Origin of the sequence: Dyella sp. SG609, assembly GCF_012275375.1 — a bacterium.
Taxonomy (GTDB): domain Bacteria; phylum Pseudomonadota; class Gammaproteobacteria; order Xanthomonadales; family Rhodanobacteraceae; genus Dyella_D; species Dyella_D marensis.
In genome coordinates this window covers 741394-794731 of sequence record NZ_JAAZQJ010000001.1, presented here as the reverse complement: position 1 = coordinate 794731, position 53338 = coordinate 741394, and the positions used below count along the sequence as shown (strand labels likewise).

Here is a 53338-nt window from a genome sequence, read left to right as displayed (position 1 = left end):
GCCACGCTCGCCGAGCACGCGCGCTCGGAAACGCTGGTGAGCGAATTCGTCGCCAGCGAGCTGATCGTCATCGGCGCGCCGATGTACAACTTTTCGGTGGCTACCCAGCTGAAGGCGTGGATCGATCGCGTGACACAGCCGGGCCGCACGTTCAAGTACACGGAGCATGGGCCCGTGGGACTCGCCGGCGGCAAGACGGTCCTGGTCGCCTCCACGCGCGGCGGCATGTATTCCGAAGGCCCCGCGGCCGCCATGGATTGCCAGGAGGCATACCTGCAGGCCATGTTCGGTTTCATGGGCATCGGCGACGTGCGCATCGTGCGTGCCGAGCGCCTTACCAGGGGCGGCGAGATCCGCGCCGCCGCGCTGCAGGCCGCGCATCAAGCGATCGGCCGGACGTTCGATCCCGCCGCGGCCGCCTGAGGAGTCCGCCATGCTTTATGTCGTCACACTTACTTATCTGCGTGCTCAGCAAGACATCCAGGCGCATCTCGGCACGCACCGGGATTGGCTGATCGAACACGCGCGGGCCGGGCGCATCATCGCAGCCGGTCCGCTGGAAACCGGCGATGGCGGAGCGATCCTGGCGCACTGCGAAAGCCGCAGCGAGCTGGACGATATGCTGGAGCGCGATTCGTTTCGCGTGCACGGGCTGGTTCGCACCGACGTGCTGTCGTTCCATGCCGCTTGTCGCGCCCAGGCTTTTCCTGCGGCCTGGGCGCCGGAAGCAAAAGCTCCATGAGGCCGATGACATGCAGCGGGGCGAGCGGGTTACCACCTCGTCAATAGCGATAGGAGTCAATCGCGCCGACTCAGAAGGCTGGCATCGAACCGGGTGGGATGATCCTGCTTCAAGGCCTCGATCTGCCGGTCTACGTCAGCATCTTTCAGGAGAATGACGATATGGGGCTTGGCATCCTCGAACGTATTCTGCGTCCGCTTGACGACGCGCACGAGGTGATAGCCGAAGCCCGTCCTGATCGGCTGGGAAATTTCATCTTCCTTCAGCGCGGCTATACCCAGGGCGATCTCGGGCAACAGATGACGCGAAGCTGTTTCGGGCAAGACCCCATCGTCGGCCTTGGAACTCAGATCGTCGGTTCGCTGCTCGATGAGCTTTGAAAAATCCTGGCCCGCCCGCAGCTGGCGCCTGAGCTCCTCGGATTGCGCGCGCGCCTCGGCTTCGCTTAGGTCTTTCTGCCCCTGCCGCAGCGGGATCTCGGACCCGTGGTAGCGAATCACCAGGTGCTGCAAGGTGTAGTCGACGAAGTCACCGGCATGCGCGTCGTAATAACGCTTCGCCTCATCGTCGCCTACCTGGGCGGTGCGGTAGAGCTCATCCCGGGCGGCATTTGCAAGCACGCCCTGACGAAGCCATTCAATCTTGCTTCGGACATCCGGATCGTTTTCCAGATGCCGCGACGCAGCCAGACCCGCCAGCAGATGCATCTCGGAAAACTTCTTCGCAAAAGCCGCCGGGTCGTCGACAGCCGCTGCTTTGATCTGAGGCGGAGTGCCGTCCATGACCTGCTGGAACTGACTTGAAGTCCATTATTCCTTACCTATGGAGAGCACGACGGCATCCTGCCCCGTGCGCGAAAGAACCTCTGCGGAAACGACCACCAGCGATGCAGTGGCAACTAGTGAAAGCAAGGCGCGACGGCTGGACATGCAAGAATCCTGAATTTCTTTCAAAAAGTGCGCCGCTCGGAACCTCCCTGGGCGGCGCAACGGCGGCAGCAGGAGCGGGAAGCCGCTACTGCATCAAGTAGTTCCCGTTACGAAGATTCTTCTTCTGCAAGTCATCAAGCATTTTTCCGGGTTCGTCGGTGGTGATGAAATCGAAGCGCTTGTACCCAAGACCGTACAGGAAGCTCCAATCCCATCGATCCACCCGGCTGTCTCCGTAGCGAACCGTATTGAGCCGGTAGCAGCACTGCCCGGTGTTCTTGAAAAACGCCATGTTCTCGCCCGTGCCCGCAGATGCTCCCGGGTCGGCGATGGGATTGAATATGCCAACCGCATATCGGTCATCGCCCACCGCGGTGTAGGCCTTCTGCAGTCTGCCGTCGGGCTGATTCAAGTTGACCTCGACGCCCAAGGTGTAGTCCTTGTGCATGTACGACTGCTCCACGTCCAGCAGATTCTTCATCTTGTCCAGCATGTTGTTGGTGATCACGGGCAGACCGAGGAAAGGCTCATATTTCCCGGGCTTTCCATGCGGGTCTGCCCACGTGTACAGATCCGCCTCCAGGTCTGCCGGATTGGGATAGGTGGTCATGTTGAACTTGACCGCCACCCAGTTGCGGGCGAGGGATCCCCGATGGTCGACATGATTGTTCATCAGCTGCCATACGGCTTTCATGGAGGCACGGTCCTTCACATCGAGCACCAGGATGCCGTTGGAGCCGCCCTCTTTGTAGTAATCCAGAAGCTGCGCAAAAGCCGGAACGGCCTCATCGGAGACGTTCTTTCGATCCGGCGTAAGCAGCTTCGTTCGTTCGATCGTACCGAACCAGTTGGTCTGATCGACGCGCGGATTCACGCCCGTGCCGCCGTAAGGATCGAACTTCTTGCCGCCTTCGACCTGATAGATGTTGGTGGTACGTCCAAGCGTAAAATCGTGCATCAAGATCGGGATCCCGTCCTTGGTCATCTTGATGTCCACCTCCGCCGCCTCGAAGCCGGTGCTTAATCCCGCGAGCACGCCATACCAGGAATTTTCCGGCATCCCGGTCCAGCTGGCGCTGACATTGGCGCCGCAGGAGTTCGATGTGCCCGGGTGGCTTCCCCACCAGCCGCGGTGCGCAATCACGATCACCATGCTTGGATAGTTCGCCAGATTTCGCCAGGTCGAAATAATCCTGTCGTTGTTATAGACGCACGGCCCGGACGCCGCGGCGGCTTTCCCCGAGTACAGCCCGATGGCGACAGCGGCCATCAGAAGACAGGTAAGACCACGCATTGCCGTTCGTGTTACTCGTTGTTTCATATCCGTCCTTCGAAAAGTTGATCGCGATGTTGTTGCGGCTGACGAACCCTGCGTCTCATCGAGCGCCCCGAGGGCCTCATGAGTATTTATCACCAATAGTGATTAAATATTTCCAGCATGTGACCCACGCCGCTCGCGCCGAAAATTGGCCTGAAGTGACTAATCAAAAAGGGGTTCGACAGAGCGCTTCCGCAGGACCCGTCAAAATTTATTCACATAAAGTGATTAAATTGCCCGGCAACGCATGGATGGTCCATGCCGGGGAATCGCATCCATGGGCTTCGACGCAAGATCCCGCCGCGCCAGCGCGCGCCACGGGCAGCTTTTCGCACTTACCGCGCTGGCGCTGGCCGTGGGCCAGGTCGGCGCGCAGAGCGCGCCCACGCCGGCCGACGCGGTCGCGCTGGATGGGGTGAAGGTCACCGGCAAGGTGCTGTCCACCGAACAGGCCATGGCCGAGAAGCGCGCCGCGCCGGGCATCTCCGACGGCGTATCCGCCGACGAGATCGGCTCGATTCCGGACTTCGGCCTGGGCGAAGCGGTGCAGCGTATCCCGGGTGTGGCCATGACCATCAACAACGGCCGCGGCGAGGCGCAGTTCCTCAACCTGCGCGGCCTCAATCCGGACTACAACGCGGTGACCGTGGACGGCGTCGCCCTGCCCTCCACCGAGACCACCTCGCGCAATGTCTCGCTGGACGTGCTGCCGTCTTCGCTGGCGCGGCAGGTGAGCATCTACAAGACGGTGACGCCCGACATGACCGGCAACGCCGTGGGCGGCATCACCAATCTGCGCACGCGCAGCGCGTTCGACTCGCCAGGCCTGTTCGCCGCCGGTCGCGCTGACCTGGCCCACTGGGACAACCGGCGCGTGGTTGCCGATTCCAGGCCCTCCGGCCAGGTCGAGGGGACGCTCAGCAATACCTTCGGCGCGGATCGGCAATTCGGCTTCGTGCTGTCGGGCAGTTACTTCCGCCGCGACTCCTCTTCGCTCGACACCGCGATGGACAGCGATGGCTACTACCGCTACACCGGCGGCACGCAGACCCTGTCCTCGCTGCGCCAGAACGCGGCCGGCACCGGTTCCACGCTGAAGCCCTCGGACGATCTCGACGGCCTCGCCGCCGTGCCGGACCGCCACCGCTGGCTCACCTACGACAACGTGCGCACGCGCCAGGCGCTGTTCGGCAAGTTCGAATACGACAACCACCAGAACCTGCAGGCGCATCTCACCGCCGGCTATTTCCAGCACGAGAACGACGAGCAGCGCCGCACGCAGTTCCTCAACCGCGTCGGCCCGGCCACGTTCGATTCGCCCACCACGGGCAGTTTTACCAAGGGCTCGGCGCAGGCGGACTACGACCATTACGACCAGGTGCGGCGCATCCAGTACCTGGAACTGGGCGGCAGCTACGAGCCGGCCGAGCGCAGCCAGCTCGACCTGGTGGCGAACTACGCCGCCGGCAGCTATCGGCAGTCGACCAAGGAAGACGTCTTTACCAGCGCGGCCTCGTCGAAGCTTGGATTTGCCTATCGCGCAGTGCCGGGCGACGTCGCACTGTTCTCCCCCGCCAATCCGGCTTACTTCCTCGACCCGGCCAACTACGCGCAGACCAGCTACCTGTCGCGCATGGAACGCAGCCGCTCCGGCCTGCTCACGCTCAAGGCCGACTTCACCCACAACCTGCAGGAAGACGCCAGCGGCTGGGGCTACAAGGCCGGCGTGGAGCACCGCAACCTGCAGCAGCGCTATGGCCTGGACGAAACCGGCTATGTACCGACGCGCAATGTGTCGCTCGCGGCCATCGGCACCGAAGACACGCGCTTCCATCCTTACGACGGCGCCGGCCAGAGCATGCTGCTGATCGATCCGGACAAGGTCGATGCCTATGTCGCCGCGCATCCGGATGCTTACGCGCTCGCGACCACCAACGCACGCAACAGCGCGATCGGCGACTTCAACATCAAGGAAGCGATCGACAGCGCCTACGTGATGGGCGGCTATCGCGACGATACCTGGACGGCGCTCGGCGGCCTGCGCCATGAGGATACGAAGCAGACCGTGCAGAACACCCTGCCCTCGCCGCTCAACAGCCTTACGCAGTTCGCCAGGCAAAGCGTCGAGCGCAGCTACGGCAAGCTGCTGCCTTCGGCCATCGCCACGTATCACCTGGCGCCGGACCTGCTGCTGCGCGCCGGCGCCAGCCAGACGCTGGGCCGCGCCACCTATGCCGCGCTGGCGCAGAACAGCACGCCCTCCGTCAGCCCGGCCGCCGGCACCATCTCGCAGACGCTGGGCAACCCGCAGCTGCGGCCGCGCCAATCGACCAATCTCGATCTGTCGCTGGAGTGGTATGCCTCGCGCGATGCGATGGTGTCGCTGGCGCTGTTCCAGAAGGACATCAAGCACGAGATCGTCAATTTGAGCAGCACCACCACGCAGACCAACCCCGGCGGGCTGAGCGGCACCTGGCAGGTCACCACCACCCAGGCGCAGAACGCCAGCACCGCCAAGGTGCGCGGGCTGGAGCTCGGCCTGGCCGACCTGCATTTCGATTTTCTGCCGGCGCCGTTCGACCGCTTCGGCGCCACCTTCAATGCCACCTTGCTGGATATGGACGGCCCGGCCATCGCCATGAACGACGGCAGCCGCCGCACCCTGCCGATGCTGACCGGCGCCGCGCGCAGCCTCTTCAATGCCTCGCTGATGTACAGCGACGGCGCCTTCAGCGCGCAGCTCAGCGCCAACCGCACCGGCAAGATGCCGATCAGCTTCGCCACCGACAACCCCGCCAACGACGTGTACTACGCGCCCCTGCAGACCTATGACGCGCAGCTGCGCTACGCCGTCGACCGCCATCTCAGCTTCCTGGTGCAGGGCAAGAACCTGGCCAATGCGCGGCCCACGCGCGTGATCGGCCCGGGCCAGGCGCTGATCAAGGAAGAGCTGGACAACGGCCGTGCCTATTTCCTCGGAGCTACCTATGCGTTCTGATTTCCGCCGCGCCGTCCTGGCCGCCTGTCTTGCCGCAACCGTCGCCCATGCGCAGGAAGCCGCACCGCCGGCCAAGGCCGCCGTGCCCGTCATTCCCGTCATCGCCGACGCCACCTGCTGGAACGCGCAGCCGCACGACGTGCTGGCCGCGCTGCGCCAGTGCGCGCACAAGGGCCTGCAGGCGGTCGCGCTGCCGGTGCGCTCCGGGCCGGGCGGCGCGCCTTACGCGGCATCGAGCTACGCGCAAACCGCATGCCAGCCCGGCGCCGATTGCGTAGCGCTCGCCGATGCACTTGCGCTCAAGCCGGCGCCCGCCTTGGTGCTGCAGACCTCGCCCGCGCTGCTGGACGAGGTGCAGGCCGCCGTGCTGCAGGCCGACGCCGCCGCCCGCGTGCAGGTGCAGCCCATGCTCGAACGCCCCATCGGCGACGCTGCGCCCGACACCTTCGCACCGGGCCTGAGCTATTGGCATATGGCGCGCAATGCACCGCGCCCGATGATGGTGCACGTGCTGGAAATCGACCTGACCACGCCGGGGTTGTCGTTCGTCACCACGCCGGGCGTGCCCGACGGCGCAAGCGAGTTCGTGGCCGAAAAGACCTCGTCGTTCGCCCGCCGCGAACAGCTCACCGCCGCGATCAACGCCACCTACTTCCTGCCCTTCGACGGCGGCCACCTGCTGGACAAACCCTACGTGCCCGCCGCCGGCCAGCCGGTGACGGTGGACGGCGTATCCATCGCCCGCGGCCACCTCGATTCCGGCTATGCCAGCGGCGACCCGCGCTCGAACGGCTCGCTGTGCATCCAGGGCCGGCACGTGGCGATCACGCTGCACGCCTGTCCGGCCGGCACCACCGAAGCGGTCGGCGCCGGCCCGGTGCTGATGCTCGGCGGCAAGACGCAGGCGCTGGAACCGAAGCGCCGCGACTATTACCTGCAGACCGAACCGCGCACCGCCATCGGCCTGGACAAGGCGCGCCGGCGCATGTGGTGGGTGGTGGTGGACGGCCGCCAGGCCGGCTACAGCGAGGGCATGACCCTGCCCGAGCTCACCGCGCTGCTGCGCGAGCTCGGCGCGGACGCGGCGATGAACATGGACGGCGGCGGCTCCTCCACCATGGTGCTACGCCGCGGCGGCGAGCCGGCCGTGGTCAACAGCCCGATCCATACCGGCGTCCCCGGGCGCGAACGCCCCGTGGGCAACCATCTGGGCCTGCGCATCGACGCGGTGCCATGAAGCGGCAACCGGCGGCGCGCACGATGCGCAGTTCAGATCCCGCCGCCGGTTGCCGTATCCGCATGTCGCCTGCCGCCCTGTCCATCGCCATCCGCTCCGGCCGCGCCGCCTCGCCCGCCGTGCTGATGACGGCGATCGTGCTGATGCTGGGGCTGCATCCCACTGCCATGTATCTGTACCTGCCTGCGCTGCCGGCACTGCAGGCGATGCTGGGTATCGATGCGGCGCAGGCGCAGCACACTCTGGCGGCGGCGGTGGCAAGCTTCGGTATCGGGCAATGGCTGTGGGGCATGCCCACCGACCGCTGGGGCCGCCGTCCGGTGCTGCTGGCGGGGCTGGCCATGTTCCTCCTTGCCAGCATCGGCCTGATGAGCACGCGCGAGTACGGCCTGTTCCTCGCCTGCCGCGCCGCCCAGGGCCTGGGCGTGGCCGCCGCCGGCGTGGCCTGCCGCGCGATGCTGCGCGACCTGCATGCGCTGAACGACCGCGTGCACCATTTGTCCGTGGCGTTCTCGTGGCTGGGCGTGATCTCGCTGCTGGGTCCGCCGGTGGGCGCCTGGCTGTACGCGCAGGCGGGCGTGCAGGCGACGCTCGCGGCGATCGCCGCTTTCGGCGCGGCGGCCCTGCTGCTGGTCGGCGCGAAGATCGGCGAAACGCTGCCTTCGGTCGGCCTGCCCACGGCTTGGCCGCCGGGCGCGTGGCGCGCCATGCTGCGCCACCCATCGTTCCGCCACTACACCGGACTTACCGCGAGCAGCTATGTCGGCCACTACCTGTTCCTGGCCGGCTCCTCGTATGCCTTGATCGTGCGGCTCGGCATGTCGCCGCAGCGCTACGCCCTGGTGCTGGCCGGCGGCTCGCTGGTGCATATGGCCGGCACCTTCGTCTGCCGCCGCTGGTTGCACCGGCTGGGCCTGCGCGCCACGCTGGCGCGCGCGGCCGCGCTTACGCTCGGCGGCGGCGCGGCCATGACCTTGCTGGTGCTGCTGGGCGTGCACGCCGCCTGGGCGATCATTGCGCCGCAGTGCTTCTACGTGTTCGGCCACGCCATCCACCAATCCTGCGGACAGGCCGCGGTGAGCGAACACTTTCCCGAACGCGCCGGCACCGCTTCCGCGCTGTCCGGCGTGCTGCTGGCGGTGCCGGCCGCCCTGGCCGGCTGGCTGCTGGCCGCCTCGATGGAGCACTCGGACCTGCCGATGGCCGCCAGCATGGGCTTGTGCGGACTGGCCACGGCGTGGATCGCATGGCGTCCAGGCCAAGGCCCGCTACCATAAGTCCGTTGACCCGAAGGATTCGCTACACGCTCATGGCCGCACCCACGCCGTTCGCCCGCCAGCTGCATCCGGACTTCCTGCGCGATGCCGACAGCGGCGTCGCTGTCTCCGCCAACGAGCGCGACCTGCTCGACCTGGTGCGCCGCCTCGGCACCACCACGCGCGCCGACCTGGTACGCGCCACCGGTCTTACCGCGCAGTCCGTGATGCGGCTGGTCGACGAGCTGGTCGATCGCGGCATGCTGGAGCTGGGCGAAACGCGCTCGCAAGGGCGCGGCAAACCGGCCGCGGCGGTGACCCTGGTGCCTGGCTATGCGCATGCGATCGGCGTATCGATCACCACCGATTCGATCGCGCTGGCGCTGATGGATTTCGCCGGCAACGTGCTCGGCCAGCACCAGGAGCCGATGCGCGCCACCGGTCGCGCCGCGCTGCTGCGGCGGATCCGCACGCTGGCCGAGCGGCTGCTGCGCAAGAGCGAGGTGGACGAGGACAGCGTGTTCGGCGTGGGCCTGGGCCTGACCGGCTTCTTCGTCGGCGACGGCTCCAAGGTCAATCCGCCCGATCCTTTGGAAGGTTTGGCGCTGCTCGAGGTAGATGCCCTGCTCGCCGACGCGATGGGCCATCCGGTATGGCTGGACAACGACGGCAGTGTCGCCGCCATCGGCGAAAGCCTGCATGGCGTGGGGCATCGCTATCGCGACTTCGCCTACTTTTATTTCGGCCACGGCTTCGGCGGCGGCCTGATCATGGACGGCCGCTGCGCGCGCGGCGCGCATGGCAATGCGGGTGAATTCGCCGGCATGCTGCCGGCGCTGGGGCTGGAACGCGCCGCGCTGGAAACGCTGCGCGCGATGCTGGTGAAGGATGGCGTGGCGCTGGCCGACATCCAGGCGCTGGTCGAGCACTACGACCCGCGCTGGCCCGCGATCGAGCGCTGGATCGAACGCGTGGCGCCGGGGCTTTCGGTGATCGCCTCGGCGGTGGTCGCCATCGTCGATCCGCAGGCCGTGGTGCTGGGCGGGCGCATTCCGACGGATCTCGCACAGCGGCTGATGCCGCGCATCGCCATCGACAATGTGTCGCGGCGCGGGCGCGCGCGCCCGCAACCGTCAATCGTGCTGGCGGAGGCGCCGTTCGATGCGGTGGCCTTGGGCGCGGCGAGCCTGCCGTTCAAGGAATGCTTCTTTCATTGAAGCCGCTCCATCCCGCCCCGGGCTTCCCGCGGGCCAGGTTCACCCGCCTGGAGCATGGCCAAGAAGAGCGGCATCGAAGGTCGTCGGATGGGCTTGCTTCAAGGCCTCGATCTGCCGGGTGACTTCTTCGTTCTTCAGCAGAATCACGATATGAGGCTTCGCATCCTCGAACGTATTCTGCGAGCGCTTCATGACGCGCACGAGGTGATAACCGAAGGTCGTCCTGATCGGCTGGGAAATTTCATCCTCCTTCAGCTTGGCGATGCCCAGCGCGATCTCGGGCAGGAGATTGCGCGAAGCCGTTTCCGGCAGCACACCATCGTCGGCCTTGGAACTGAGATCGTCGGTGTGCTGCTCGACGATGGCCGAGAAGTCCTTGCCGGCCATCAGCTGCTTGCGCAGCTCTTCGGATTGCGCGCGAGCCTCGGCCTCGCCGATGTCCTGCTGCCCCTGCCGCAGCGGGATGTCGGACGCGTGGTAGCGGATCACCACGTGCTGCAAGGTGTAGTCGACGAAGTCGCCGGCATGCGCATCGTAATAGCGCTTCGCCTCATCGTCGCTTACCTGTGCGGTGCGATAGAGCTCATCGCGGGCGGCATTGGCAAGCACCCCCTGGCGAAGCCACTCGATCTTGCGTCGGATATCCGGATCGTTTTCCAGATGCCGCGATGCGGCCAGGCTCGCCAGCAGATGCATTTCGGAAAACTTTTTGGCGAAGGCCGCCGGGTCGTCGACGGCCGCCGTTTTTATCTGCGGCGGGGTGCTGTCCATGAGCTGCCGGAACTGGCTTGAAGTCCATTGTTCCTTGCCGATGGACAGCACGACGGCATCCTTCCCGGTGCCCGAAAGCACCGCCGTGGAAACGACAACCAGTGATGCACTTACGAATAGCGAAAACAAGGCGCGATGGCTGGACATAGGGGGAACCCGGGATGATTTCCGCAAAAAGTGCGTGTACGGAAGTGCGCCGCTCCGGAGCTTCCGCGGCAGCGCACCGGCGTCGAAAGAAACGGGAAGCCGCTATTGCATCAGGCAGGTCCCGTTGCGGAGATACTTCTTTTGCAGGTCATCGAGCGTTCCGAGCGCCTTTTCATATCCACCCTTCAGAAAGTAATTGCGTTATTGCGTCCAGCCGGCCCGCTGCTTCGGGCGCGTCCGATGCCGCTATATTTATAACGCAAAGTTACAAAATACTTTCCTGAAAATGGCGAGCGCGGTTGGCCGCGCAGATTGGCCCGAAATGACAGTAGCGAGGGCGGCGCTCGGCATGGCGCACGGCCACCGCGCATGGCGCGGCGGCCGCGCTGCGGCAGTGCGGGCCGCCGCCGCTTGCGCCTTATTCCAGCACCTCGCGCCAGTTGACCCGCTGGATACCGTTGCCTGAGGTGCCCTGGCGCATGCGTGCCACCTGCGGCGGCAATCCCGCCTGGCCGTACAGCAGCGCCAGGTTGCCGTTGGGCAGTTTCACTTCCTGCAGCTTGGTGGGTGCCGATTCGGTGGTCAGCGATTTCACCACGTTGCCCGCTGCGTCCAGCAGCGCGGACTGTCCGGTGCCGAAATTCGCGGCGTAGATATTGCCTTGCAGGGAGCACGGATCCGACGACGGCGTCATGGTGGCCCAGGCCACGGTGAAGGTGCCTGCCGCTGCATCCGGATCGGCCACGATGCGCTCCGAGCCGCCGTTGGCGCCGGCCGAACCGGTCAGGTCGTAGTACCAGCCCTTGGCCGAGTCGGCGATGGTCGCGCCCTTGGTCATGTCGGCGATCCGCTGCAGGTCCGCGCGCGTGATCGGCGAGGTGGCCGCCGAGGGCGCGACGGTGTCGCCATCGCGCAGGGCGTACATGGTCTGCTGCTGCGAGTCCGACAGATCGCTCGCGTCCAGCGCCTTGCCCGTGCCGACGAAGACCCAGCGGCGCGTGCCCAGGCCCGAGGCGTTGATGTCCAGTTCCACGCGCGGAGCCGTGGTGACCGGCTGCGCCTTGCTGCCATCCGTCAAGGTCGCCAGCAAGGTGGGCTTGGGATAAGCATCCGTGCCGGAAAGATCGAAACGCCACACGTTGCCCAGCAAGTCGCCCGCATAGACCTGCTCGACCGTGTTGTCGGTGACGTCCCGGGTGAAAGCGGTCGCCTGGGCCAGGCCGCTCGGATTGCCCGGCGTGCCGGCATCCGGAGTGTCGAGCGTTTCGAGCAGCGCGCCGGTCCTGGCGTTGACGACGTACAGATGGCCGTGGCCCGAAGCGTTGTTGTAGCCCGACGTCAGCAGAACCACCCAGCCGTACTTGCGGGTTTTCGCCACGACCGGCTTGCCATAGGAAAAGCCCATGTCGCTGTCGGTGAATTCCCACAGCACCTTGCCGCTGGCCAGCGCCGTTTCGGTGGCGGCGCTGCTGCTGACCGCATCGATGGCGGACGGCACGGTGGTCACGTCCAGGGCGTAATAACCCTTGCCGCCCTTGCCGAGTCCCCCGACCAGCATGGTGTGCCAGTTCGCCGTGCCGGCGGTGGCGGACGCCGGCGGGCTGCCGGAAGAGGTGGCGGTGAAGGCGAAGTCCGCGTCGGCCGCCTGCGGCGTCTGGTCGACATAGAAATGATGCGCGAAGTTATTGCTGCTGACGCCGTTGAGATTGCTCAGCGCCGCCAGTCCATCGACCTGCGCGTTGCCGCTGGGCCCCTTGTAGAGCAGCGCCGGTACATAGGCGAACAGCTCGCTGCCGCCGCCGGTAACCGGGTTGGTCGTGGTGGCGCTGGAGAAATCCGCGGCAAAGGCATGCAGCATGCCGTCGTTGGCGCCGACGTAAACCACCGGAGCGCGGCTCGCCGCGGACTGGGCAAAGGCCGCATAGCCGGGGTTGGACGCCTCGCTGTACTTCGGCGACAAGGCATCCTGCACCAGCACCGCTTCGGAATGGACGATGTCGCCGAGGATGTGCTGGCGCACGCGGAAGGCCGCGCCTTCGTTGCTCTGGTCGCCGCGCAGGTAGTTGACCTGGTCGCTGCTGAGCTGGCTCTGCTGGCTGGAGCCGAGCGAGCCGTAGCGAAAAGCGACGCCGGCGCGGCCGTTGGAGGTGATGATGCGCCGCCCCGTGTCCCAACCATGCTTGGCGCCGGCCGCATCGACCGCGTGCGCCAGCGCGTCGAGCTTCGCCTGTGCGCTCCAGCTCGGGCTGCCGGTGACCGCCGTGACGTCGCCGGGCAGCTTCGCCGTGGCGACGAAGCCTGAAACTTCGCCCGTCCAGTTGCTGGGCGCGTAGCTGACCGTGTAGACGGGGAAGCCGCTCACCGGCGAGTAGTACGGGCCCTTGGTCGCGCCAGCCGCCACATTGGTGAGTACGCGCGTGGAAGTGACGCCCGGACCCGCCGCGCTCTGCGAGGTATCGGACACCCGTTTGAAGATCTGCGCCAGTCCGGCCTGGATCAGATCCGGGCGATTGCCGGGAAAATAATTGTCCGGACGAAGATCGTTGCCGGCCGCCGTGGTGCTGTTGGTATGCCAGGTCAGCACGTTGGCGGGAATGCCGTCGCCGTTGACGTCGTCGAAGCCGCCGTACTTGGCGGCGAGCCAGTACATGTTGGGCCCCGCAAAAGGCCACCAGTTGAATCGGGAAGGATTGTAGATCTCCGCGCCGGCCGTGCCGTCATACGGGCCCGGCTCCAGCACGTCCACGGTGTAGGTATCCACCGTCTGCTTGGCGCTCAGATCGGCGCGGATATCGCTGATGTGGGCGAAATACGCCAGGCCCGCCATGTTGTAGGTGGAGTCGCCCGTGCCGTTCGGAGCCAGCTTGGTGCTGAGCCGGACGTTCGGACCGAACAGGCTCGCCATGGTGACCTTGGGCGCGGTTTCGATCAGCGGCAGATTGCCCAGCTTGTCGACATAGGCAGCCGCATCGGCTCCGTTGACCGGCGCCAGTGCGCCGCGCACGGCCGAACTCGGCGTCGGCCCGCCCGAGCTGGGCACGCGCGTGTCGTACCAGGTATGCGAGTCGCCGATGGTGACGATGGCATTGGCCTGGCAGGTATAGGCGATCGGATCGGGAAGCAGGCCGCCATAGACGGGGAAACCCACGTCCATGCTGTTCGTCGCGGAAATACCCTTGGTGTAGCTGTCGTCCAGCTTCACGTGCATCAGGTAGGCCAGCGATGCCCAGTACAGATCGCCGAGCGTGTCGTACAGCTCGTAGCCGTTGTCGTAGCCGAATTTATTGAGATAGTTGATCGCGCCGGTCGTGCTGGCGTCGCCGCCGCCGGGCGCCCTGCCCTTGCCGTTGGCCGCATCCGGATTGGCGGCGAAGATGCCGGTGTCGCCATCCCATTCGGCGCTCGGGTTGGCGCTCCTGGCGCCGTTGCCGTTGTACGCGGTGGGGCCGTTGTCGTGGATCAGCGCGCGCACCGCGCCATTGGCGGGCCCGTCGCCCTGCACGAAGGCGTAGCCGGCCGCACCGACGCGGATCTTGGAGAAGTTCTGCTGGATCAGGCCTTCCGGCTTGTTGTACCTGCCCGCGTTGGGATAGTCCGTGGCTTTGTGCGCGGAGTTGCAGTTGCTCTCCAGCCTGCCCTCGACGCACACGCGCACCGCGGCGACGTAGGTGGCCACCTTGCCCTGGTTGTCGGTGCTGAAGTTGGCGTTGTCGGAAATCAGGAAGGACGAGCCCTGCCCGGCCGAGCGCAGATAGACAGTGGCGTTGTTGAACTTGTCGTCGCCCACCGTCGCGGCGGCGAGCGCGCCGCTCAGCGAGCGGTCCGGGAAATTGCCGACGTAGCTCTGGCTGTTGAGGTTGGAGCGCAGCAGCACGGTGGCGGAGTGGCTGTCGACGCTGCGATTGCCGCCGGTCAGGCTCTGGCGGAACTCATCGAGCGCGGTCATCGTCGCCCAGTTGAGCATGTTGCCGCTCCAATGCGCCTTCTTGCCTCCGCTGATGCAGCTTCCGGACGCCGAAACGGTGAACCGCGTCGGCGTGAACCATTGCTTGGTCTCGTCGTAGTCGTAGCACTTGCCGCTGTCGAAATATCCCAGGTAGGGAAACGTGTAGTCGTAGGTGGTGCTTTTGTACGCCGCCACGGTGCCGGTGGGGTATTCGACCGACAATGCCAGGATCATGTTGGCGGGCACGGTGGAAGCGGTGCCGATGGGGAGGTTCGCCAGCGGCGTATCGGCCGCGGCCGCTCCGGCCATCGAAGTCAGCGCCAGCGCCAGCAGCAGGCCGCCGGTGCGCGAAACAGCGAGCGGGCGAAGAAGACTAATCATGGCTTTCCCCATGGTTCGTGATGGGCGATGCGTGTGCCCGCGCGCGGACACCGTGGTTCGAGCGTGGCGAAGCGCCGCCGGCGGTCAGCGCATGATGGTCTGCACATAGCTGACCGCATGCTTGGGTCCTTCGACCCGGACGGTCAGGCGGTAGGCCGCCTGCGCGCCCGAGCCGAATCCGCCCTGGTTGCCGGACGTCGAACCGCCGTTGATCGTCGCCGCGGGCACGAGGCAGGCATTGGGCGCGACGGTCAAGGCAGGACCGGCCTGAGGGCAAAGCCGTTCGACCGTGTAGCGGATGTCGTCCTTGGTGTCCGGCGCCTGCAGCCGCTTGCCGGCGGTGCTGGCGATCAGCGCCGTGGGTATGCCGCGGGCATCGCTGGCCTGCGGCGTGGCGTAGTAACCGATATCCGCCTTGTCGGCCTCGCCGGCCTGCCCGAGATAGGCGGCCGCGCCGGCCACCGCATCCTGGTAGGCCAGTTCGGCCTCCTGCGTGACCTGCTGCTTGAAGCCGAGGCGGCCCGCGATGCTGTTGCCGGTATCCACCGAACGCATCAGCGCGACCGCGGCCATCAGCGTGATCAGCAGCACGATGACGGCGATGACCGTGGAGATGACGCCGCGCTGGCGGCCTGGCCGGTTGCCCGGCCCCGTACGGGTGATGTGGGCGGTCATGGACGGGCTCAGAAATGGCGGGCGATGATGGCGTTGCGGATCGGGATCACGGTGTCGTAGACCTTGTAGCGGTATTGCGGCTGCACCCCGACCGTGTAGCGCAGGTCCGCGGGAAGATCGCCGAACAAGGTCAGCGTCGACGCGCCGGTGTAATCGGTGGCGCGTTCCGGCAGCAGGCTCTGCGCCACCACGGCGATGCGCACCGCCTTGATCTTGGAGAAGGCCGCGGCGGCGGCGCCCTGGTTGGCGCTGAGCTTGTCGATGGCCCAGTCGCCGCTGGGCTGGACCCAGGTATCCACCACGTCGTCGCCGTCGCTGTCCACGCCGTACAAGGCCTTGAGCTGCACGATGCCGTCCGCGATGGTGACCGGCGCGGCGCCGTCGCGTCCGAGCGCATCGTAGGCAACCAGCGTGCTGGTGGCGGCATCCACGCCATACAGGCTGATCGCCGGCCGCGGCCCGAGGTCGAACGCATTGCCGTTGGCCGCCAGCCCGGTCGGCGGCGTGTCCGCCGCGGACAGCGTCAGCTGGCTGGCGGACGACGAAGCGCTGGCGATCCGGGCCAGCGAGCATTCGCCGGCGCTGGTCGTCGCCAGCACATAGTCGTTCGCCGCGAAGCCGAAGCTGTTGTCCAGCGTGACGGCCGCGGTGCCGGGCGCACTGGTCACGCTGGCCCTGAATACCGTGATCGCCGGATTGCCGCCGACGATGGCCAGCGTGTCGGGCCTGGCATGGCCGGCGGAGTCGCTGCCGCCGCTGGCGATGAGCAAGGGCACCGCGCGCATCTTCACCGGCGTGGCCGACGGCCAGGCCGCGAATGCCGCCGGCATGGCGGTGGCGCTCGGCAGTTTCCTGGCGTTGCCGCCATAGGCGGTGATCGAGCAACCCCACAGGCCATAGTTGAAGCCCTGGGTCATGCCCGAACCGGCCGTCCGGATCTGGCGCTCCAGTTCGAACATCGAATACAGCCCGTTCTGCTGCGCGTCGCTGCCGCTGGTGATGGTGCGCTTGCGCCCCTCGTAGACCGAGAAGGCCGACATCATCCCCAGCACGCAGATCAGGCTGATGAGCATGCCCACCATCAGCTCGACCAGCGACAGGCCCGTGCAATAGGCGGCGGCGCTGCCGCCGCGGCGTTCGAGGTTCCGCATGGGGCGCCTTGGTTCGATGGACGACTGCTCAACGTGCGACATGAGTGGTGGACACGTAGCGGTGATAGGCCGGATCGCCGGGCGCCTGCCAATAGACGGTGACGGTCACGATGTTGTCCGCGTTCACCTCGATCGTCGGCGGCTTGCCGCCGGCGCCGGGCAAGCCGCTCTGCGCGGTGAGCCGGGTGACCGTGTCCTTCCAGGTTTTATAGGCCGCGCCTTCCGGGCTCCTGAAATTGGCGGCCAGCGCGGCAGGATCGGAGGCCCACATCTGCGCGATGACCTGTTCGGTCGCCATGGCGGCGTCGGAGCGATATTTGGCGTCGCCCGACAGCTTGATGGCCGCGGCCTGCAGCGCCACCATGCCGAGCACGCCGATGGAAAAAATGACCACGGCGACCATGGCATCGATCAGTACGATGCCGCGCTGCGCACGAAGACGAAGACGGGGGCGGAGCGATGCATGCATGGGATCACCTGCATCCTTGGGGACTGGTGGCCAGGGAGAGATTCGGATCGCACATCCGCGGCATGCCGGCGGACGAGATCTGAATCACGAGTCGCCGGCCGTCCTTGCCCGCCGTGTTGAGGTCGATCCGGCTGACCGCCACGGTGCCGTAGCCGAGCGGCCGGCCGAGGGCGTTGAAGGTGATGCCGCTGCCAGCGCTCGCGGGCGTGGACAGCGGCGTACCGGCCGCGCCGATCGAGGTGCCGACCATGGGCGCGACGTCGGCGGATCCGCCCGCGGCCACGAAATTCTGCAGCGTGTTGTCCGCGCTGGCCGCCGCGGCCGCGGTGCACGAGGTTGCTCCGGACAGTGCGCAGACGGTCCAGCCGGCGCCCGACGAGGTGAACTCGAAGCGCACGTTGACGCCGCGGCTGCCGGCCTCGCCGCGCGCGTAGCGCAAGCCGTTCTGGATGGATTCGGCCGCGGTGCGGATATGCGTGTTGCGCAGCCATTCGCGGAACGTGGGGAGGCCGGCGACCAGCACCACGGCCAGGATGGTCACCGTGATCATCAGTTCCACCAGCGTGAAGCCGCCGACGCGCCTCATTGGCAACCGCCCCCCTTGCGCAGGATCCAGCAGTTCGCCGGCGCGGTGCCCCAGCCGGACGGGACGGCGGTGGTGGCGCGGTCGTTCTTTTCGTTGATGGTGAAGGTGAAGCCGTTGACCTGCGAACCGGCGATGCCCTTGGCGCTGGCAACGTATGCCTGCAGCGCCGACGTGCTGGCCGCGGCCGGGCCGCAGCTCACGGTGAAATACTTGAGCCCCGTGGGCAGCGCCACGCCGCAGCTGCCGCCGGCGCCATAGCTGCGGTTGTCCTGGTAGTACTGCTCCATGCTGGCGCGATAGGTGGCCAGCGTGTTGTAGGCCTCGGTGAGCTTGCTGCGCCGCAGGTAGTCGTTATACGAAGGCAAGGCCACGGCCGCGATGATCGCGACGATCGCCACGGTGATCATGAGCTCAATGAGGGTGAAGCCGCGCGTCGAGCCCTCGCGGCTGTAGTTGCATTGCATGTCGGTTCCCCTGTCAGCGTCGGCGATGCGCCACCGGCTCCCGGCGCCGGGCCGGAAACAACGGCCAGGCCCGTTGAACACGCGTCCACGCACCGCCGCCACAAGCTAGCGGACGCATCCCGCGGCTCACAGGGCAGAGCGGGCTAATCGAGCGGAAAATTTGGCCCCGGATGACCTTCCCGGCGCTAGCGCGGTGGTGGCTGTTCGTGGCCGGCGATCGGCCAGTGGCGATCGCGGTCGATCCTTATCTGTGCTTCGCCGCGCTCCAGCAGCGCCGCCTGCGCGGCGCCGCCGGGACTGGCCACGAAGCGCTCGATGCAAGCCGACAGGGCGGCGCGTGATATGCCCAGGCGCGCGCTCAGCCGTCCATCCAGCGTCCAGCAGCCCGCCGTGTACACCAGCGGGCAGGCGGCGAATCCGGCCACCGCGAGCCACGGCCAAGCCATCAGCAGCGAAGCCAGCAGGCACAGCAGCGTCGCCGCGATGGCGGACTGCATGGCCGCGCCGCGCGCGCGGCGGCGATAGGCCAGCGCATAGATCGCGATGTGCCCGGCTTCGTCGCGCGCCGGTGCGCCATGCTTGCGCCGCCATGCCGGCGGCAGGTGCGCGGCGGTAAGTTCTTCCGGATCCATCATCATCGCCTCACCACGACCAACGCAGGCCGATACGGCCGGCCACCACACGCTGCCGCTCGCCCGCCAGGTTCCCGGTATAGCTCACGGAGGCATACACACCGCCCCCTGAAGGAAACGTCACGGCCACGCCGGCATCGGCCTGCCCCAGGGTCTGGCGCGTGGAAGTGGCGATCGGCGCGATGCCGCCGAACGTGGTCGCGTCGTCCGCGCCGGTGGTGCGCAGCACATGCACGCGCACATACGGTTGCCATGTCGCCGCGCCCAGCGGCCAGTTGCCGGCGAGGCGCACGCCCGCGCGGCCGGTCACCGCCTGGCCGCCGCGGAACGACACGCTGGAAATGCCGTCGTCGAGCCGGCCCAGCGCCAGGTGCTGCCATACCAGCTGCGCCTGCGGCTCGATGCGCAGGCCGTGGCCGAGCGCGAGCGACCAGCCGCTTTCCAGCGATGCCGTCACCGCATGGCCGTGCGCGGTGGCCTGCACGCCGTCGCGCGAAGTGGGATCGAAGGTGTAGGCCGTACCCATCAGCACCGCGTCGGCATACCAGCCGCGCGGCGCCAGATGCGTCCAGTAGCCGCCCATGCTGTAGGCATCCAGGCGCAGGCGGCCCACGGCGAGATCCTGCGTGCCGGCAGCGAAGCCGCGTACGTCGCCGCTGGAACGCGCGAAGCCGGCGAACACGCCGTAGTGGTTGCGCTGTCCTTCGGCGCTTTCGTCCGCATAGATGTCCTGGCCTGCCTGCGCGCCGCTGAGCGTGCCGGCGTAATGCGGATCGAGCGTGCCGCCTTGCGACATCGTGCTATGGCCGCCCCACACGCGGCCCCAGCTCGCGGGCAGTTCGCCACGCTCGCCGAGCTGCGCCTGGTCGCCCTGGCGCGCATGGAAATTCTCCAGCTGCATGGCGCCGAGCTGGCGTGCGACGGAGGGTGCCGCCGCGTATAGCGCGGCTTCGGGGCGATAGAGAACGACGGGTTGGGAAGGTGTTGCAGGTGCCGGTGCCGGTGCCGGTGCAGGTGCCGGTGCCGGTGCCGGTGCCGGTGCAGGTGCCGGTGCCGGTGCCGGTGCCGGTGCCGGTGCAGGTGCAGGCGCAGGTGCAGGTGCAGGTGCAGGTGCCGGTGCCGGTGCCGGTGCCGGTGCCGGTGCCGGTGCAGGTGCCGGTGCAGGTGCAGGTGCAGGTGCCGGTGCCGGTGCCGGTGCAGGTGCAGGTGCCGGTGCCGGTGCCGGTGCAGGTGCCGGTGCAGGTGCAGGTGCAGGTGCCGGCGCAGGCGCAGGTGCAGGTGCAGGTGCAGGTGCAGGCGCGGGCGCAGGTGCCGGTGCCGGTGCCGGTGCCGGTGCAGGCGCGGGCGCAGGTGCCGGTGCCGGTGCCGGTGCGGGTGCGGGTGCGGGTGCGGGTGCGGGTGCGGGTGCAGGTGCAGGTGCCGGTGCGGGTGCGGGTGCGGGTGCCGGTGCCGGTGCCGGTGCAGGTGCAGGCGCAGGTGCAGGTGCAGGTGCAGGTGCGGGCGCAGGTGCCGGTGCGGGTGCGGGTGCGGGTGCGGGTGCGGGTGCAGGTGCAGCTTGCGTATTGCGCAGATACCAGTCGTCCGCCGTGCCCGACGTGACACCGCCCTTCACCAGCAAGTATTCGTAGGCGCCGGCCTTGAGCGATCCGCCGCTCAGCGAGAACGCGCCGGCATCGGTCGTCGCGCCGTTGATCGCCTGCACCACCAGGATGCCGTCGGACACGGTTGCCGCGCCCTGCCCGCCGAGATTGGCGATCTTCAGCAGCGTCGAACCGGTCGCGCTGCCGCCGTCCACCACCAGCTTGTCCGCCGCCGAACCATCGCCGCCGAGCACGGCGTTCATGGCGATGGTGCCGTTGCGGCCGACATAGCTGCCGACGGTCAACGTGCGGCCCACGCCCTGGGCCGCGCCGATATTCACCAGTCCGGCGTTGCTCAGCTGTCCGCGCACGGCAAAGTTGCCGAGCGCCCCGCCGGCGAACGGCGCCAGCGCATCGGCCACGCCGAGCGTGCCCTGGTTGTCGACATTGCCCAGCACGCTGCCATAGCCGCCCAGCGCCGCGCCCACCGGCACGGTCAAGTCGCCTTTCAGCGCTGCGCCGGACGCGCTGGCATCGCCAACCGCCAGCGTGCCGCCCGCGCGCAACTGCATGGCGCCGGCGTACGCCGAATTGTCGGCGTTAAGTACCAGCGTGCCCTGCTGCACATCGACCGAAGTGACGCCCGCGCCGGTCAGCGGCCGCCCGACGATCCACATGCCGTCGTCCAGCTTGCGCACGGTCTGGAAGTTGGCGATGGTCGGCAGCGTGTCGGTGCCGCTGCCATTGAGCGTCAGCAGGTTGCTGCCGCCACCGCCATCGATGCTGCCGCGCACGGAAGATCCGCCATACAGGCGCAGCGTGTCGTCGCCGCGCGCGAACACCAGGTTGCCGATCACCTGGCCCTTGTTGGTGAAATCCAGCGTGCTGCTGCCGGTGGCGCCGATCACGTTGCCCGGCGCCTGGATCACGCCGGTCTCGTTGTTGATGACGACGTTGCCGCCGGACTTGGCCTGGAACCAGAGCGCCGCCGCATGCATCGAGCGGATAGTGCCGCTGTTGACGATGCGGTTGCCGGTGCCCTGCGGATTCACCGCTTCGCCGTTGTTCTCGCTGCCCGCCGCCAGCACCGTCGCGCCCTGCTCCACCGTCAGCGTGCTGTCGCTGCGGAAATCGATGGTATTGGCGCCGGACTGGTACAGGCCCACCGCGCGCACCGCACTGTTCTGCACCAGCGCGCCGGACTTGATCACGATATTGGCGCGGTCGGACAAGGCGATCGCCGAGGCATCGCCCACCACGATCTGCGCATTGGCATTCACCGTCACGCTGGAACCGGCCGGCGCGGAAGGACCGGCGCCCACGGTGCTGGTCCACGGGCTGGGCGCCGCCGTGTCGCACACGGTGGACGTGCCGGTGGCCTGGCAGGCGGCATGCGCCTGCGGCAACCAGCCCAGGCCGGAGAGCAGCGCAACGCTCAGCATGCGGCGCGCCGGCCAGGCGCGCACGGGTGCGCGCCGGTCGTCTCGTTGGTGAAAGCTGCACATGGTGTGGATTTCCCCCTTGCGTCAGGCATCGCCACCGGCGGCATGCGCGCAAGCGACGCAGCGGCCGAAGGCGCCGCCGTTCGAAACGCGGATGCGTGGATGGCGATCGGAGAAGCGGATCGCGCCACGTCGTGGCAGCGGACAACACGCTTCCGTCCCCAGGGTTCCCGTGCCGATCCTTATGTGGAGCGGTTCGCACAATCGAAAGCGGGAGATGCAACCCTGCGAGTCCAGTGTAGGCAGGCGCAGGTCCGGGTGAAGCAGCCGCAGGACGCCAGCGGGTGGTCAGGCGAGGCCATCCGCGAACCCGCCGCCGTAGGTTGGGGTGAGCGCAAGCGAACCCCAACGAACCCCGCGGGTTGCCGCAACGTTGGGGTTCGCTGGCGCTCACCCCAACCTACGCCCTATGTGGTCGGCTCCGCCTCGCACACTTCACGCGCACAGGTCCTGGCATACCCCAGCACCAGTCCCAGGCTCACCTCGCTCTGCGCCAGCACCGCCACGATCAAGCCCACCTTCCCGCGCGGCACCTTGCACGCCACCAGCTTGTGCGTGCGCCCCTCGATCAGCAGATAGCCCGGCGAATCGGCCGCCAGCTCCGCCATCACGCTGTTGGACAGGGCCATCAGCGAACTGCTCATCGCAGCGAACTTGCCCACCGGCACGCGTGCGCGCGAACGCTCCGCATAGCAGCGCCCGTCGCGCAGCGCGAACATGCCGGCGACGATGCCCTGGCAATGCTCCATGGCCCTGTCCAGCGCGGCCAGGCACTGGCGCTGGCTGGGCATGTCGATGCTCATGCGTTGCCCTCCGCACGCGCCGGATCGCCGGGCTGGTCGAAACCGAAGCCGAATTCCAGGATCACCAGCAGCAGCTCGATCAGATGCGCGATGTCCTCGCGCCGCCGCGCATCCACCGCCATCACCGGCGCCATCAGGTCGTGCGCGCGCACGGCGTCGCGGCAGCGCTCGGCGATCGCGTCGGCGGCCTCCTCGCTTTTGTTCAGCGCCACGATGAAGGGCATCCGGCGCAGGTCGGCGCGATGGCAGGCCAGCGTGCGCGAGAGTTCCTGCACGGCGTCCTGGCTGGTGGCGTCGACCAGCACGATGGCGCCGAGCAGGCCGGTGCGCACCACGTCGAACATGTAGCTGAAACGCTCCTGCCCCGGCAGCCCGTACAGCAGCACGCGCGATTCGCCGTCGTCCAGCTGCAGCTCGCCGTAGTCCAGCGCCACCGTGGTGGTTTCCTTCAGGTCGCGCAGCTCGTCCGTGCAGGGCACGTCGGTGGAGACCGGATCGATTTCGCTCAGCGCGCGGATGCAGGTGGTCTTGCCCGAGCCTGGAGCCCCCATGAAAACGATCTTGTGCACTTCGCCCATTAGTTCCCCAATCCGAATCGTTGCAGGATGCGGCTGGCCAGCCCCGACCAGCGCCGGCGTTCTCCCTGTTCTTGCACGGCCTGCGCCGTCTCGCGCACGCGCGGCGTGCGCTCGACCAGGCCGGCCGCGCGCAGGCGCTCGATGCACAGCTCCACATAGCGCGAAGGCAGCTCGGTGCGTTCGGCGATGCGCGGCAGCGGCAGCGCCTCGGCGGAGATGCACGCCATCACGCGCCACCAGGATTTGGGCCACTCGTCCAGGTCGCGCGGCCAGGCCGCCAGCCGGTACGACCACTCCAGCGACGGCGTGGCGTCCGCGTACTGGCGCTCGCCCAGCACGCGGCTGCCCGCCTCGCTGAGCAAGGCCAGAATCTCCGGCGGGCGCAGCGGCCGGTGCAGCGTGCCGTGCGGATGGTTGCGCGGCCGCGACGAGCAGCCGATCACCCGCGCATGGCCCGGCGGCACCCGGGGCGCACCCGGGTGGTCCATGTTGATCAGGCACAGATCGGTGGGCGCCACGGCTTCCATCACCGCGGCGTCCACCACCCAGGCATGCTTCAGGTATGGCTTGAGCAGGCCGATGATCGACCGCAGCGCGCCGAGCTCCTCCGCACTGAAGTTGGGGCATGCGATCCGCAATGCGCGGACGCTGTCGTCTTGTCGGCGCATGGCCAGTACCGCCGCGCCGCTTTAGATCGAAGCCTCCAGCGCCACCATGCTCAGCCGCGAGCGCGTCAGCACCATGCCGATATTGGCGCCGATGCGCGCGACGAACACGGCCACGTGGCTGGGATTCTTCTTCGAGCGGATGAACACGTGGATCAGGTTGGTGCTGAACACCACGATCTCGTTGAAGTAGTGCGCGCCGGCCGCGCGATTGGTGATGCCGCGCGACTGGTCGAACAGGCGCTCGATCTCGGTCACGTTCTTGCCCTGGAACAGGTCGCCGGTAGCCGCCGCCACCAGGTCGAGGATCTCGCCCGGGTGCGAATCGACCGTCTTCACGCCGAGCAGGAAGCCGCTGCTCATGTCCACGTAGCCGACCGCCACGCATTCGGGAACGTCGGTCTGCGCCGCCGACAGTGCTTTATCCAGAGACATCTGGTTTCTCTCTATGTGGGTTGGAAAATCAGGACATACCGCTGGGTTGCAGCTGCCGGACCGCGTGCGCGAAGTCGCGCACGAAATCGGCCTGCGCCTTGGTCTGGATCGCCATCGGGCGCGCCGCGCGCACTTTCACGATGGCCTCTTCCGCGCCGTCGCCCAGCCACACCAGCACGGCGGCCAGCACGGTGCCGGTGCGGCCCAGGCCGCCGCGGCAATGCACGGCCACGCCGTCGCCCGCGCGCATGGCGTCTTCGACCAGGCGGCAGATGCGCACGGCCTGGTGCAGGCTGGGCGGCGCCAGGTCGCGGATGGCGAAGTGGTGCAGCTCCAGCGCGTGCTTGCGCAGGCTTTCCAGCGGGTACACGCAGCGTTCTTCCGCGCACACCAGCAGGCGCACGCCTTCGCCGGCCAGGTAGCGGAACTGTGCTTCGATATTCGAGGTGATGCCGGGGCGGCTCATGCCGCACAGCAGGCCGGGAATCAGCCACCACACGCCGACCTCCGGCCGCAGCTGGCGCGCGGATGCGGGCAGGTTGCAGTTGCCGGTGTCGACGTAGATGCGGCCGGCCGGCGTGCCTGGCTCGCGGAAGAACGCATGTGTCGGCGAGCATTCCTGCAGGGTGCCGCCAGCCAGCAGCGCGGTGGCGCCGCCGACGTGCAGGCAGTCCAGCCGGTTGTGCGTGGCGACCACCACGCAGGCACGCGCGGCGACGGCCGCCATGCGGTCGCGCACGACCCGGACCATGGCCCGGTCGAGGCCGGCCGTGGGCTCGTCGAGCAGATACAGGTCGGCCGGCGCGGCCAGCGCGGCCATCACCGCCAGATAGCGGCGCAGCGCGCGCGGCCATGCGGAAACCGGAGTTTCCGCATCGGCTTCCTTCTCGCGCCGGATCTCGCGCAGCCATGCATGCAGCGCATGGCTTCCGGGCGGTACTCCCCCTTCCAGCAGATCGCGCTGGCCCAGCCAGGCGATGGACGGCAAGGCCGCCGCCAGCGGCTGCCCGCACCACGTGGCCATGCCCAGCAGCGCAAGCTCGCCGCGCGCGGCGAGCGCGCCGAGCAGCGAGGACTTGCCGCTGCCGCCGCCGCCCACCAGGAACAGCGCGCCGGGCCGCGGCACGTCCAGCGACACTTGCCGCAGCACGCACTGCACACCGCGCATGATTTCGATGTCGTGTAGCGCCAGCATGCCTTACCCCCTGCGCTACCGAACATGGGGCGTCGGCGCGGCGTGGGCATATGGTGTGAGCGAGGGCTGCGCGTGGACATGTCCGGGCGGGACAGGTGCGCGGTCAGTTGAGGCCCGGATTCTCGACAGCGTACGGGTGTCGATCCTTCTTCCTCCGGCGACCCGAAGGTAGTCCCCGTGGAGAGCGCGGCTGAAACGCTGGCCCCGCCCACCGCCAGCTTGGCTCATCCGCACCTGGAACATGCCGGCACGCACCGCTAGGTTCCGGCATCCCCGCCGAAACGCTCTCCCTCAGCGCATGTCTCTCAATCCTCGCCTCGATACCGGGGCCACCACCATGCTCGTGGTCGAAGACCGCGCCGAACTGCGCGACTCGCTGCGCTTCCTGATCGAGCGCCACGGCCACGAAGTGCTGCTCGCCGCCTCCGCCGAGGAAGGCCTCGCGGTGCTTCGCGCGCGCCCGGACGTCAGCCTGCTGCTTACCGATATCGGCCTGCCCGGCCTCGACGGCTGGGGCCTTGCACGCCAGGCGCGCGTGCTGCGCGGGCAGTTGCCGGTGATCTATATGTCGGGGCACGCCGGCGCCGAATGGCAGGCGCAGGGCGTGCCGGACAGCGCATTCCTGGCCAAACCATTCGCCATGGACGATCTGCTCGGCTGGATGAAGGCGCTGCTCGGCGCCGCGCGCTAGCACCGCGCGCTAGCACCGCGCGCCAGCACCACGGCGCGATCAGAACTTCGATGCCTGGCGCGGCGCGGCCTTCTCCAGGTCCAGCAGGTAGCCGATGCCGCGCATATAGGTCAGCGGCAGTTCGAAACCGGTGCGCTGTTCCACCTTGCGCCGCAGGCGGTGCACCAGCAGGTCCAGCCGCGCGGTGCGCGGTTCGTGCGCGGCGGTCTCCAGCACGCGCAGCAGATGTTCCCTGCTGACCGGCACGTCCGGCGACGCGGCCAGCTGGCGCAGCACCAGCCGCTCGACGAAGGACAGCGGCGCGACGCGGCCATTGGGCGCCCACAGCTGCCAGTCGTCGGCGCCGAACTGCCAGGACTGCGCCAGCGGCACCGGCTCCGGATCCAGCCGTTCGGCCAGCCGGGTCAGCGCAGCCGCGAGCAGTTCGCCGTCGACCGGCTTGGGCAGGCACATGTCGGCGCCCGCGTGCAGGCCATCCAGCGGCCCCTCTTTCGGGCCGGCGCCGGTCAACAGCACGATGCCGGCGCGCGACATGCTGCGCAGATGCCGCACCACCGACACGCCGTGTTCGTCGGGCAGCATCACGTCCACCACCACCATGTCGAACAGCTGGCCGACCCAGGCGCGGTACAGATCCGTCGCCGACGCCATCGGCGTGGCGGCGAAGCCCGCTTCCTGCAACCGCGCGAGCGCCGGCCCGCCGTACAAGCCGGCATCTCCCGTGACAATGGCCACCTGGCGTTTCACTGCGGCGCGTCGAACGGAAGCATCAGCGCATCGGCGCCGGGAGGGCGCGCCCACGATGCGCCGCGGCGGATGCGGCGGCTTCGTCGATGGTCGCCGCGACGATAGGACGGGTCCTGCTTGCGAATAGATTCATGAGTGATGTCCGCCGATGCGCATGGAAAAGCCAGCGCCGGGCGGGCTCCTCCGTTGGGACATGGAGGAGCGGCGCGGAACGCAACGCGCCCCTGCCATTCCCCCGGTAACACCCCTTGCCGCCACGCTCCATCCGGGAGCGCGCGCGCCTATTCGTCGGAAGCCTTCCTCAGGTCACACGACGACAGACAGGTTGCATGGATGCAGGCCGCTTCCGCATGTTCCGCGTCCATGCGGGGCAAGCTAACGGAAGGAAAATATTTGGACAATTCCACCAAATATCGCTTTATTTCCCAGCCTCTCGTTCCGGCGCCCGCGCACCCATCCCTGCGCGGCGCATGCGCTCCAAGCTGTGCTTGGCATCACGCGCGATGCGTGCGGCGCGTAGTGAACATGCCGTGATCGCGCCAATGCCTCGCACTAATCCGCATCCTCCAGCACCAGCATGTAGCCGCTGCCGCGGATCGCTTCGAGCGGCAGCGGCAAGCCGGTCCGCTGCAGCACGCGCCGGCGCAGGCGGTGCACCACGCGCTCCAGGCTGGCCGGATCGAACTCGTCCAGCGCGGCGAGCAGATCCGCCAGCAGCGCGGCGCGCGGCACCGGCGCCTGGCGCATGGCGAACAGGCGCTTGAGGATGATCCGTTCCGGCATCGACAAGGCCAGCGCGCGCCGCCCGGGTGCCGCCAGTTGCCAGCCGTCGGCCTTCAACGACCAGTCGATCCCGCTGCGCGCGCGCGCCGCCACGCCGCCCACGCGCGCGGCGAGATTCCGCAGCGAGATGGCCAGGGTTTCGGTTTCCACCGGCTTGGCGAAGCACACGTCGGCGCCGGCCTGCAGCGCTTCCTGGTGGCCGCGCGGCGGCGGCAGCTCCAGCAGCATGGCGATGCCCAGCGAAGAGTGGCGGCGCAGATGGCGGGCCACGGCCAGGCCGTTCTCGTCGGGCAGGTTCGCGCCCAGCACGACCAGGTCGTAGCGGTCGCCGACCAGCGAGCGGTACAGCGCGGCCGCGGAACCGACGCCGACCGGCTCGAAGCCGTGGGCGGCCAGGCCGGGCAGCAGTTCTTCCTCACGCAAGCGTGCGTCATGGTCGGCGACGACCACGCCGATGGGCGTCTTGCCGCCCTTGTCTTCGATCAACCGCGCTACCCCCAGGCATGGCCGCATCCATGCCGCATCGATGTCGTCGGACACAGCCGGTATCCGGCCCTGGCTGCGCCCGGCGCGAGACTAGTCAGGGGGCAAGATGCCCTTCAATCGATCCAGGGAAAAACATAAGAGGCGCTGTGCGATTTCGCAAAAGCGATGCGTCCAACAGCGGTGGCGGCAGTCAGGCGCGACGGTGCGCCGCGCAAAAAAAACCGGCGATGGTAGGTCGCCGGTTCGAACGGTACAGCCAATGAGTCGGAGGTTTCATTGCACTGCCCACAGCCTAGGGAGGCTCCGTCATTACCCGCAACCCGACCGTCATCGAAGTCCCCGGGGGCGAGGGCTAGGCGGCGGTCCGGACCGGAGCATCCTCCCCGGGCGGATAGAACGGTTTATGGAAAACGCGGCGCCGGCAGACCGTTGCGCGCCCTGTTGGCGCCGCTTCCTCCACGGCTGTCTCCGGTGGGAGTGGATACCCGGAGGTGGGGCCAGTGCGAGGTGGATACAGGCTAGTGCCGGGGTGCCGGCCCGGCCATGTCAGCACGGGCCAATTGCCGGTCAGCGTTTCAGTGCGATGGCAGCGGACGTTCGCCGGCCAGCAGCCGGGCGCGCTGCAGCGCCTTGTCGCGCGCATCGTCGTGGCCCAGCGCCTGGTAGATGCGCGCCTCCAGCGCCACCACGCGCACGTCGTCCTGCGCCCAGGCCGACAGCGTGCCGCTGACGGTCAGCGCCTGGTCCGCCTGCCCGGCCTTGAGCAAGGCCGCGGCATACGAGCTGCCGACGTCGACGATCAAGGCCGGCACGCCCTCCTTGCGCGCACGCGCCAGCAGGCCTTCCAGCAGAACCAGGCCGCGCGGTGCATCTTTCGCGGCCACCAGCTCCGCCTGGGCCAGGTCCGCATACAGCGGCGGCCAGTCGCCGTCGCCGGGCGGCTGCTTCCCGGCCCAGGCCGCGAAGCGCTCGGCTTCCTTCGCGGCCTCGTCGGCATGGCCGCCACGCGCCAGCGCGCGCACCAGCACCAGCCAGGCGGCGGAGCGGTCCTGCTGGTCCAGGCCATCCTGCTGCGCCATGGCCTGCCTGGCCTGGCGCACCGCCTCGGCGTCGTCGCCCATCTCCCAGGCCATCTGCGCCAGCAGGGCCGGCACTTCGGCGGCGAGCATGGCGTCTTCGCGCGGATCGATCTCGCGCAGCAGCTGATGCGCCAGCGAGGAGGCTTCCAGCATGCGGCCGTTGTCGGCCAGCGCGATGGCGCGCACGAAGGTGAGCTCGCGGCGCATGTGCACGTCGACCAGGTCGGCGCTCAGCGGCCAGAAGCGGTCGGTGATGGCCAGCTCGTCGCGGTACTTCAGTTGCTGCTTGGCCACGCTGGCCATGCCGTCCAGCTCGGCCGGCAGCATGGTGCGCGCGCCATAGCGCGCATCCTGGTCGTAGGCGCGCTGCAGGAAAACCATGGCGCTGTCGAGCTGGCCCTGCTTGGCGGCGATCAGGCCCATGTCGAAATCGGCGCGCGCCATGCCGAACACATTGCCGGTGAGGGTGTATGTCGCGCGGCCCTTGCCCAGGTAGGTCATGGCCAGGTCGAGCTTGTCCTGCGACTGCGCCAGCCAGGCGCGGTTGAGGTAGGCATTGGCCAGCTCGTCGTTGGCCTTGGCCTGCTCCAGCAGCTGGATCGCCCCGTCCAGCAGGGGCGCCGCCCTGTCCAGCTGCTCCGCGCCGGCATAGCGCATGGCCAGGGTGAGCTGCGCGCGCCCGCGCAGCGCCAGGTCCTTGCTGTGCTCCTGGTCCAGCCGCGCCAGCAGCTCGCGCAGGCGTTTCTCGCAGGCATCGCGTTCGCCGCGGTCGCATTCGAGAACGGCGCGGGCGTATTCGATCTTCGGATCGTCGCGCCAGGCCTCGGGCACCCCGTCGAGCACCTTCTGCGCCTGGTCGATCTGGTTTTCCAGCCGCGCCGCGGCCACCTTGGACAGCCAGTCGTCCAGCGGCGTCGGCGACTGCGCGGCGACCACGCCGGGCACGCCCAGGCGCCGCACCAGCGCGTCGGAGGCCTGCTTGGCCGCGGCGAGTACGTCCTTGGCGATCACGTCAATGGCGTCGGCATGCCCTTGCGCCGAGCGCAGGCCAAGATGAATGCTCCAGCGGCCATCGAGGAACTTGACTTCGGGCGCCACCTGCCAGGTGGCGTCGAACGGGCGCTTGCCCTCGTCCTCGTCGCCGAAAGCGCCATCCCGGGACAGGGCCACCACGGTTTCGCTGGGCACCGTGCGCAGGCCCGCCGCGCGTACGTGATTGGCGACGATGTCCATGACGCCGTAACGCAGCCAGCCCCACTCGCCTTCCGCCTGCACCTTGGCCGGCAGCACCACCACCAGCGCCGCCGGCGCGGACGCGGATGAGGCCGGCGCCGGCCCGCGCGCATGCCACCACCACCAGCCGGCGGCAAGCAGCGCGCAGGCGGCGAGGGCCAGGCCGGCGATCCAGGCGGATCGGCGCCGGCGCGGCGGCGCGGGCAGGTCCGCGACGGCGGCGGCGTCCTCCGCGGCCGCGGTGTGTTCGGGCTCGCCGCGTTCGTGCACGGGAGCGTCCGGCTCGACCGTCTCGACGGCGGTCTCGGCCACCCAGTGGTAACCCACCCGCGGCACCGTGCGGATGCACGAGACATCGCCTTCCCACAGCCGGCGCAAGCGCACGATGTGCTGCGCCAGCAGGTTGTCGCTGACTTCGGTGCGGCCCCAGACGGCCGCGATCAGCTCGTCCTTGCCAACCGGCCGCTGCCGGTGCTCGACCAGGTAGACCAGGCAATCGAAGGCGCTGGCCGGGAGGGTGACCAGCTCGCCGTCCCGCCGCAGCTCGCGGGCCAGCGGATCCAGGCGGAACCGGCCGATGACATAAACGGGTTTCTGCATGGGCGCGCATGATACGGCCGGGGCGCTTTCGGTGGGCTGTGGCAAAAGTCCGCCGCGCAGCCCCTCGGAGCAAGCCCGGGGGGGCGCTACTCCTTTATATAGAACCCCCTGCACATCGAAAACGCATGCTTCGTTCATCCCTCGCGAATGCCAATCCGGCGTAGAAATCGAGACTTGCGTCTCATCGCTCCGCAGCCCGCGGAGAGCTGGAGACCGCGATGTCACCGATGCCGCCCGACCGCCTGGTCGTACCTGCCGCCCATACCTTCACCCTGCGCCGCCTGCTGGTCGCCCACGGCGGACCGGTCACGCATGCCTTCGACGAACTCGACCGGCCGCTGGCCCAGGCCGGGAGCGAAGGCAGCGTCGCCCTCCGCCTGGATGACCAGTGGTGCACCCGGGTAGAAAGCCTGGGCGTACCGGAACTCGGCCACCTGGCCGGCCGCGCCTGCCGGGTCGCCGAACACGGCGTGCTCGGCTTCGCCCTGCTGAGCTGCCCGACCCTGGGCGAGGCGCTGAAGCTGTGGGCGCGCTTCGCCCCCACCCTGGCCGGCGGTTTCGAACTGCGCCAGGCGGTGGTGCCGGGCGGCGTCGAATTCACCGTCCGCGACCTCTACCCCCTGCTGCCCGGCCGCTCGTTCGCGCTGGACCGCTTCGTCGGCTTCACCCTGGGTCTGTGCGAGCAGCTGGCCGGGCTGCCGCCGCAGGCGATGGCGCTGTATCTGCCGGCGCGGGCGCTGAGCCGCGCGGTGGCCGCCACGCGCCACCATCCCATGCCGGCCCTGGCCGGCGATCCGGGCCAGGTGCGCCTGATCGTGTCCAGCGCCAGCCTGGCGGCGCCGATCGCCAGCGCGCATGCGGGCGTGCTCGACGTGCTGCTGCAGCAGTGCGAGCAGGAACACGCGCGCGTGCGCCGCCCCGGCGACTGGGCGGGCCGCGTCGAGCACCTGCTGGAGCGCCGCCTGGACCTGAGCTTCCCGATCGAAGCCGCCGCCAAGGCGCTGTGCGTCTCCACCCGCACCTTGAAGCGCCGGCTGCAGGAAGAAGGCTGGAGCTACCGCACCCTGGTCGACGAAGTGCGCAAGCGCGAAGCCCTGCGCGCGATGAGCAATCCCTCGCTGCGCCTGGAAGACATCGCCAGCCTGGTCGGCTACACCGACCAGGCCAACTTCGCCCGCGCCTTCCGCCGCTGGACCGGCAAGGCGCCCGGCAGCTACCGGGCGGAACAGGTGTCCAAGGTCACGCCGCTGCGCCAGGTTTTCCGCGCAGCGGCGTAAAAAAAAGCCGCGCTGCGCAACGCCGATGGCGGTGCGCGGCGCGGCCCAAAAAACTCAGCGCATCAACCGAACAGGCGCGTACCGCCCTTGAGCGGCGAAGCCAGCACGGTGCGGTCCAGCCACGACTCGTTGAACCACGCCCTGAAGTCGCCGCGCATCTGCGGCGTCAATTCGTGCTTGGCCAGATAGCGCCGCTGCCGGCAGGCGGCGCCATGGCGCGACAGCTGCACCACGGTGTGCTCCGCGTGCTCCAGCGGTATCTGCTCGTCCAGCACGCCATGCCCGACGAACACGTGCAGATGCCCCTGTTCCGCTCCCATCTCCAGCAGCTCGCCCGGCGCCGGCAGGCGCCCGCCCAGCAAGCCCAGCCCATGCGCGGGCCGGCTCGCATCCAGCGCCATCGACGCCGCCAGCAGGCCGCCCTGGCCGAAACCCGCGACCGCGGTGCGCGAGGCATCCACGCCCAGCCACGCCTGCAGCATGCCGACGAAACCGAGCATGCCCTCGAGGCTGGCACGGAACGCCGGGCTCATCGCCTGGTCGCCCGCATCGAGCGCCGCCATATCCCACGCGAACGCGCCGCGCCGCAAGGGCACGCAGGCGCGCGGCATCACCACCGCCACGCCTTCGGCGACACCTTCGGCCACCGCGGCGAACTGCGTTTCGCTGCCGCCCGCCTCGTGCAGCAGCACGAGCAGCGACGCGACATAGCCGTAGCCGCCCTTGCGCAGCAGGAAGGGAAACGCGAAACGGGGATCGTCGATCCATTCCAATCCCTGGTCACGAAGCGGCGGGATCCGTTCCCGTGCAAGCAGAGAGGTATGACGTGACATGGCGGCCAGAAGAACATGCTCGGAGACGACGGCGCGCCTGGTATCCCGGCAACAGCAACACGGGAAGGCGCATGGGTAGCGATGATCGCAGCAGCGAGCTCGAAAGCCTGCCAACCGAAGCGTGCGGGACATCGCATCGAACCGTGCGGATACACGCAATGCATGCGTGCGGCCGGTCACGGAATGGCTTCAGTATCCGTATCCGCGGCCGCAAACCCAGGTGATTTGGGGCCGGCGCCGCGTCATGGGAGGCCAGCCGTGCGTCGCGCCGTATCGGCGCAGCCGCGCCATTCGCGGTAAATGTCTACGCAGCTTTCACGGTGTCCCCACGGATTTCTTCGGCTGCTTCCCAAGAATAGGCCCCCCGCACCACTGGATGAGCTTATGCCCGTCTCTTCCCGCTGTCGTTTCGGCGTGCCCGGCCTCGATGCCGTGCTGCAGGGTGGACTTCCGACCGGCCATCTCTATCTGCTCGAAGGACAGCCGGGTTCCGGCAAGACCACGCTCTCGCTGCAGTTCCTGCTCGAAGGCGTCAAGTCGGGCGAGCGCTGCCTCTACATCACCTTGTCGGAAACCGCCGAAGAGCTCGTCGAGGTCGCCGCTTCGCATGGCTGGGATCTGCACGGCATCGACCTGTTCGAACTGTCGTCGGTGGAAGAAGTGCTCGGCGAGGGACGCAACCAGTCGGTGTTCCATTCCTGGGAAGTGGAGCTGGGCGAAACCGTCCGCCTGATCCGGCAGGAAGTGGCGCGGATCGAACCCGTGCGCGTGGTCTTCGACAGCCTGTCCGAACTGCGCCTGCTCGCGCAGGATCCGCTGCGCTACCGCCGCCAGGTGCTGGCACTCAAGCAGTTCTTCGCGCCGCTCAACACCACGGTGCTGTTCATCGACGACCTCACCAGCGAAGGCCGCGACCGCGACACGCATCTGCACAGCATCAGCCACGGCGTGATCTCGCTGGAACGCTTCGCGCTGGAGTTCGGCGCGGCGCGGCGGCGCCTGCAGGTGCAGAAGCTGCGCGGACAGTCCTTCATCGCCGGCTACCACGACCTGAGCATCCATACCGGCGGCGTGCAGGTATATCCGCGGCTGGTCGCCGCCGGGCATCACGTGCCCTTCGACAACGAGGCCACCCTCAGCGGCGTGCCGCAGCTGGATGCGCTTACCGGCGGCGGTTTCCTGCGCGGCACCAGCACCCTGCTCACCGGCCCCGCCGGCACCGGCAAGACCACGCTGGCCCTGCAGTACGTCGGCGCCGCCTGCGCGCGCGGCGAGCATTGCCAGGTCTATGAATTCGACGAGCGCATCAGCACCCTGCTCGGCCGCGCGGAAACGATGGGCATCCCGCTCTCCCGCTACATCGAGCAAGGCCTGCTCGACGTCGTCCAGGTCGATCCCGCGGAAATGTCGCCCGGCGAATTCACCTGGCGGGTGTTCCGCGCGGTGCGGGAACAGCAATGCAAGATGGTGGTGATCGACAGCCTCAACGGCTATCTCTCGGCCATGCCGCAGGAGAAGCACCTGCTGCTGCAGATGCACGAGCTGCTGGCCTTCCTCAATCAGTCCGGCGTGACCACCTTCCTGATCAACCCGCTGTTCGGCCTGGTGGGAAGCCTGGATACCGGCCAGCTCAATGTGTCCTATATCGCGGACACGGTGATCCTGCTGCGCTTTTTCGAAGCGAAGGGACGCATCCGCAAGGCCATCTCGGTGATCAAGAACCGCAGCGGCAAGCACGAGGACACCATCCGCGAGCTCTTCATCGACGGCCGGGGCCTGCGCGTCGGCGAGCCGCTGGCCAACTTCCGCGGCGTGCTGACAGGTACGCCCGAATTCATCGGCGAAGGCCGCCCGCTGCTGGAAAGCCGGGATGCCTGAGGCGGCGCCGCGCGGCGATCGGGTGCAGATCGTGGCGCCCTGGCAGCGCGATGGCGAAAACCTCGCCGACGTGCTGGCCAGGCATGGCTACCAGACCGCGCTGTATCCGGACCAGCGCGCGCTGGCCGATGCGATCGACCAGCGCACCGGCGTGATCCTGCTCACCCAGGAGGCGCTGGAGCACGGCACCGAAGCGATCCAGCGCGCGCTCGCCGCGCAGCCGGCCTGGTCGGATATTCCGTTCGTGGTGCTGCAGTCCGCGCGGCCCTCGCGCGATGCGCACACCTCGCCGCTGCCGCGCACCGTGCTGAACCTGATCGAGCTGGAGCGCCCGATCGGCGCGGCCTCCCTGCTCAGCGCGGTGGAAGCCGCCATGCGCGCGCGGCAGAAGCAGTTCGAGATCCGCGACCGCATGGACGACCTGGCCGCCAGCCGCAAGGCCTTGGCCGACAGCGAGGCGGAACTGCGGCGCATCGCCGACGCGCTGCCGGTGCTGATCGCGCTGATCGACCCGGAGCTGCGCTACCGCTTCGCCAACCGCGCGCACCAGGACTGGTTCGGCATCGACCCCGCCGGCATGCCGGGCCAGACCTTCGAGGAAGTGTTCGGGCCGGCGTGCTGGGCCGCGCATGCCGAGGCGGTCCGCAACGCACTGGCCGGCAAGCCCGGACTGATCGACCTGGCCTGGCCGCATCCCGACGGCCGGCGCCGCGAGGCGGAAGTCCGCTACCTGCCGCGCCGGCTCGACGATGGCCGCATCGACGGCATGCATCTGTTCGCCACCGACATCACCGAGCGCAAGGACGCACTGGAATCGATCAGCCAGGCCGCGGCACGGCTGGAGAAACGCGTGGAGGAACGCACCGCCGCGCTGCGCGAGGAAATGCAGGCGCGCTCGGAAAGCGAGGCCGCGCTGCGCCAGGCGCAGAAGATGGAAGCCGTGGGCCAGCTCACCGGCGGCATCGCGCACGACTTCAACAATATGCTCACCAGCATCATCGGCGCGCTGGACATCGTCACCCTGCGCGCGCACGACGAGCGCACCGCCAAGGTGGTGCGCGCGGCGACGGAATCCGCGCGCCGCGCCGCCGCGCTGACCCAGCGCCTGCTGGCGTTCTCGCGGCGGCAGTCGCTGGATCCGAATCCGGTGGACGTCAATGCTCTGATCCAGTCCATGCATATGCTGCTCACGCAGACCCTGGGCGAACGCATCCGCATCGCGATCGAGCTGTCCGGCGCGCTGGACAAGGCCCTGGTGGATGCCAACCAGCTGGAAAGCGCCCTGCTCAACCTGTGCATCAATGCCCGCGACGCCATGCCCGATGGCGGGCGACTGCGGATCGCCACGCGCGGCGCTGCGTCCATACCGTTCCCGCACAACGGCAGCGAGGCCCATGCCGGCGGCTACGTGGTGGTGGAAGTGGCCGACGACGGCGTCGGCATGGAGCCGGCCGTGAAGGAGCGGGTGTTCGAGCCGTTCTTCACCACCAAGCCGATCGGCCAGGGCACCGGCCTTGGCCTGTCGATGATCTATGGCTTCGTGCAGCAGTCGAAGGGCTTCGTCGACCTGCAGTCCTCGCCCGGCGGCGGCACCACCATCTCGCTCTACCTGCCGGTCGCGCCCAGCACCGCCGTGGCCGCCGCGCAGCACCAGGCGGTGGAAGCGTCCAAGGGCGAAGGGCAGCTGATCCTGGTGGTGGAGGACGACGAGCAGGTGCGGCTGCTGGTCAATTTCCTGCTCGAGGAACTGGGCTACGTGGTGGTGACCGCATGCGATGCGAACGATGCGATGACGCAGCTCGCCTCGCTCGGCCACGTCGACCTGCTGGTCACCGACGTGGGCCTGCCCGGCATGAACGGGCGCCAGCTTGCCGAGCTGTTCCGCCAGCGGCACCCGGCCACGCCGGTGCTGTTCATGACCGGCTATGCGGAGAATGCGGCGGTGAAGTCGGAGTTCCTGGGGCCGAACATGGCGATGATCGCCAAGCCGTTCGCGCTGGATGCATTCAGCCAGGCGGTGATGGATGCGCTGGTCGGCGCCACGGGGCGCGCAAGCCTCACTTGAGCCGCCGCATGGCGCGTGACACGATCCGCGCGATGAGCGACAAGCCCGCATCTTCCACTCACCTGCGCGACCTGGCGCGCCTGCGCCGCGTGCGCGACCGCATCGACCGCGAGTACGCCCGGCCGCTCAACGTCGAAGCGCTGGCCAGCGACATCGGCATGTCGGCCGGGCATCTCAGCCGGCAGTTCCGCCTCGCCTATGGCGAATCGCCGTACTCGTATCTGATGACGCGCCGCATTGAACGCGCCATGTCGCTGCTGCGCCGCGGCGACCTTGCCGTGACCGAGGTCTGCCTCGAAGTGGGCTGCGCCTCGCTGGGCACCTTCAGCACGCGCTTCGCCGAGCTGGTGGGCATGTCGCCCGGCGCCTACCGCAAGCAGCAGGCCCGGATCACCAGCGGCCTGCCCTCCTGCGTAGCCCGGCAGGTCACGCGGCCGATCAGGAATCGAGAAGCGGCGGAAACCGGGCCCCAGATAGATTGAGCGCCGTGGACCGACCCCACGCCAACCCACCTGAGAGCTTCGCCATGGACATCCGCATCCACTCCAGCTTCCTGCCCCAGAACGACCCCGACGCCGCGCTGGCCTTCTACCGCGACACACTGGGCTTCGAAGTGCGCAACGACGTCGGCTACGGCGGCAAGCGCTGGATCACCGTCGGCCCCGCCGGCCAGCCCGCCGTCAATATCGTGCTGTACCCGCCGGAAGCCAGTCCCGGCATCACCGACGAGGAGCGCCGCACCATCGCCGAGATGATGGCCAAGGGCACCTTCGGCATCCTGCTGCTGGCCACGCACGACCTGGCCGGCGCGTTCGAGAAGCTGCAGGCGCGGGATGCGGACATCGTGCAGGAGCCGACGGACCAGCCGTATGGGGTGCGCGATTGCGCGGTGCGCGATCCGGCGGGGAACATGCTGCGGATCCAGCAGCTGCGCTGAACAACAAGCTACGGCGTAGGTTGGGGTGAGCGCAGCGAACCCCAACGTGGCAGCGCGATGCAGGGCCTGTTGGGGGTTACGGGCTGCATCAGCAGCCCGCCCTTCGGGCCATCCGCTATGCGGATGTTCGCTACGGCATCCTGCCTTCGCAGTCGCCTGCGGCTCACCCCAACCTACGCCTCGATAGATAGAGGACCAACGATGAGCAAGGCCAAGCCACCCGCCTCCCCCCACGACCTCATCCGCGTCCACGGCGCCCGCGTCAACAACCTCAAGGACGTCAGCGTCGCCATCCCCAAGCGGCGGCTCACCGTCTTCACCGGCGTCTCCGGCTCCGGCAAGAGCTCGCTGGTGTTCGGCACCATCGCCGCCGAATCGCAGCGGCTGATCAACGAGACCTACAGCGCCTTCGTGCAGGGCTTCATGCCCACGCTGGCGCGCCCGGACGTGGACGTGCTCGAAGGCCTGACCACGGCCATCGTGATCGACCAGGAACGCATGGGCGCCGACCCGCGCTCCACCGTCGGCACCGCCACCGATGCCAACGCCATGCTGCGCATCTTGTTCAGCCGCCTGGGCAAGCCGCATATCGGTCCGCCCAGCGCATTCGCCTTCAACGTGCCCACGGTGAAGGCGGCCGGCGCGATCACCGTCGAGCGCGGTGCGAAGACGAAAACGGTGAAGGAAACCTTCAACCGCACCGGCGGCATGTGCCCGCGCTGCGAAGGCCGCGGCGCGGTGACGGACTTCGACCTGGCGCAGATGTACGACGATGCCAAGTCGCTCAACGAAGGCGCGCTGAAGATTCCCGGCTACAGCATGGACGGCTGGTTCGGCCGCATCTTCAGCGGCTGCGGCTTCTTCGATCCGGACAAGCCGATCCGCAAGTTCAGCAAGAAGGAACTGCACGACCTGCTCTACAAGGAGCCGACCAGGATCAAGGTCGACGGCATCAACCTCACCTACGAGGGGCTGATCCCGAAGCTGCAGAAATCCATGCTGGCCAAGGACGTCGACGCCATGCAGCCGCACGTGCGCGCCTTCGTCGAGCGCGTGGTCACCTTCAGCACCTGCCCCGACTGCAACGGCACGCGGCTGAGCGAAGGCGCGCGCTCGTCCAAGATCGGCAAGCTCCATATCGCCGACGCCTGCGCGATGCAGATCAGCGACCTGGCCGTGTGGGTGCGCAGCCTGAAGGAGCCTTCGGTGGCGCCCCTGCTGGCCAAGCTGCTGCATACGCTGGACTCCTTCGTGGAGATCGGCCTGGGCTATCTCTCGCTGGAGCGCCCGGCCGGCACGCTCTCGGGCGGCGAGGCGCAGCGCACCAGGATGATCCGGCACTTGGGTTCGGCGCTCACCGACGTCACCTACGTGTTCGACGAGCCGACCATCGGCCTGCATCCGCACGACATCCAGCGCATGAACGAGCTGCTGCTGCAGCTGCGCGACAAGGGCAATACGGTGCTGGTGGTGGAGCACAAGCCGGAGGTGATCGCCATCGCCGACCACGTGATCGACCTGGGTCCCGGCGCCGGCTCCGCCGGCGGCAAGGTGGTGTTCGAAGGCAGCGTCGAAGCACTGCGCGCCAGCGGCACGCTTACCGGCCGGCATCTGGACGACCGCGCCGCGCTGAAGCCGTCGGTGCGCAAGCCCACCGGCACGCTGAAGGTGCGCGGCGCGAAGACGCACAATCTGAAGAACGTCAACGTCGATATTCCGCTCGGCGTACTCACCGTGCTTACCGGCGTGGCGGGTTCCGGCAAGAGCTCGCTGATCCACGGCTCGGTGGCGAACCAGGACGGCGTGGTGGCGATCGACCAGGCGCCGGTGCGCGGCTCGCGCCGCAGCAATCCGGCCACCTATACCGGCATGCTCGACGCCATCCGCAATGCGTTCGCGAAAGCCAACCAGGTGAAGCCCGCCTTGTTCAGCGCCAACTCCGAAGGCGCCTGCCCCACCTGCAACGGCGCCGGCGTGGTGTATGCGGACCTGGCGATGATGGCCGGCGTCGCCAGCATCTGCGAGGAATGCGAAGGCAGGCGCTTCCAGGCGGAGGTGCTGAAGTACACGTTCGGCGGCAAGGACATCAGCCAGGTGCTGGCGATGCCGGTGGACGAGGCGCTGGCGTTCTTCGGCGCCGGCAAGACCCGCGTGCCGGCCGCGCATGCGGTGCTCGAACGCCTCGCCGATGTGGGCCTGGGCTATCTGGGCATCGGCCAACCGCTCACCACGCTCTCCGGCGGCGAGCGCCAGCGGCTGAAGCTGGCCACGCACATGGGCGAAAAAGGCGGCATCTATGTATTGGACGAACCCACCAGCGGCCTGCATCTGGCCGACGTGGATCAATTGCTCGCGCTGCTCGACCGCCTGGTCGATGCCGGCAAGTCGGTGCTGGTGATCGAGCACCACCAGGCGGTGATGGCGCATGCGGACTGGATCATCGACTTAGGCCCCGGCGCCGGCCACGACGGCGGACGCGTGGTGTTCGAAGGCACGCCGGCGCAGCTGGTCGATACGCGCGCCACGCTCACCGGCCAGCATCTGGCCGACTACGTCGGGGCCTCCGCCGCACGCAAGGGCGGCAAGTCAAAAACGCGCGCGACTGCCTAGGGCGCCGATGCCGAACCATGCCCGCGGCCGCTGATCCGGCGGCGGCACCGGGTCGATCACCGGGGCCGGAACGTCCGGATCGGTGACCGGCGGCGTATGCGGTTCGGGCAAGGGCGGAATCTCTGGCGAATCGGGCAGCGGCGTGGGGTCCGGCGCAGGTGGACCCGGCGGCTTCACCGGGTCGGGCGTGGGTGCGGGCACGTCGCCCGGGCCGGCGATGCCGGTCCAGGAGAACGTCGAAGGCGCGTGCAGCCCGGCGCAGGTGCGGCGGGAAACATGGATGTCGGAATCGAGTACAGCGAAAAGGCAGGTCATGTCATGAGTCCCGCCGCGCCTCCTGCTTCAGGTCAATGCGCGGCTGTGCTGGCCGGCGCCGGCGCCGGCGAGGAAGCGTTGGAGGCCGGCGGCAGCGTGGAGCTGGTCGGCGACATGGCCGGCGGCGGCGGCGTGGCGGCCGGCGCGCTGGCGGACGTGGACGGCGTGGTGCCGCCCGCATTGGAGTCGGTACTGTCGTTGCGGCCGGAACAGCCGGCCGCGGCGAGCAAGGCGATGCTGAGAACGGTGGTCGCGTATGCGCTGAAGCGTTTCATGGGATGCCTCGTGTCGTCGTGGAATGGAAAGCGGTGCGCGCGCCGGCGCGCCATGCACGCGGCGCTGCGCTCAATGGGGCGTGGCGACGCGCTCGGACACCTCGGCCTTGAGCGAGCGCGCATCGGTGCGCTCCAGGTCGGCCAGGGCCACGATGCCGCAGATTTCGCCGTCGCCGTCGGTGATCGGCACGCGCCGGATGCGCTCGCCCTTCATCAGGTTGGCAACCTCTTCCAGCGTGGCATCCTGCTGCAAGGTCCTGGCCGGGGCGGTCATGCACTGCCCGACCCGCGACTGGTCCGTGCGCTCGCCGTTGGCGACGCAGCGCACCACGATGTCGCGATCGGTGATGACGCCGGCCAGACGGCGCTGCGCATCGATCACCGGCACTTCGCCGACGTCCTCTTCCAGCATGATCCGCGCCGCGTGTTCGAGCGTGTCGTCGGCGGAGCAGCAGCGCGGCTGCGGGGTCATGATGTCTCTTGCCTTCATTGCGTTTTCTCCCATCCTCCGTGGCGCATTGCGCTGCGCCCAGGCGGAGCACACGCTGCGATCCGCACGCCTGCATGGTGCGTACCGGCGATTGAAAGCGATGCGTGCAGAGGGTCAACAGGCTCTTCCACAGCCGCGGCTTCGTTCATCCCGCGGCAAGGCGGGCGGCGACCAGGCTCAGGTCTTGCGCCAGCTCGGCGTAGATGCGTTCGCGCGATTCATCGTCGCGCGCGCGCAGCACGTAGGAAGGATGCCAGGTGGCGATGCCCTGCGCGCCCGCGGCCAGCGGCAGCCATTGCCCGCGCTGCTGCGTGATGCGGAAGCGCGCGCCGAACAGCGCCTGTGCCGCCATCGCGCCCATCGCCACGAGCAGCCGCGGTTTCACCTTGAGCAGTTCCGCCGCCAGCCACTGGCGGCAGGCGGCCTGCTCGGCGGCATTGGCGCGCTTGTGCAGGCGCGCCTTGCCGCGCGGCTCGAACTTGAAATGCTTGACGGTGTTGGTGAGATAGATCGCTTCGCGGCTCAACCCCGCCTGCGCCAGCGCCTTGTCCAGCACGCGGCCGGCGGGGCCGACGAAAGGCTCGCCCTGCAGATCCTCCTGCGCGCCGGGCTGCTCGCCGATCAGCATCACCTGCGCATGCGCCGGCCCCACGCCGAAGACGGTCTGGGTGGCGTGCATCCACAACGGACAGTCGTGGCATCGCTTCGCCTTGCGCCGCACCGTGGCGAGCGCGCCGGCCGGAATATGCTCTGGCGGCCTGGCCAGCGGCAGGACGGTGGCGGGTTCGGTCGAACGCGGCATGCGGCACGGATTAACCGATCGCAGCTGAAAAACCGATGCACTGCGTGTCAACGAACCGGAGCATGCGGCGCTCACGCAACCCCACGGCGGAATTCACGCATGCGTGAAAGCGCGCGGCCGATGCTGCGGCATCACTTGCCACCACGCAGCCGCATGTCCTCGAGCAAACAGCCGCCTTCCGATCGCGCCCGAAATCCGGCGCAAGCGCAGCCGCGCACGTCCTGGCTCAAGCGCCTGAGCGCCGGCCTGATCACCGGCGCCGCCGACGACGATCCCAGCGGCATCGCCACGTACTCGCAGGCCGGCGCGAAGTACGGCGTCGGCACCTTGTGGTCGGTGCTGCTGTCGATCCCGCTGATGGTGGCGATCCAGGCCGCCAGCGCCATGATCGGCCGCACCACCGGCAAGGGCCTGGCGCGCAATATGGCCTGCCGCTTTCCGCCCTGGCTGGTGCGCACGCTGGCGGTGTGGGTGGCGATCGCCAATGTGATCAACCTCGGCGCCGATATCGCCGCGATGGGCGCGTCGGTGCAGCTGCTGGCCGGCGGGCCGCGGCTGCTGTACAGCACATTGGCCGCCCTGCTCTCGCTGGGGCTGCAGGTCTTCGTTCCCTTCTCGCGCTATTCGCCCTACCTGAAAGTGCTGACCTTCAGCCTGTTCGCCTATGTCGGCACCTTGTTCGTGGTGCACGTGCCATGGAAAGAAGCACTGACCGCGCTGGTGATTCCGCAGATCCAATGGAAGGCGGATTACGCGGTGACCATCGTGGCCATCCTCGGCACCACCATCAGTCCCTACCTGTTCTACTGGCAGGCCGCGCAGGAAGTGGAAGAGCTGCGCCACGATCCCGAACGCGATCCGCTCGACCAGGCCCCCGAGCAGGCGCCGCAGGCGCGGCGGCGCATCCGCATCGATACCGTGGTGGGCATGCTCTACTCCAACACGGTGGCGTTCTGCATCATGCTGACCGCGGCGGTGGTGCTGCATGCGCATGGCAAGACCGAGATCCAGACTTCGGTGGATGCAGCCGCCGCCTTGCGCCCCGTGGCCGGTCCGTTGGCGTTCGCCTTGTTTGCCGCCGGCATTTTCGGCACGGGTTTGCTGGCGGTTCCGGTGCTGGCCGGCTCGACCGCGTTCTTTCTGGCGGATGCGTGGGAGCGCCCCTGCGGACTGGAGAAGAAGCCCCGCGAGGCGCGGGTGTTCTATGCCTTGCTGGTGGCGTCGGTGCTGCTGGGCACGGCGCTTACGCTGACGCCGATCGATCCGATGAAGGCGCTGTTCTGGAGCGCGGTGATCAATGGGGTGGCGGCGGTGCCGCTGATGGCGGTGATTGTGTTGCTGGCGGGGGACCGTCGGGTGATGGGGGCGCATGTGGTGGCGCCTTGGGTGAGGTGGGGTGGGTGGGTGGCCACCGCGGTGATGGGGGTGGCGGATGTGGTGATGTTTGTGACGTTGCCGGGGCAGGTTGGTTGATTCCCTTTGGGGAGGGGGCATTTTTCTGCGCTGTCGCGAACTGGCCGCTTATGCAGCGGGCATTCCGGACGCCTGCCGGCGCCCGGGTCACTTTCTCTTTGCTGGCCCAAAGAGAAAGTAACCAAAGAGAGAATGGCCTGAGAGCCACTGCTCGCGACGCGACTAGAAGGAGCGGTGGGCGGCTGCGGTAACCTGATTAACCTGGGTCTACACGAAACAGCAGTGCGTTTACGTAACGCGTGCTTCAACGTGCCGTCGCCGAGAGGATGTTCAAGAACTGAGGCAGCTTGAGCGGTGCGTTTTACCTCAGCTTCTCAGGTCGAATCCTTCTCCCTCCGGGAGAAGGTGGCGGCAGCCGGATGAGGGTTCGGGCGGAGCGCGGCATTACACCCCGCCACGCCCGCGTAGGTTGGGGTGAGCGTAGCGAACCCCAACGTGGCGAGGCGCGTGAAGGTGCGGGTGTTGGGGTTCGCCTGCGGCTCACCCCAACCTACGCCACGGCAAGATTTAGCGTTGCGCTCCGCCCGGCCCCTCACCCTGCCCTCTCCCCGGAGGGGAGAGGGGTGATGGCGTGAGGTGTGCAGGAACGAAGAGCAAAAGCTGGCCTCGGCCCTTGAAAGTCCTCTCGGCCACGGCACGTTGAAGAAGCCGCTACGTAAACGCACTGTGGTTTCGTGTAGACCCAGGTTAATCAAGTTACCGCAGCCGCCCACCGCTCCTTCTAGTCGCGTCGCGAGCCTTTGACTTGAGGCCATTTCTCTTTGGTTACTTTCTCTTTGGGCCAGCAAAGAGAAAGTGACCCGGGCGCCGGCAGGCGTCCGGAATGCCCGCTGCATAAGCGGCCAGTCCGCGGTAACGCAAAAACCAGGCGACACAGAAACTGGATCCCGGCCTACGCCGGGATGACGAGCTAACCTCCCCCCTTCCGAGGCCCAGACTGGGCCTCAATAAACACCCTCCGGATCTCCGGATGCATCCTCTTGATCTCCCTCTCCATGCGGTTCACCGCATCCTGAATCACCCCCGCCGACAACGACGGCACAAACGAAACACTGATATTCAGCAACACCTCCCGCGGCGCGAAATGCATCGTCAGCAACTCGTTGACCCCGCTCACCTCCGCCTGCGCCAGCACCAGCCGCCGCACATCGTCCGCCACCTCGGGGCGCACCGCCTCCCCGACCAGCAGGCTGCGGCACTCGTTCGCCAGCAGCAGAGCGGTCGCCGCCAGGATCAAGCCGATCACCACCGAGGCCAGCCCGTCGTACAGGGGCTGATGCAGCACCGTCGAAGCGGTGACGCCGGCCAGCGCCACCAGGATGCCCAGCAGCGCAGCGGTGTCCTCGAACAGCACGGTGAACACCGTGGGATCCTTGCTGGCGCGCACCGCGCTCAGCAGCGGCGCGCGGCGCGTCTGCCGGCGGAAGGTGCGCAAGGCCAGCAGCCAAACGCTGCCCTCGAACACGGCCGCGGCCAGCAGCACGGCGTAATTGGCCCACACATGCTGCATGGGATGCGGCTGGCGGATCTTGTCGATGCCCTGGTAGATCGACACGCCGGCCCCCAGGCCGAAAATCAGGATCGCCACCATGAAGGCCCAGAAATACAGCTCCAGTCCGTGCCCGAACGGATGCCGCGGCGTCGCCGGCCGCGCCGCGCGGCGCATGCCGTGCAGCAGCAGGAACTGGTTGCCGGTGTCCACCACCGAATGCACCGCCTCGCTCCACATCGCCGAGCTGCCGGTGACGAACGCGGCCACGGCCTTGGTGGCGGCGATGGCGCCGTTGCCCAGCAGGGCCGCCAGGATGACGCGGCGGCTGGGATGTCCGCGCGCCGGCGCTGTCGGCGCGGTCTTCATCGATGCACGATGGTGATCTTGCCGTTCGGCTCCAGCCGCGCCTCCACCACGTCGCCGACGCTGCGCACGCCCTGCGCGCGCATGGCGCGCTCGAACATCGCCATCGGCACGTTGTTGCGCCGCAGCGCCTCGCGGTCGACCAGGCCATAGCGCGCCAGCACGGCGGGTTCGCCTTCCACCAGCCGGTTGAGCGCGGACATGCGCGCGGCGAAGAAAGCGATGATGCGGTCCAGCGCCAGGATGGTGGCCACGCCGATGAACGCACCCAGCAAGGAGTTGTCGTCGCCCACGATCGCCGTGCGCAAGGTGCCGCCCACCAGGATCAGCACCACGATGTCGAATGCCGACAGCTCGCCGAACGTACGCTTGCCGGCCAGCCGCAGCAGCGCCAGCAGGCCGATATAGGCGACGGCGCCCCGGATCACGAACATGTACCAGGGCATGGTGAGGTCGGTGATGCTCATGCGCTGCCTGCCCTCCTCCCGCTCAGCCGGTGGGGCCTCCCATCACCGGCAGGATCGCGCCGGAGATATAGCTGGCGCAGCTCGGCGCCGCGAGAAACACATAGGCGGGGGCCACTTCCTCCGGTTGCGCGGGGCGGCCCATGGGATTGGACGAACCGAACTTCGCCACGCTTTTCGCCGGCTGGTCCGCCGGATTGAGCGGCGTCCACACCGGCCCCGGCGCCACCGCATTCACGCGGATGCCCTGCTTCGCCAGGTTGGCCGACAGCGAGCGGGTGAACGCGTGGATCGCACCCTTGGTGGCGGAGTAGTCGAGCAGCCTGGGATTGCCGAACAGGCCGGTTTCCGAGCCGGTATTGATGATGCTGGCACCGGCTTTCATATGCGGCAGCGCCGCGCGCGCCATATGGAAATAACCGTACAGATTGGTGCGGAAGGTCAGATCCATATGTTCTTCGGTGATGTCCTGCAGGCTGTCGGCGTGTTCCTGGAAAGCGGCGTTGTTGACCAGCACGTCGAGGCGGCCGAATGCCTCCACGGTTTCGTCCACCGCCTGCCGGCAGAAATCCGGATCGACCACGTCGCCCTGGATCAGCAGGCAGCGGCCGCCCTCTTCCTCCACATGGCGGCGGGTTTCCTCCGCGTCGTCGCTGGATTCGAGATAGACAATGCCGACGTCGGCGCCTTCGCGCGCGAACAGCACGGCGACGGCGCGGCCGATGCCCGAGTCGCCGCCGGTGATCAGGGCGGCCATCCCCTTGAGCTTGTCGCTGCCCTTGTAATCGGGTGCCTCGAAGCGAGGGCGCGGCCGCAGCTGGTGTTCCTTGCCCGGCTTCGCCTGGTGCTGTTCCGGCAAGGGGATTTCCGGCTGCTTGCGCGCGCCGGCCTGCTTGGGTTTGGCCGGCTTGTTCGCGGCGCCGGCCTTGGCCTGGTCTTTTTCGTCGATGCCGCGCTGGACGGCGCGCTGGCGATTGGCGGCGGTGGTCGCCTTGGAGCGGGTGCGGGTGGCCATCGTGAGGAGTCCTCGCGCGGAAGCGGTGGGAAGGCATGCTTGCGCGTTCGATGGTCGGTTCGCCGCTATGAATCCGCTGTCAAATCGACTTGGTGATGGCGTGAGCGTTTAGCCGTGGCCCTGTTTCGCGCGGCGCAGCGGCGTTTCCTGCTTGTCGCCGCCGCGCACGTTCGGCGAAGCGGCGCGCACCTGTCCGCGCGCGCCCAGCAGCATTTCTTCCAGCCAGTGCACCAGGATCGAGCTGTAGGCTTCGCGCGAGGCCTCGTCGCCCAGGCTGTGGTCGGCGCCGCGGATCACCCGGTAGGTGAGCGAATGCGTTTGTGCGCAGGCCTTGCGGTAACTGGCCAGCACCGGCGACGGCACGATCTCGTCGTGCTCGGATTCCACGATCAGTACGTCGCCGGTGAAACGCGAGCAGGCACGCAGGGCGCGGTTGTCCTCCGCGGCGAGCGGTTCGCGCCGGTAGTCGGCCAGCTTCTGCACGCGCGCGAGCAGGCGCTTGGGCACACCCCAGTCCTCGTCGCGGTAGATGGCCGGCGCGCGCAGGCCCAGCCAGCGCACCGGGCGGCGCTCGGTGAGCAGCGCCGCGAGATAGCCGCCATAGCTGCTGCCCACCACCGCGATGCAATCGTGCTCGACCAGCGGATGCGCGGCGAGGAAGTCGTACGCGGCCAGCATGTCGTGCAGGTTTTCCTCGCGCGACACCGTATCGCGCTGGCTGGCGGTGGCGACGTGGCCGGTGAGGTCGAAGGTCAGGCAGACGCAGCCCAGCGCCGCCACCTTGTGCGCATTGGCGCGGTACTGGCGCTGGCTGCCGCCCCAGCCGTGCACCATCAGCACCGCCGGCATGCGCGGCGCGGGCGAGATCAGCGTGCCGGCCAGTTCGCGGCCGCGCATGCTGATATGGATGACGTCGTCACGTACCGGCACTGCGCTTGGTCCTCACGTACTTGATCAGGAAGCCGGCCTGCGCGTCGTCGCCGTGGTAGACGATCTTGGCGTCCGGCGGCACCGGCTCGCGTGGGTCGTAGCTCTCGCGGGTGGCGGCCCAGACCGTGCGGCGCGAGGGATAAGCCTGCAGCGCGCCCACCGCCTCCACCTCGGCCGCGCTGGCGCCGCCGATGCGCCAGGACTGCTCCAGCACGCCCGAGTACCAGCGGCCGGCGGCATCGCGGCCCTGCGCCACGTCGTAGTTGGCGCGCGAGGCGTAGATGGCCGGAAAACACTGCAGCGCCTCGTCGTGATAGCAGCGCGCCTGCTCCACCGCCAGGCGCTGGTCGCCGGTGAGCGGCAGCTGGCGCAGCGCTTCGAGGCCGCCCGGCACGCACAGCAGGTCGGTGCCGCCATAGACCCACAGGCCGTCGTGGTTGCGGGTGAGCCGCTGGCGGCCGACATAGCTGGCGCGGATGCCTTCAAGCACCACCTGCCCCACGCTCATGGTGGCCACGTCCTGCAGATTGCGTTCCACCACGTAGCCGCCGTCCAGCCACGGACCCGGCCCGGCCGCTTCGATCAGTGGCTCCAGCTCCGCGGCCGTGGACACCACGCGCTGGCCCAGGCCGCCCATGTCCCATGGCGACTTGATGCGCACGCTGCCATCGCGCAGCAGCTGCGCGGCGGCGATGCGCAGGTCGCTGGCGGTGAACACCGAATAGCCCGGCAGCACCACGTCGGCGATGCGCTCGGCGAAGCGTTCCGACCATCCCGGCGGCGCGACGCTGCCGGGATGCACCAGGCCATGCGTGATCAGCTTGGTGCCGACGAAATCCTCGTTCACCACGCCGCCGAACAGGTCGGCCGGACCGGCGATGCCGAAACGCCGCGCCTCGCGCGCATTCAAGGTGCGGTAGGGCACCACGTAGCGCTCGCCCTGCGGCCGGCGTTCGGTGTCGCGGCCGATGCCGCCGTAGCTCATGCCGAGCAGGCCGGCCAACCGTTCGGCGACCCACAGGTGGGTGGCCAGCTCGTGTCCGCCGGGCGCCTGGCCCATCGGCGCGTAGACGAGCACGCGTCTTGCATCGCGGGAATGCGGGGAGCTCTCAGCCATGGACACGGGTTCCTCCGGCGCTGGTGAGCAAGGGAACGGGATCCGGCCCGTCCGCCATGCCCGCAGTGTTCCCGCCGCGGCGCGCAAGGCACGTGAACGCGCGGCACCGCTTTCCCCACGCAGACAGACGAGGCCGATATGAAAACCAGACACGTCTTCAGTACCGACGGCATGGACATGGTCAAGCGCGGCATGAAGATCGCGCGCGAGTCCGGCATCGCCTTCGACGATATCTCGCTGATCGCGCGCGACGATATCGAGCTCGAAGCGATTCCCGACCAGCGCAAGGTGGTCGACAACGACTTCTACCCCGCCGCCGTGCGCGGCGTGGTCGGCGGCGGCGCGGCGGGCCTGCTGGCCGGCGTGGTGGCGGTGAGCATCGCTCCGATCGGCCTCACCCTCGCGGGCGTCGGCGCGATGACCCTGATCGGCGCCAGCATGGGCGCCTGGGCCAGCGCGCTGGCCGGCTCGTCGGTGCCCGATCCGGTGCGGCGCAAGTTCGAGGACGAGATCGCGCAGGGCCGCATCCTGCTGGTACTCGACGGCAGCGGCGAGGCGCTGGCGCGGGCGGCGCCGCGGCTGGCGGAGATCGGCGCACGGCAATTGCCGTTCGATACGCCGGCGGTGCTGAGCTGACGCGCACTGAAAATATTGCCGCCCGGCTGCGTTCTTTGCATGGATCAGGCCGCGCGGCGCTGCGCGGCCCGGCAAGCCATGCACGCTGCCATCACGCCGCCATGACTGCGCGTGCCGCTACAGTCCCCAAGCCCCATCCGCTGCATGCGATACCCGCCATGTCCACCATCCTGGTTATCGAAGACGAGCCCGAAATCCTGGAAGTCACCAGCGTCCTGCTGATTTCCTCGGGCTACCAGGTACTGCATGCGCGCAACGCGGAAGAAGGCTTTCGCGTGGCGCTGTCGCGCGACGACATCGACATCGTGTTCACCGACGTGAACCTGGGCAATGGCATGAGCGGTACCGCCCTGGTGGACAAGCTGCGCGCGCAAGGCTCGCGCGCGGCGATGGTGGTGGTGTCCGGCGACATGGACCCGTTCAGCGGCTGGTCGCATCCGCATGCCACCTTCCTGCCCAAGCCCTACGGGCGCCGCCAGCTGCTGTCGGCGATCGACGAGGCCTGCGGCCGCGCCGCCGGTGACGCTTCGCATTGGCACGCGCAGGCCTCGTGACCGGGACGGACCGCCGGCAACGCGATGCGACAAGGCCGCCCACGGGCCACGGCGCCGGCGGCGAACCGGCCTCCGGCGAGCTTGGACTGGCACCGGCGGGCCATTCCGAACCTGGCCAGTCCACGGAGCTTCCCGTGCCGACCGCCACCCCGCTTTCCTACGAACTGCTCGTGCATTCGATCGTCGACTACGCGATCTACATGCTGGACGCGCACGGCCGCATCGTCAGCTGGAACAAGGGCGCTGAACGCATCCTGGGCTACCGGCCGGACGAGGTGATCGGCCAGTCCGCCGCCATGTTCTACCCGGCCGCCGAACGCCGCGCCCACCGCGAGGAATATGCGCTGGCCATTGCCGCGCGCGTTGGCCGTCATGCGGAGGAAGCCTGGCGCGTGCGCAAGAACGGCCACCGCTTCTGGGCCTATGTGGCGCTGGACGCGATCCGCGACGAACACGGCGAACTGATCGGCTACGCCAAGATGCTGCGCGACATGACCGACCGGCGCATGGCCGAGGAAAAACTGCGCGAGAGCGAGCGGCGCTTCCGCCTGTTCGTCAACAGCGTGTCGGACTGCGCGATCTGCATGCTCAACGTGGAAGGCCTGGTCACCGAATGGAACCGCGGCGTGCGGCGGGTGAACGGTTTCCAGGCCGAGGACGTGGTCGGCCGCCACTACGCCACGTTCTTCGCGCCGGAGGACGTCGAAACCGGCCTGCCGCGGCGGCTGCTGGACGAAGCGCGCGCCGAAGGCAAGGCCGCCGCCGAATGCCTGCAGATGCGCAGCGACGGCAGCCGCTTCGAGGCCTGCGTGATCGTCGACGCGGTGCACGACCAGTCCAACCGGCTGCTCGGCTTCGCCCTGGTGATCCGCGACGTGAGCGAGCGCCGCGACAGCGAGCGGCATCTGGAAGAGGCGCGCGCACAGCTGTTCCAGGCGCAGAAGATCGAGGCGCTGGGCCAGCTGACCAGCGGCATCGCGCACGACTTCAACAATCTGCTGCAGGGGATCATCGGCTCGCTGGAAGTGGCCAGGCTGCGCGCGGGCCAGGGCGTGCTGCCGGACACCGTGCGCTTTATCGACAACGCGCACAGCGCCGCCGACCGCGCCGCCACCCTTACCCACCGCCTGCTGGCGTTCGCGCGGCGCCAGCCGCTGGTGACGCGCTCGGTGGACGTGCGCGAATCGATCCTGGGCATGGAGCAGCTGCTGCGCCAGACCATCGGCGAGTCGATCACGCTGCGCCTGGATTTCCCGCGCGAACCCTGCCTGGTGCTGTGCGACCCGCATCATTTCGAAAGCTCCCTGCTCAACCTGGCGATCAATGCGCGCGACGCCATGCGCGACGGCGGCCTGCTCGCCATCACCATCGGCCAGCTCGACAACGCCGGCAGCCCGCCGCAAGTGCCGCATCTGGCCCGCGGCCGCTACGTGGCCATCGCAATCAGCGACAACGGCTGCGGCATGGACGAGGCCACGCTCAAGCGCGCGATGGATCCGTTCTTCACCACCAAGCCCAAGGACCATGGCACCGGCCTTGGGCTGTCGATGGTGTACGGCTTCGCGGTGCAGTCCGGCGGCAGCGTGCGCATACGCAGCGAACCGGGCCGCGGCACCACGGTGACGCTTTACCTGCCCACCGGCCAGGCCACCGAGAGCGTCGCCGTGCCGGAGCCGCCGCGGCCGCGCAAGCTCGAAGGCCAGCCGACCATCCTGCTGGTGGAGGACGAACCGGCCGTGCGCGAACCGGTGGCGCTGCGCCTGCGCGAGATGGGCTTCGCGGTGATCGAGGCGGACAACGGCTACCGCGGACTGGAGATCCTGCGTTCGCCGCAGCCGCTGGACCTGGCCATCGCCGACATCGGCCTGCCCGGCATCAACGGCCGCATGATGATCGACAAGGCACCGCCGCACCGGCAGGGCCTGCGCGTGCTGTTCACTACCGGCTATGCGGATTCGTGGGTGCTGCAGCAGGGGCCGCCGCTGCGGGAAGGCATGGACATGCTGACCAAGCCGTTCGATATGGGCGCCTTGCTCAGCAAGATCTACACGCTGGCCGGGGTCGATTGAAGCCAGGCGCTTGGCCGGCATCTTCCGTCATGCCGGCGCAGGCCGGCATGACTTAAGGGATGCAACGCCGGCGCAGGCCAGCTAGTCGTCGTCCTTCGGCGCCTTCGCCGGCACGAACGGCGACACCGGATCGCTGGCCGGGAAGGTCTCCTCCAGGGAGTGGTCCTGGTTCTCGCTTTCCTTGCGCTTGCGCGCCGCGCGTTCGGCTTCGGTTTCCGGCGCTGTCTCGGGCGAGTCCATCGGGTGGCGCGTGTCTTTGCGGTCACGATCGTTCATGGCGAGGTTCCTCCGCAGGCGGCCGCAGGATGAAGCGGCACGCGTGAAACAGGCATGCAATCGGGCGCGCCGCCACGTGAACGCGGCGGGCGCGCCGGCATTGGCATGGCGTATGCGTGCCGATGCGGCACAGGCCATCGGGAGAACGCCATGAAACCATCGCAACGCGGT

General features: G+C 68.3%; 48 protein-coding genes (1 of these 48 cut by a window edge). 18 read left to right on the top strand and 30 right to left on the bottom strand.

Annotated elements, in window-relative coordinates; all coding sequences use genetic code 11:
- Window positions 1–423, top strand: a 423-nt coding sequence (locus FHW85_RS03465; RefSeq protein ID WP_168647306.1) for an NAD(P)H-dependent oxidoreductase, incomplete at its 5' end; no start/stop codon positions are given.
- A gap of 10 nt (window positions 424–433) precedes the next feature.
- Window positions 434–742, top strand: coding sequence for a YciI family protein (locus tag FHW85_RS03460; protein ID WP_168647305.1), 309 nt, complete (start codon window positions 434–436; stop codon window positions 740–742).
- Between the two features lie 56 nt (window positions 743–798).
- On the opposite strand, the gene FHW85_RS03455 is transcribed toward FHW85_RS03460, so the two are convergent.
- Window positions 799–1524 carry a peptidylprolyl isomerase gene (locus tag FHW85_RS03455; protein ID WP_168647304.1) on the bottom strand — a complete coding sequence of 242 codons (726 nt, stop codon included), beginning with the start codon at window positions 1522–1524 and terminating at the stop codon, window positions 799–801.
- Between the two features lie 232 nt (window positions 1525–1756).
- The gene (locus FHW85_RS03450; protein WP_168647303.1) at window positions 1757–2992 is read right to left on the bottom strand and encodes a glycerophosphodiester phosphodiesterase family protein; all 1236 of its coding nucleotides are present in this window, start codon (window positions 2990–2992) and stop codon (window positions 1757–1759) included.
- A gap of 274 nt (window positions 2993–3266) precedes the next feature.
- On the opposite strand from FHW85_RS03450, the gene FHW85_RS03445 reads away from it, so the two are divergent.
- The 4 genes from FHW85_RS03445 (at window position 3267) to FHW85_RS03430 (ending at window position 9697) form a co-directional block, all read left to right on the top strand.
- On the top strand, window positions 3267–5987 hold the full coding sequence (locus tag FHW85_RS03445; RefSeq protein WP_168647302.1) for a TonB-dependent receptor: 2721 nt from the start codon (window positions 3267–3269) through the stop codon (window positions 5985–5987).
- On the top strand, window positions 5977–7224 hold the full coding sequence (locus FHW85_RS03440; protein WP_168647301.1) for a phosphodiester glycosidase family protein: 1248 nt from the start codon (window positions 5977–5979) through the stop codon (window positions 7222–7224). The genes FHW85_RS03445 and FHW85_RS03440 overlap by 11 nt, the downstream gene beginning before the upstream one ends.
- 62 nt (window positions 7225–7286) lie before the next feature.
- Entirely contained in the window at window positions 7287–8501 is a 1215-nt protein-coding gene (locus FHW85_RS03435) for an MFS transporter (RefSeq protein WP_168647300.1), read from the top strand.
- 32 nt (window positions 8502–8533) lie between these two features.
- Entirely contained in the window at window positions 8534–9697 is a 1164-nt protein-coding gene (locus FHW85_RS03430; RefSeq protein ID WP_167256292.1) for an ROK family transcriptional regulator, read from the top strand.
- Window positions 9698–9736: 39 nt separating this feature from the next.
- On the opposite strand, the gene FHW85_RS03425 is transcribed toward FHW85_RS03430, so the two are convergent.
- The 14 genes from FHW85_RS03425 to FHW85_RS03360 form a co-directional block, all read right to left on the bottom strand.
- Window positions 9737–10615 carry a peptidylprolyl isomerase gene (locus tag FHW85_RS03425; RefSeq protein ID WP_168647299.1) on the bottom strand — a complete coding sequence of 293 codons (879 nt, stop codon included), beginning with the start codon at window positions 10613–10615 and terminating at the stop codon, window positions 9737–9739.
- A gap of 418 nt (window positions 10616–11033) precedes the next feature.
- A complete protein-coding gene (locus FHW85_RS03420) occupies window positions 11034–14942 on the bottom strand; it encodes a PilC/PilY family type IV pilus protein (RefSeq protein ID WP_168647298.1) in 3909 nt (1302 codons plus the stop codon).
- An 84-nt stretch (window positions 14943–15026) separates the two neighbouring features.
- Window positions 15027–15617, bottom strand: a complete 591-nt coding sequence (locus FHW85_RS03415) for a hypothetical protein (protein ID WP_167256298.1) — start codon at window positions 15615–15617, stop codon at window positions 15027–15029.
- Between the two features lie 8 nt (window positions 15618–15625).
- Window positions 15626–16768 carry a PilW family protein gene (locus tag FHW85_RS03410; protein ID WP_167256300.1) on the bottom strand — a complete coding sequence of 381 codons (1143 nt, stop codon included), beginning with the start codon at window positions 16766–16768 and terminating at the stop codon, window positions 15626–15628.
- A gap of 28 nt (window positions 16769–16796) precedes the next feature.
- Window positions 16797–17171, bottom strand: a complete 375-nt coding sequence (locus tag FHW85_RS03405; protein ID WP_167256302.1) for a hypothetical protein — start codon at window positions 17169–17171, stop codon at window positions 16797–16799.
- Window positions 17172–17241: 70 nt separating this feature from the next.
- Complete coding sequence (locus FHW85_RS03400; protein ID WP_167256373.1) at window positions 17242–17823, bottom strand: GspH/FimT family pseudopilin; 582 nt, start codon at window positions 17821–17823, stop codon at window positions 17242–17244.
- Window positions 17820–18287 carry a type IV pilin protein gene (locus FHW85_RS03395; protein WP_167256304.1) on the bottom strand — a complete coding sequence of 156 codons (468 nt, stop codon included), beginning with the start codon at window positions 18285–18287 and terminating at the stop codon, window positions 17820–17822. Before FHW85_RS03395 ends, FHW85_RS03400 begins: the two co-directional genes overlap by 4 nt.
- A 185-nt stretch (window positions 18288–18472) precedes the next feature.
- Window positions 18473–18919 (bottom strand): hypothetical protein, encoded by a 447-nt coding sequence (locus FHW85_RS03390; RefSeq protein ID WP_168647297.1) that lies wholly within the window; start codon window positions 18917–18919, stop codon window positions 18473–18475.
- 10 nt (window positions 18920–18929) lie between these two features.
- The gene (locus FHW85_RS03385; RefSeq protein ID WP_168647296.1) at window positions 18930–21965 is read right to left on the bottom strand and encodes an autotransporter outer membrane beta-barrel domain-containing protein; all 3036 of its coding nucleotides are present in this window, start codon (window positions 21963–21965) and stop codon (window positions 18930–18932) included.
- A gap of 443 nt (window positions 21966–22408) precedes the next feature.
- Window positions 22409–22804 carry a hypothetical protein gene (locus FHW85_RS03380; RefSeq protein WP_167256310.1) on the bottom strand — a complete coding sequence of 132 codons (396 nt, stop codon included), beginning with the start codon at window positions 22802–22804 and terminating at the stop codon, window positions 22409–22411.
- On the bottom strand, window positions 22801–23355 hold the full coding sequence (locus FHW85_RS03375) for an ATP/GTP-binding protein (RefSeq protein WP_167256313.1): 555 nt from the start codon (window positions 23353–23355) through the stop codon (window positions 22801–22803). Before FHW85_RS03375 ends, FHW85_RS03380 begins: the two co-directional genes overlap by 4 nt.
- A 26-nt stretch (window positions 23356–23381) precedes the next feature.
- Window positions 23382–24050 (bottom strand): hypothetical protein, encoded by a 669-nt coding sequence (locus tag FHW85_RS03370; protein ID WP_167256315.1) that lies wholly within the window; start codon window positions 24048–24050, stop codon window positions 23382–23384.
- A 21-nt stretch (window positions 24051–24071) separates the two neighbouring features.
- Window positions 24072–24482 carry a hypothetical protein gene (locus tag FHW85_RS03365; RefSeq protein ID WP_167256317.1) on the bottom strand — a complete coding sequence of 137 codons (411 nt, stop codon included), beginning with the start codon at window positions 24480–24482 and terminating at the stop codon, window positions 24072–24074.
- Window positions 24483–24510: 28 nt separating this feature from the next.
- Window positions 24511–25677, bottom strand: a complete 1167-nt coding sequence (locus tag FHW85_RS03360; RefSeq protein ID WP_167256319.1) for an ATP-binding cassette domain-containing protein — start codon at window positions 25675–25677, stop codon at window positions 24511–24513.
- 337 nt (window positions 25678–26014) lie between these two features.
- Here FHW85_RS03360 and FHW85_RS03355 point away from each other — a divergent pair, with 337 nt between their 5' ends.
- Complete coding sequence (locus tag FHW85_RS03355) at window positions 26015–26368, top strand: response regulator (RefSeq protein ID WP_168647295.1); 354 nt, start codon at window positions 26015–26017, stop codon at window positions 26366–26368.
- Window positions 26369–26407: 39 nt separating this feature from the next.
- On the opposite strand, the gene FHW85_RS03350 is transcribed toward FHW85_RS03355, so the two are convergent.
- The 3 genes from FHW85_RS03350 to FHW85_RS03340 all read right to left on the bottom strand — a co-directional run bounded on the left by FHW85_RS03350 (window position 26408) and on the right by FHW85_RS03340 (window position 31296).
- On the bottom strand, window positions 26408–27103 hold the full coding sequence (locus FHW85_RS03350) for a response regulator (RefSeq protein ID WP_167256323.1): 696 nt from the start codon (window positions 27101–27103) through the stop codon (window positions 26408–26410).
- A gap of 564 nt (window positions 27104–27667) precedes the next feature.
- A complete protein-coding gene (locus tag FHW85_RS03345) occupies window positions 27668–28438 on the bottom strand; it encodes a response regulator (protein ID WP_168647294.1) in 771 nt (256 codons plus the stop codon).
- Window positions 28439–28959: 521 nt separating this feature from the next.
- Complete coding sequence (locus FHW85_RS03340; protein WP_168647293.1) at window positions 28960–31296, bottom strand: winged helix-turn-helix domain-containing protein; 2337 nt, start codon at window positions 31294–31296, stop codon at window positions 28960–28962.
- Window positions 31297–31514: 218 nt separating this feature from the next.
- Here FHW85_RS03340 and FHW85_RS03335 point away from each other — a divergent pair, with 218 nt between their 5' ends.
- A complete protein-coding gene (locus tag FHW85_RS03335; protein ID WP_167256329.1) occupies window positions 31515–32573 on the top strand; it encodes an AraC family transcriptional regulator in 1059 nt (352 codons plus the stop codon).
- Between the two features lie 62 nt (window positions 32574–32635).
- Here FHW85_RS03335 and FHW85_RS03330 read toward each other — a convergent pair whose 3' ends face one another.
- Window positions 32636–33346 (bottom strand): hypothetical protein, encoded by a 711-nt coding sequence (locus tag FHW85_RS03330; RefSeq protein ID WP_167256331.1) that lies wholly within the window; start codon window positions 33344–33346, stop codon window positions 32636–32638.
- Between the two features lie 432 nt (window positions 33347–33778).
- Between FHW85_RS03330 and FHW85_RS03325 the strand changes: the two genes are divergently transcribed.
- The 5 genes from FHW85_RS03325 (at window position 33779) to FHW85_RS03305 (ending at window position 40896) form a co-directional block, all read left to right on the top strand.
- A complete protein-coding gene (locus tag FHW85_RS03325) occupies window positions 33779–35284 on the top strand; it encodes an ATPase domain-containing protein (RefSeq protein WP_168647346.1) in 1506 nt (501 codons plus the stop codon).
- The gene (locus tag FHW85_RS03320) at window positions 35277–37349 is read left to right on the top strand and encodes a PAS domain-containing protein (RefSeq protein WP_168647292.1); all 2073 of its coding nucleotides are present in this window, start codon (window positions 35277–35279) and stop codon (window positions 37347–37349) included. Before FHW85_RS03325 ends, FHW85_RS03320 begins: the two co-directional genes overlap by 8 nt.
- An 8-nt stretch (window positions 37350–37357) precedes the next feature.
- Window positions 37358–37831, top strand: coding sequence for a helix-turn-helix transcriptional regulator (locus tag FHW85_RS03315; RefSeq protein ID WP_246866616.1), 474 nt, complete (start codon window positions 37358–37360; stop codon window positions 37829–37831).
- A gap of 5 nt (window positions 37832–37836) precedes the next feature.
- Window positions 37837–38286: a VOC family protein gene (locus FHW85_RS03310; protein ID WP_343203602.1), complete on the top strand. Its 450-nt coding sequence runs from the start codon at window positions 37837–37839 to the stop codon at window positions 38284–38286.
- 201 nt (window positions 38287–38487) lie between these two features.
- The gene (locus FHW85_RS03305; protein ID WP_168647291.1) at window positions 38488–40896 is read left to right on the top strand and encodes an excinuclease ABC subunit UvrA; all 2409 of its coding nucleotides are present in this window, start codon (window positions 38488–38490) and stop codon (window positions 40894–40896) included.
- On the opposite strand, the gene FHW85_RS03300 is transcribed toward FHW85_RS03305, so the two are convergent.
- The 4 genes from FHW85_RS03300 to FHW85_RS03285 form a co-directional block, all read right to left on the bottom strand.
- Window positions 40873–41211 (bottom strand): hypothetical protein, encoded by a 339-nt coding sequence (locus FHW85_RS03300; RefSeq protein WP_168647290.1) that lies wholly within the window; start codon window positions 41209–41211, stop codon window positions 40873–40875. The two genes, FHW85_RS03305 and FHW85_RS03300, sit on opposite strands and share 24 nt — an antisense overlap.
- Window positions 41212–41243: 32 nt before the next feature.
- Window positions 41244–41486 carry a hypothetical protein gene (locus FHW85_RS03295; protein WP_168647289.1) on the bottom strand — a complete coding sequence of 81 codons (243 nt, stop codon included), beginning with the start codon at window positions 41484–41486 and terminating at the stop codon, window positions 41244–41246.
- 70 nt (window positions 41487–41556) lie between these two features.
- Window positions 41557–41958 (bottom strand): CBS domain-containing protein, encoded by a 402-nt coding sequence (locus FHW85_RS03290; RefSeq protein WP_168647288.1) that lies wholly within the window; start codon window positions 41956–41958, stop codon window positions 41557–41559.
- A 163-nt stretch (window positions 41959–42121) separates the two neighbouring features.
- Window positions 42122–42778 (bottom strand): UdgX family uracil-DNA binding protein, encoded by a 657-nt coding sequence (locus FHW85_RS03285; RefSeq protein WP_168647287.1) that lies wholly within the window; start codon window positions 42776–42778, stop codon window positions 42122–42124.
- Between the two features lie 153 nt (window positions 42779–42931).
- Here FHW85_RS03285 and FHW85_RS03280 point away from each other — a divergent pair, with 153 nt between their 5' ends.
- Complete coding sequence (locus tag FHW85_RS03280; protein WP_167256349.1) at window positions 42932–44251, top strand: Nramp family divalent metal transporter; 1320 nt, start codon at window positions 42932–42934, stop codon at window positions 44249–44251.
- A 910-nt stretch (window positions 44252–45161) separates the two neighbouring features.
- On the opposite strand, the gene FHW85_RS03275 is transcribed toward FHW85_RS03280, so the two are convergent.
- From FHW85_RS03275 to FHW85_RS03255, 5 genes are all read right to left on the bottom strand, one after another.
- Window positions 45162–46109, bottom strand: a complete 948-nt coding sequence (locus FHW85_RS03275) for a cation diffusion facilitator family transporter (protein WP_167256989.1) — start codon at window positions 46107–46109, stop codon at window positions 45162–45164.
- Window positions 46106–46573 (bottom strand): YetF domain-containing protein, encoded by a 468-nt coding sequence (locus FHW85_RS03270; protein ID WP_167256988.1) that lies wholly within the window; start codon window positions 46571–46573, stop codon window positions 46106–46108. Before FHW85_RS03270 ends, FHW85_RS03275 begins: the two co-directional genes overlap by 4 nt.
- Window positions 46574–46595: 22 nt before the next feature.
- On the bottom strand, window positions 46596–47585 hold the full coding sequence (locus FHW85_RS03265) for an SDR family oxidoreductase (RefSeq protein ID WP_167256987.1): 990 nt from the start codon (window positions 47583–47585) through the stop codon (window positions 46596–46598).
- Between the two features lie 108 nt (window positions 47586–47693).
- Window positions 47694–48515 (bottom strand): alpha/beta fold hydrolase, encoded by an 822-nt coding sequence (locus tag FHW85_RS03260; protein ID WP_343203610.1) that lies wholly within the window; start codon window positions 48513–48515, stop codon window positions 47694–47696.
- Complete coding sequence (locus FHW85_RS03255) at window positions 48502–49632, bottom strand: DUF3182 family protein (RefSeq protein ID WP_168647286.1); 1131 nt, start codon at window positions 49630–49632, stop codon at window positions 48502–48504. Before FHW85_RS03255 ends, FHW85_RS03260 begins: the two co-directional genes overlap by 14 nt.
- A 138-nt stretch (window positions 49633–49770) precedes the next feature.
- Between FHW85_RS03255 and FHW85_RS03250 the strand changes: the two genes are divergently transcribed.
- The 3 genes from FHW85_RS03250 to FHW85_RS03240 all read left to right on the top strand — a co-directional run bounded on the left by FHW85_RS03250 (window position 49771) and on the right by FHW85_RS03240 (window position 52891).
- Window positions 49771–50268 carry a hypothetical protein gene (locus tag FHW85_RS03250; protein WP_167256985.1) on the top strand — a complete coding sequence of 166 codons (498 nt, stop codon included), beginning with the start codon at window positions 49771–49773 and terminating at the stop codon, window positions 50266–50268.
- A gap of 158 nt (window positions 50269–50426) precedes the next feature.
- A complete protein-coding gene (locus FHW85_RS03245; RefSeq protein WP_167256984.1) occupies window positions 50427–50822 on the top strand; it encodes a response regulator in 396 nt (131 codons plus the stop codon).
- A gap of 134 nt (window positions 50823–50956) precedes the next feature.
- Window positions 50957–52891 carry a PAS domain-containing hybrid sensor histidine kinase/response regulator gene (locus FHW85_RS03240; protein ID WP_168647285.1) on the top strand — a complete coding sequence of 645 codons (1935 nt, stop codon included), beginning with the start codon at window positions 50957–50959 and terminating at the stop codon, window positions 52889–52891.
- An 81-nt stretch (window positions 52892–52972) separates the two neighbouring features.
- Here FHW85_RS03240 and FHW85_RS03235 read toward each other — a convergent pair whose 3' ends face one another.
- Entirely contained in the window at window positions 52973–53167 is a 195-nt protein-coding gene (locus FHW85_RS03235) for a hypothetical protein (protein WP_167256982.1), read from the bottom strand.
- 150 nt (window positions 53168–53317) lie between these two features.
- Here FHW85_RS03235 and FHW85_RS03230 point away from each other — a divergent pair, with 150 nt between their 5' ends.
- Window positions 53318–53338, top strand: the start of a protein-coding gene (locus FHW85_RS03230; RefSeq protein WP_168647284.1) for a BON domain-containing protein. It continues 294 nt past the right edge of the window; 21 of the gene's 315 nt are visible here — the first part of the coding sequence; the start codon lies at window positions 53318–53320; its stop codon lies beyond the right edge, outside the window.

Excerpts from the sequence above, each read along its gene's own strand:
- FHW85_RS03445 (WP_168647302.1), top strand. The coding sequence starts at position 3,267 with ATGGGCTTCGACGCAAGATCCCGCCGCGCCAGCGCGCGCCACGGGCAG.
- FHW85_RS03450 (WP_168647303.1), bottom strand. The coding sequence starts at position 2,992 with ATGAAACAACGAGTAACACGAACGGCAATGCGTGGTCTTACCTGTCTT.
- FHW85_RS03290 (WP_168647288.1), bottom strand. The coding sequence starts at position 41,958 with ATGACCCCGCAGCCGCGCTGCTGCTCCGCCGACGACACGCTCGAACAC.
- FHW85_RS03365 (WP_167256317.1), bottom strand. The coding sequence starts at position 24,482 with ATGTCTCTGGATAAAGCACTGTCGGCGGCGCAGACCGACGTTCCCGAA.
- FHW85_RS03295 (WP_168647289.1), bottom strand. The coding sequence starts at position 41,486 with ATGAAACGCTTCAGCGCATACGCGACCACCGTTCTCAGCATCGCCTTG.
- FHW85_RS03275 (WP_167256989.1), bottom strand. The coding sequence starts at position 46,109 with ATGAAGACCGCGCCGACAGCGCCGGCGCGCGGACATCCCAGCCGCCGC.
- FHW85_RS03460 (WP_168647305.1), top strand. The coding sequence starts at position 434 with ATGCTTTATGTCGTCACACTTACTTATCTGCGTGCTCAGCAAGACATC.
- FHW85_RS03320 (WP_168647292.1), top strand. The coding sequence starts at position 35,277 with ATGCCTGAGGCGGCGCCGCGCGGCGATCGGGTGCAGATCGTGGCGCCC.
- FHW85_RS03370 (WP_167256315.1), bottom strand. The coding sequence starts at position 24,050 with ATGCGCCGACAAGACGACAGCGTCCGCGCATTGCGGATCGCATGCCCC.
- FHW85_RS03255 (WP_168647286.1), bottom strand. The coding sequence starts at position 49,632 with ATGGCTGAGAGCTCCCCGCATTCCCGCGATGCAAGACGCGTGCTCGTC.
- FHW85_RS03305 (WP_168647291.1), top strand. The coding sequence starts at position 38,488 with ATGAGCAAGGCCAAGCCACCCGCCTCCCCCCACGACCTCATCCGCGTC.
- FHW85_RS03355 (WP_168647295.1), top strand. The coding sequence starts at position 26,015 with ATGCTCGTGGTCGAAGACCGCGCCGAACTGCGCGACTCGCTGCGCTTC.
- FHW85_RS03280 (WP_167256349.1), top strand. The coding sequence starts at position 42,932 with ATGTCCTCGAGCAAACAGCCGCCTTCCGATCGCGCCCGAAATCCGGCG.
- FHW85_RS03390 (WP_168647297.1), bottom strand. The coding sequence starts at position 18,919 with ATGGATCCGGAAGAACTTACCGCCGCGCACCTGCCGCCGGCATGGCGG.
- FHW85_RS03315 (WP_246866616.1), top strand. The coding sequence starts at position 37,358 with ATGGCGCGTGACACGATCCGCGCGATGAGCGACAAGCCCGCATCTTCC.
- FHW85_RS03400 (WP_167256373.1), bottom strand. The coding sequence starts at position 17,823 with ATGAGGCGCGTCGGCGGCTTCACGCTGGTGGAACTGATGATCACGGTG.
- FHW85_RS03335 (WP_167256329.1), top strand. The coding sequence starts at position 31,515 with ATGTCACCGATGCCGCCCGACCGCCTGGTCGTACCTGCCGCCCATACC.
- FHW85_RS03300 (WP_168647290.1), bottom strand. The coding sequence starts at position 41,211 with ATGACCTGCCTTTTCGCTGTACTCGATTCCGACATCCATGTTTCCCGC.
- FHW85_RS03410 (WP_167256300.1), bottom strand. The coding sequence starts at position 16,768 with ATGCGGAACCTCGAACGCCGCGGCGGCAGCGCCGCCGCCTATTGCACG.
- FHW85_RS03405 (WP_167256302.1), bottom strand. The coding sequence starts at position 17,171 with ATGGTCGCCGTGGTCATTTTTTCCATCGGCGTGCTCGGCATGGTGGCG.
- FHW85_RS03360 (WP_167256319.1), bottom strand. The coding sequence starts at position 25,677 with ATGCTGGCGCTACACGACATCGAAATCATGCGCGGTGTGCAGTGCGTG.
- FHW85_RS03380 (WP_167256310.1), bottom strand. The coding sequence starts at position 22,804 with ATGAGCATCGACATGCCCAGCCAGCGCCAGTGCCTGGCCGCGCTGGAC.
- FHW85_RS03375 (WP_167256313.1), bottom strand. The coding sequence starts at position 23,355 with ATGGGGGCTCCAGGCTCGGGCAAGACCACCTGCATCCGCGCGCTGAGC.
- FHW85_RS03430 (WP_167256292.1), top strand. The coding sequence starts at position 8,534 with ATGGCCGCACCCACGCCGTTCGCCCGCCAGCTGCATCCGGACTTCCTG.
- FHW85_RS03340 (WP_168647293.1), bottom strand. The coding sequence starts at position 31,296 with ATGCAGAAACCCGTTTATGTCATCGGCCGGTTCCGCCTGGATCCGCTG.
- FHW85_RS03420 (WP_168647298.1), bottom strand. The coding sequence starts at position 14,942 with ATGATTAGTCTTCTTCGCCCGCTCGCTGTTTCGCGCACCGGCGGCCTG.
- FHW85_RS03455 (WP_168647304.1), bottom strand. The coding sequence starts at position 1,524 with ATGGACGGCACTCCGCCTCAGATCAAAGCAGCGGCTGTCGACGACCCG.
- FHW85_RS03415 (WP_167256298.1), bottom strand. The coding sequence starts at position 15,617 with ATGACCGCCCACATCACCCGTACGGGGCCGGGCAACCGGCCAGGCCGC.
- FHW85_RS03245 (WP_167256984.1), top strand. The coding sequence starts at position 50,427 with ATGTCCACCATCCTGGTTATCGAAGACGAGCCCGAAATCCTGGAAGTC.
- FHW85_RS03285 (WP_168647287.1), bottom strand. The coding sequence starts at position 42,778 with ATGCCGCGTTCGACCGAACCCGCCACCGTCCTGCCGCTGGCCAGGCCG.
- FHW85_RS03270 (WP_167256988.1), bottom strand. The coding sequence starts at position 46,573 with ATGAGCATCACCGACCTCACCATGCCCTGGTACATGTTCGTGATCCGG.
- FHW85_RS03425 (WP_168647299.1), bottom strand. The coding sequence starts at position 10,615 with ATGTCCAGCCATCGCGCCTTGTTTTCGCTATTCGTAAGTGCATCACTG.
- FHW85_RS03250 (WP_167256985.1), top strand. The coding sequence starts at position 49,771 with ATGAAAACCAGACACGTCTTCAGTACCGACGGCATGGACATGGTCAAG.
- FHW85_RS03435 (WP_168647300.1), top strand. The coding sequence starts at position 7,287 with ATGTCGCCTGCCGCCCTGTCCATCGCCATCCGCTCCGGCCGCGCCGCC.
- FHW85_RS03395 (WP_167256304.1), bottom strand. The coding sequence starts at position 18,287 with ATGCAATGCAACTACAGCCGCGAGGGCTCGACGCGCGGCTTCACCCTC.
- FHW85_RS03265 (WP_167256987.1), bottom strand. The coding sequence starts at position 47,585 with ATGGCCACCCGCACCCGCTCCAAGGCGACCACCGCCGCCAATCGCCAG.
- FHW85_RS03440 (WP_168647301.1), top strand. The coding sequence starts at position 5,977 with ATGCGTTCTGATTTCCGCCGCGCCGTCCTGGCCGCCTGTCTTGCCGCA.
- FHW85_RS03235 (WP_167256982.1), bottom strand. The coding sequence starts at position 53,167 with ATGAACGATCGTGACCGCAAAGACACGCGCCACCCGATGGACTCGCCC.